Genomic DNA, 41,205 nt, shown 5'->3' with positions numbered 1-41,205 from the left:
AAGAGGCTGTCCCAAAAGTCATCATAGATGACTGAGGGGCAACCTCTTTTAGTTTGTCAAACAAAAAGAAACCACTCTTTGGTAAAATGGAAGTACCACCAACCATTACCCAAAAGGAGAGGTTTCTTTTGTACATTCAATATACCATGGATCAACTCTGTTTACCAATGGATTTAGAAGAGGATATCCCCGAAAATCATCTCGTTCGCGTGGTTAACGCCGCCGTAAATCGTCTCGACGACGCTATCTTCGACCCGTCTTACCCTGGAGGCGGACGAGACAGCTACCATCCTAAAATGCTCACCAAAGTTATCATTTACGCCTACACACAGCGCATCTATTCCTCTCGCCAGATCGCCAAAGCTGTCCGCGAAAACATCATGTTTATGTGGATCGCGGGTCGTCAGCGCCCAGACTTCCGTACCATCAACCGATTTCGATCAGAACGAATGAAAAGCACACTGGAGACTGTGTTTACTGCCGTTCTTCAGTTTCTGGCAGAGGAGAACTACATACAGTTGGAGCATTATTTTGTAGACGGCACTAAGATTGAAGCGAATGCCAACCGATATACGTTTGTTTGGGGGAAGGCTATGGTGAAGCATAAAGCCAAGCTTCAGGAGAAAGTCCAGACCCTATTTGAAGCCATTGAGGAAGCGGAGAAGCAAGAAGAAGGAATTCACGAAGGTCGGGATCTTCTCGAGCTGGGTGAGTCCTCTACTATGACCAGTGAGAAGCTGGAGCAAGCAGTCAAGCAATTGGAAGAGCGCCTGCGGGAGAAACCGAAAGACAAGCCGCTCAAGAAGGCGGTGCGCACCCTCCGTAAGGACTTGCTTCCGCGTCTTCAAAAGTACGAAACACAACAAGCAATTTTAGGTACTAGAAACAGCTACAGCAAAACGGACCCTGACGCTACATTTATGCGAATGAAAGAAGACCACATGCGAAATGGTCAACTCAAGCCGGGATACAATGTGCAGATCGGCACCGAAAATCAATTTATTGTCGGTTACAGTTTACACCAGCGCCCGACCGATACGCGCTGCCTCATCCCGCATCTTGAAAAGTTAAAATCGCAGTTAGGAAAGCTCCCGGGCACCGTCATCGCCGATGCGGGCTATGGTGGTGAAGAGAATTATGACTACCTGGAGCAAAATGAAGTCGAAGCCATCGTCAAATACAGCACCTATCACCGCGAAAAGAGTAAGGCATGGCAAAAGGATATTAGTAAAATCGACAATTGGACCTATAACAGCGAACAAGATACATGGACATGCACGGCTGGGCAAACGCTCCATTTCCGGAGAGGGAGTAAGGAGAAAACAGAAAGTGGGTATGAAATCGAATACCGACATTACCGAAGCTCCGGCTGCGAGGGTTGTCCGTTAAAGCCGCAGTGTACACAAGCCCAGGGTGATCGTGAGATCAAAGTTAGTATGAAGTATTTGCGGTTAAAGAGCCAGGCAAGGCAAAAACTCCGCAGTGAAGAAGGTTATGCCTTGGCCGTAAGGCGCATGATCGAGCCGGAACCTGTGTTTGGCGATATGAAGAACAACCGAGGCTTTAAAAGGTTTCTGCTTCGAGGCTTACAAAAAGTAAGTCTGGAGGTCGGCTGGCTTTCCCTTGCCCACAATTTGCTTAAGAAAGCCGCCGTAGACTCCAAAAAAGAAGGAGCTAAGCGAAAACAGCCCGCTTAGCTCCTTCTTTTTTTACAAATATCATCCTATTTTGTTGGAGAGGGTGTTCCAAAGTTTACTTTTGGGACAGCCTCTTTGCGCTTAAGGAGGGGATTTACGATCCTCCGGTCCGGCGGCGCTGGTTATTCGGTTTTTTGTTGTTTTGGCTTTTCAACATTTTGGTTTGCTGGTTTCCCATCATACCCGGTTTGTTGGCGTTTAGCTGCTGCTGTTTCTTCTGCTGCAGCTTCTGGCGCATCGCTTCGGCCAGATCGATTTTCCGGGGTTCTTTGTTTTCCGACATCAAGATCATCTCCTCAAATAGAAGGGGGCATGCCCTTATTTTAAACGTTTTTAAATAAGCGTACAACGGGAATAATGAGCCTGGGCCGCTTTTGCCGGGGGCAACACTGTTTCTCTGGACTTACACGGATTTTATTTGCTACGATGATGTAACGATTTAGATAAAAGAGACCTTGTCATAAGGTCTGGAGGTGCAGGGGACTTGGATGTTTATGAGGATATACGCAAAGGGGAACGGGGAGCCTGGGTCAGTATCGCCGCTTATCTGCTGCTGTCGGCCTTCAAGCTGATCAGCGGTTACATATTCGCCTCCAGCGCTTTGCTGGCGGACGGCTTTAACAATTTAACGGACATTGTGGCCTCGGTCGCGGTGCTGATCGGCCTGCGGATTTCCCAGAAACCGCCGGATTCCGACCACGCATACGGACATTTCCGGGCGGAAACGATCGCCGCGCTGGTCGCATCGTTTATCATGGCTATGGTGGGCATCCAGGTCATTATCACAGCGGTGCGAGCTTTGATTGAGGGGAGCCATGCCGAACCGGATATTCTGTCCGCCGGAGTAGCCTTGATCTGTGCGGTGGCCATGGGCGGAGTCTATTTGTACAACCGTAAGTTGGCCACGCAGATCAATAACCAGGCATTGATGGCGGCGGCCAAGGATAACCTGTCGGATGCCATGGTAAGCATCGGAGCCGCGGTCGGTATTGTGGGAGCGCAGTTCGGCATTCCTTGGCTGGACGGGGTTGCCGCGGTGGCGGTAGGACTTTTGATATGCAAAACGGCGTGGGAAATTTTTCGCGAATCGACCCACAATCTTACGGACGGGTTCGACGAGCGGGAGCTTAGTGATTTAAGAGGGACTATCGCCCGGATTTCGGGGGTGGAGGGTATCAAGGATTTAAAAGCCCGCGTGCACGGCAACCATGTGCTTGTCGACGTTGTCATCGAAGTCAATCCACAATTGTCCGTTATAGAAGGGCATCATATCAGTGATTTGGTGGAGGAACGGATGCGGAAAATTAAAAATGTCATGCATGTCCATGTCCACGTTGAACCGAAATCGACGGAGCCGCGAAAAGAAAGCAGGCTGTAATACAAAAGGACGGGCCGGTTTTCCTGAATAGGAAAATCGGCCTTTTTTATATGCTTGCCTGCTAGGCAGATAGAAGTATATCGGTTTGAAAATGTATGCGGATCGACGGATTTAGACAAAGTTCGACATGGTCTATAATGGGAACAAGTCCAAAGAAAGGAGGGACGACACAGAATTCGCCTATAGACACCAAGAACATCCTCAGGAGGCATGAATATGAAACGAAGTATAGCTGTTCTAGCGATAAGCGCTGTAGTACTAACTACCTTTACGTCCATGCAACAAGAGGCATCAGCAGCAAACTCTCCTGCCATCATTCGAGGTCATATTGAGAACAGCGTGAATTTACGCGACAATCCTTCGCTTTCGGGGCGGGTCATCGGACTTTTGAAAAAAGGTTCGGATGTTACCGTTTTGGATCGGAGCAACGCTTATTTTTATAAGGTGCAAAGCGGGGACGGCGCGGTCGGCTATGTGAGCGCGGCGGAAAAATATATCAGCGTAACGGAAACGGCGGTAACTCCGGCGCCAAGTTCGCAAGGGACCCCGGCCGTCGTGGAATACGGCGTGAATTTGCGGGACAAGCCTTCCGCGTCAGGGCGAGTGCTCGGCATGTTGCCGAAAGGGACCCCGGTTTCGGTTCTGGAGCGCAGCAATCAATATTTCTATAAAATTGTTACAGGAGACGGGTTAACCGGTTATGTCAGTACGTCCGACAAATATTTAAAAGTCGGCGGTTCCGTTCCGGAAACCACTCCGGCAGCGCCAGCACCGGCTCCAACCCCGGAACCCCCTTCCTTCAGGGATAAAATCGAATCGGTGATCCAGACGGGGCAAAAGTATCTTGGCACGCCGTATGAGTACGGGTCGGACCGCAGCACAACAACGACCTTCGACTGCTCGGATTTCGTACGTCAGGCTTTCCGTGAGGCGCTCGGCATCGTTCTTCCCGCGGATTCCCGCAAACAGGGCCAATGGATCCGTGACAACGGCACCGCGGTTTACGATATCGCCAGTCTGAAGCGCGGTGATCTGGTCTTCTTTATGGAGTACCGTGGCTCCGCCGCATCGGCCTATAAAGGGGTGGACGTCAACAATGAACGGATTACGCACGTGTCCATCTATCTGGGTGACGGTCAAATGCTGCACACCTATTCGGCCAAATCGGGCGGCGTACGCATCGATAAGCTTGATGGATCTTGGGAACACCGTTTCTTGTATGGCGGAAGTGTCCTGAAATAATGAACTAAGACATCATAAGCACCGCAACGCAAAAATGCTCCGCCAGCAACAGGATACCCTGTCCGGCGGAGCATTTTTGTTGAAAGGATGACTTTATCGTCATCCTCTTATACATTAATAAGTAGGAGTGTAGCCTGGGCGATAAATCCAGGCTTTTCCGAGCCAGGTATAGATTTCAACCCAGTTGTTGCTCGTTTGGCCGGTCGGATTAACGGTTTGAGGCGCCAGGGCACTCAGTGTCTTGCCGCCCGGAGTTTCATAGAAATACGTAACCTTGGTAAGCGTAATCGGTTCTGGCGCAATAATGATTTCATCCGGAGTTATGATCGGTTCGTCCAAATCCACATAGGTGCTATTCGTAACACTGGTCCCTTCCGAAGTAGTTACGGTTCCCTCGACGGTCTGTCCCACGACGGTGGGAGCCGTGTTCGTATTCTCATTCGTACTCGTTGTGGCAGGGTCTGCGGATACGCCCGTCGCAAAAGCCGCGGTGAGAAGCACGGATGCGGTAAGTGCTGTTAATTTTTTCATAAATCTAATCCTCCTTCAACAGTATAAAATATATATTCTAATAGTTCATATAAACAGCCAACCAACCTAAGAATCATTTTTGTGGTAATTTTTTCTGCAGCAAGTTTCGGGGACTTATGGTAAATCAAAGGAGGTAACATGGGAAAAAAGAGACTTTTTATCGGATTTGTTCTCCTGGCGGCGGTGTCTATCGTCATCGGTTTGATTTTGTACATCCGTCCAACGGATCAACTGGATCTGCGGTATACCGAAATTTCCTGGAAGGACAAGCTCTTTGCGATGGCGGAAACCCGGCGGGCGGAATTGACGCTCTCCGAGCGGGAGCTTAACCAACTGGCCAAAAAAGCATTGACGGAGTACCTTGAGGAACACGACCTTCCGGTTACTGTAACCGGAGCGGAGTTTCAGTTGAATGGAGAACGGCTTGAAGCCCGCGTCCATGCGACTTGGGGGGCCTTGGAGGCGGGTCTGCGCGCCGGGTACCGGATGGAGTTTTCCGCCGGAAAACTTACGCTGACGCCCGAATTTCTTCGGGTGCGGCGTGTAGAGCTCTCACCGGGGACTTTTGGTTTGGAGCCGATTATCGTCCGGCTTGATGCGGCTCTCCCGGATGTAGTGAAGATCAAGGCGGTCGACTTTCAGGAGCATTCGCTGAAGATACGCTTTGCCTTGGACTGGATCGAGCTGGCCCGATATTTGGAAGGATTGCTGTAGGACAATAAGAAGAGAAAAGCGCGAGATGCCATGGTTGGGGCCTTGGCACTCGCGCTTTTTTAAATTTAGGAGAGAAGAAGGCTTTCCGTCATCTTATCTACAAGGAGCGGCTTCTTCCCGTGAACAGGGAAATCACAAACAGGACGAGGAAAATGAAGAACAGAACTTTGGCGATCGAGGCCGCAGCCGCGACGATATTGAAGAATCCGAATATTCCGGCAATCAGAGCGATGGCCAGAAAAATCATAGACCATTTCAGCATGCGAATCATCTTCCTTTCATCATAAATTGTTGTATAGTGGTACTTGGGAAGCATTTTTTGCCAACCGGTTTGCTTTCCGGAAGAAGGGCAAGCCAGAAGAACCGGTTCGCTTGTAGCTTTCATTAACCCGGGTATTTTGGTCTGAAACAAGCCCGTATTATGCAGTTTTTGGCTGTTTGTCGCTTTGTTTCGGGACTAAGGGCTTAGGGTAACTATGGTTTATCGAAGCATCCATACAGAAAGAGAGGGAACGGTATGATTTGGGAACTCAGTGTGGCACTAATTGCCGTGGCATTTACGGTACTTGTGATCTTTTTGATCAAAACGCTGAAAGCGGCGGAGAAATCGCTCGACAAAACGACGCAAACGTTGCAGGAAGTTCAGAAAACGATTGACGAGCTTAGCTATGAAGTAAAGCATGTAGTAAGGCATGCCAATGATTTGACCGGGGATTTGCAGCACAAGATGGAGCAGATCGATCCGGTGCTGGAATCGGTGAAAAATGTGGGAGAAGTGTTAAACGAGGTTACCTTGGCCGCGAAGCAGGTCTCCACGGCGTTTATCGACCGGATCAAAAGCCAGCCCAAACGGTCCAAAACCGCCAATACATCTTCGAATAAGACGGTAGCGCAGACGCCGGTCGAGGTGCAAAACTACGATCCTGCGTATCAGGCCCCACTACCGGCAGACTCGAGCAAATCGCCGGGCTGGATGAAATGGGTGGACATCGCCGCAGGGGTGTGGCAGAAATACCGTTCCTAAAGATAGAGCGGTACATAAGCCTTCTTTTTCGACTGAGCTGATCCATTTTCGCGGAGACGGCCCCTATGGCGGACAACGGAAATCATCAGAAAGGGTGAAGAACATGTTGAACACGCTATTGCTGCTGGTCGGACTACTTTCTCCCTTTGCCGGTTTTTCGGCGTCGGCCGCCACGGGGCCACCCGCAGCACAGCCTGCCGCACAGCCCGCCGCGGAGCTGGCTCTGTGGCAGCCTCCGTATCCCGCCACGGCTGAGGCGGAGCGGTTGGAACAATTTGATTCCATGGGTGGGATCTCTTTGTCGGATGACGTTCAGCTCATTTTGTCGAAAAAAGGGGAACCGGATCGAATCGATCAAGATTCCTTTACGGGCTATATGGAACTTCACTATGGCAACCTGGCCATAGGTGTGTACGAAGACCTTGTTTATTACGTACACACGGGACCGTCGCCGAAACGCATAACCTTGAACGGGATCGTCATTCCGTTACAGAAACCTTGGCTGGAGCGTTATCTCGGCAAACCGGACTTTGTGGCCGAGGACGGGGACGTGTACATTCGGGGACATGCCGCCTTAAAGCTCTATAAGGAGGCGGACACCGGCAAAATTATCGGTGCAGATTTATTTGACGATACCGCTTCGTAAATCGTGGCCAAAGTTGTTTCATCTAAGGGATAACGGGGTAATGAACCCTAGATTTTTGTAATTGCCAGACTGCTTAGGAAGGGAGCGAGTATCATGAGCACGATCGACAACAAATCATATGCCAAAATCGTGGAGAATGGTGTACAGGCTGTAGAAACGGTTCAAGAACTTCACTCCGCCGGATATGAAGCTGAACATATTTATGTGTTGGCCCATGATCAAGACCGGACCGACCGGATTGCCGAGGCCGCCGATGCGGGCGAAATCGGACTCAAGGAAGAGGGCGTGTTTACCGCGCTGGCCAACCTGTTCCGGTCCCGTGGGGATGAGCTTCGCGCCAAGATTATATCCCTGGGCTTTACCGAGTCGGAAGCGAGATTTTACGAGAAGGAACTGGATCTGGGAAGAGTGCTGGTGATCGCCAAGAAATCAGCCTGATTTAAATACTTCAGGTTTCCAAACTTATAGATAAGGAATGGGCGGGTTGTCCCCATTCCTTATCTATGTTTTTGGAGTTTTGTGCAAATCTTGTCTAGGCAGGAAGTATTTTGTCATATTATGACAAATGAGTGGGGAAACATGTTATCCTGAATACAGGATTTTAGATTCTTTCAGATGGCTAAGGAGAGTTTTATGAGAATTTTAATCGTGGATGATAATCCTACCAATATTATTATTATCAGAGAGATTTTGAAAAAAGAAGATTACAGGGACACGGTAGCCGTCTCTTCGGCACATGAAATGTTTCAAAGGCTGGGGGTTGAGGCGCCCGGCGCTCCGATGAGCAGCGGCTCCTCCGATATCGATCTGATCTTGCTGGATATGATGATGCCCGAGATGGACGGCATTGAAGCGTGCCGGCTGCTGCAGCAGTACGAAAACTTGAAGGATATTCCGATCATCATGGTAACGGCGGTGGGCGATTCCAAGAAGCTCGCCGAAGCGCTCGATGCCGGGGCTGTCGATTACGTCACCAAGCCGATCAACAAGGTGGAGCTGATGGCGCGCATCCGGCTTGCCTTGAGGCTGAAGCATGAGAAGGATTGGCACAAAGAGAGGGACCAGCGGATTCAGGAAGAGTTGAAACTGGCGGCCTTGATTCAAAACGCCGTACTGAGCTCTCCGATCAAGGACCCCCTCTTTGAGATTGACGCACTCTACAAACCTTCCTTTGAACTGGCCGGTGATTTGTATTCCTGGTACCCGCTTGGCGACGGGAGATACGGGATTATTTTGCTGGACATGATGGGCCACGGTATTTCCTCGTCGCTGTTCTGCATGTTTATCGCCTCCGTCCTTAAGGACACCGTCAGCACCTATGTCGAACCCGAAAAAGTCATTCAGGAACTGAACCGCAGATTCAATATGCTTTATATAGACAGCCAACTTGTACAGTACTATTTCACGGCGATCTATCTCGTGGTGGATACGAAGTACAAAAAGATCGATTATGTGAACGCGGGGCATCCTCCGGCTTTGTTTTACCAAGAGGGCAAGGAAGTTGCCAAACTGCATGCGGTTTGCCCGCCGGTAGGGCTGTTCGACAAAATTGAGGCGGCGCCGCAGACGATATTTTATGAAGGCGAAGGCCATGTGGTGCTATATACCGACGGATTGATCGAATGTGTGGCAGGAACCCAGGAGGAACAATTGGATTGGCTGGAGCGCCAAGTTCGGGTGTCCCACGCATTCGACAAGGGGGAGATGGAGCGGCTGTTGTTCCACGAAGATCCCCCCCAGGATCGGGAAGATGACAAATGCCTGGTGTGGATCACATTAAAAGGAGGAGAAGGCAAGGCATGAAAATCCGCAGCAAACTGGTTATCGGCTTCAGTTCGCTCTTAATCATCATGCTGATTTTGACGTTCACCGGCTATGACCGTTTAAGGTATATGAATGAGGAATTGGACGGCATTTATAGCGATAAATACTATACGATTCAAAACACATCGGGAATGCGCGGCGAGTATAACGACATTGCCCGTATTTTAACGAATATTTTGCAGAAGCAAGATCCGGATTACACCGCTGTTGAAGAGAAGAAGCTCGAGACCAAAATTCAAAAAGCGAGCGGCTATTATGAGAAGGTAAAGTCAAAAGCCCATACTGCCGATGAACAGCAAAATATAAGTACGATCGATAATGCCTTGGACGCTTTTATGGACTACAAGAGCCATGTATTGGCCTTAATGAACCGTGAGCAGTATGAGTCGGCAAACAAGTACCGGCTGTCCACCGGACAAGCGGCTCAGGATCATTTGCTGAACACCCTGAACGACTACCGCGATTACTATAATGCGCAAATTCAGGAGGCCATCTCGGTAACGCAGGCCGAATACGAACGCTCGATCCGGTTAACTATCGCAACGATGGCTGTCGGTCTTTTGGTCGGTCTGGGCATCGTCCTGTGGATACTCCCCAGCATTGCCCGCGGTTTAAGTACGGTCAATCTTATGATGCATTATTTCGGAAAAGGCGAGCTGGACGCGATTCAAAAAGTAGATATTCCGACTAAGGATGAGATCGGGGAAGTGGCCCGCATCTTCCAGGAAATGTCGGAAGACTTGCAGGAAACGCAACAGGCGGAGGAAAAATTTCTTCAGTTACAGAAGGACCAGTCCTGGGTCAACTCGAACCTCGCCCGGATTACGGATCTGCTGCACGGCATAAATTCGCTGGAGCAGATCGGACAAATGTTCATCAGCGAGTTTACGCCGGTCGTCGGTGCCCGTTACGGAGCGATGTATATCCGCTATGAGGATAAGAATCCGAACCAGCTCTACTTGGCCGGGACATACGCCGGAGGACGGGACTTGGATACCCCTGAGGCTTTCCGGGTTGGGGAAGGGCTGGTCGGTCAGGCGGCGCTGGACAGGAAGCCGATTTCGCTGCAGGAGGCGCCAAGCGGCTATGTTTCCATCCGTTCCGCATTGGGAGAATCACAGCCGAACCATATTTATATTCATCCAGTGATGTTCGAGGAAGAACTGCTGGGGGTTGTCGAGTTTGCCTCCTTCGAGCCGTTCTCACCGGTTCAGGAGCAGTTGATGTCCGGGCTGGCCTCCAACCTGGGGATCGTACTGAACAATATCAACCGCCGCCTGCGCGTGGAAGAGCTGCTTCGCGAGTCCCAGGCTTTGACCGAAGAGCTTCAGGTTCAATCGGAGGAGCTGCAGACCCAACAGGAGGAACTGCGCAGATCCAACGAAAGCATGGAGAAGCAGACGCAGGCGCTGAAGCGTTCCGAAGAATTGCTGCAGCGGCAGCAGGAAGAGCTGGAGCATTTTAATACCGAGCTGATCGCCAAGACGCGGGCTCTGGAGGAACAAGTGCAGGAAGTCAAAGAGAAGAACGACGAAATCGAACAGACGAAGCTGGAACTGGAGCGTCATGCGGCTCAACTGGCACAAACCAGCAAGTATAAGTCGGAGTTTTTGGCCAATATGTCCCATGAACTGCGCACCCCCTTGAACAGCCTGCTGATTCTATCCCAGCTTTTGTATGAGAATAAAGAGCGGAACCTGACTGGGAAGCAAATCGAATACGCGCATACGATTCATATGTCCGGCGCGGATTTGCTCAAAATGATCGATGAAATCCTCGATTTGTCGAAGGTGGACGCCGGCAAGATGGAGATCAACCGGGAAGCGGTCAGACTCGACGAGCTTACCCGCTTCGTGGAACAAAACTTCGGACCGGTCGCGCTGAAGAGCGGCATCGTGCTGAACATTGAAACGGATGCTTCCGTTCCGGCCGAAATTCATACGGACGGTCATCGGATTAAGCAGATTTTGCGGAACCTGATGTCCAATGCTTTCAAGTTTACGAACCAAGGGGAGATCTCGCTCAACATCGGCACGGCGAATCCGGAGTGCTTGCCGGAAGGGCTGGACTCTTCCCGCGAATATTTGGAGCTGGCGGTGAAGGATACGGGGATCGGGATTCCCGCCGACAAAATGGACATTATTTTTGAAGCGTTCCAGCAAGTGGATGGAACGACCAGCCGGAAATACGGCGGTACCGGCCTCGGTCTATCGATTAGTCAAGGACTGTCGAAGCTGCTTGGCGGCCTGATTACGGTGCAGTCCGTAGAGGGCGAAGGGAGCATTTTTACGTTGTATCTGCCGAAGGAAGCGCCGAGCCGGCTGTTTGTCGCCGAGCAGGAAGCGGCCGTTTCGAATGCCGTCGTCGCTCCATATTACAGCCAAAACTCCTACGTCCGTCCGGTTGAACAGCCTGTGGCCGCGGCGGAACCGATCGAGGATGATCGGGAACGGCTCGCCAGCGGTGACAAAATCATGCTGATCATTGAGGACGATATTCAGTTTGCCAAAATTCTGCTTGATATGGCCCGAAGCCACGGTTTCAAAACGCTGATTGCCGTCCAAGGGGATGTCGGACTGGAAATGGCGAGAGATTATTTGCCGGACGCGATTATCCTTGATATCCAGCTGCCGGTGATGGACGGCTGGTCCATCCTGAACGAATTGAAGGGCCATGCCGAAACCCGGCACATTCCGGTGCATGTCATTTCGGTCGTTGACGATGCCAAGCAGGGCCTGATGATGGGGGCGATCGCCTATCTGCGCAAACCGTCCTCCCGCGAACATTTGGAGCGGGCCTTCTCCCATATCGAATCTTTTACCGAAAAAAGTTTAAAGCACCTGCTAGTCGTGGAAGACGACGACGTGCAGCGTAACTCGATCATCGAGCTGATCGGTCATGATGACGTCGTGATCACGGCGGTTTCCACCGGCGCAGAGGCCTTGCGGGAGCTGCGCGAGAAGCGTTACGACTGCATGGTGCTGGATTTAATGCTGAGCGATATCACGGGCTTCGATCTGCTGGATCAAATCCGCGATGACGAGGAGTTGAACGATCTGCCGATCATCATTTACACCGGCAAAGATCTGGACAAGCAGGAAGAGCTGCGGCTCCGTAAATATGCCGAGTCGATCATCATCAAGGACGTGAAGTCCCCTGAACGCCTGCTGGATGAAACCACGCTGTTTCTCCATCGTGTCGAAGCGGAACTGCCCGAAGACAAGCGCCGGATTCTGCAGAAGCTTCACAACAAGGAAGAACTGTTCGAAGGCAAGAAAATTCTGCTTGTCGATGATGATGTGCGCAACGTATTTGCCCTGTCCAGCGTGCTCGAAGGTTACCGCATGAATGTGGTTTACGCGGAGAACGGCCGGGAAGCGATCGATATCCTTAAAGAGCAAGGAGATTTCAACCTGGTGCTTATGGACATGATGATGCCTGAAATGGACGGTTATGAAGCGATGCGCGAAATTCGGAAGATGCCGCAGTTTGCCAAGCTGCCGATCATCGCGCTTACGGCGAAAGCGATGAAGGATGACCGTGGGAAATGCATCGAGGCCGGCGCTTCCGATTATGTAAAAAAACCGATTCAGACGGATCAATTACTCTCGCTAATGCGGGTATGGTTGTATTCGTAACCTTGAGGAAAGGTTAAATATACGATAAGCAGGTCTTTCTCCTTTCAGGGGACGGATGCCCAGTTTTTTTGTAATCGGAGTTGAACCTATGGCACCCAGTGATTTTTCGGATTATCCGGATAACGAAGCGTACGGCCGGACCTCGCCCAGCGAGCGGGAGCAGTTGGAGATCGAACTGCTTCTGGAAGGGGTTCACCGGCTGTACGGCTACGACTTCCGCAATTACGCCCTTCCTTCGCTCAGAAGGAGGATTTGGCACCAAGTCCATGCGGAGCATGTGACGACCATTTCCGCTTTGCAGGAAAAAGTGCTGCATGACCGGGAATGCTTCGAGCGCCTGGTCTACAGCCTGTCCATTCCCGTAACCGAGATGTTTCGGGACCCGTCCCTGTTTCGCGCTTTTCGCGAAAAAGTCGTGCCCCTGCTGAGAACATACCCGTATATCCGGGTTTGGCATGCGGGGTGCTCGACGGGGGAAGAGGTTTACTCGATGGCCATTTTGCTGCATGAGGAAGGTCTCTACGATAAAGCGAGGATTTATGCCACCGACATGAATGGCCGCTCGCTGCAAATAGCCAAAGAGGGCGTGTTTGGAATTGAGAAAATGAAGCTGTATACGAAAAACTATCAGGAAGCGGGAGGCACCCGTTCTTTTTCCGAGTACTATACGGCGAGATACAATTCCGTGTTATTTCAGCCCTTTCTGCGCAAAAACATGATTTTTGCCGAGCACAACCTGGCGACGGATCAGTCCTTTAACGAGTTCAATGTCATATTTTGCCGAAATGTGATGATTTATTTTGACGAAACGCTGAGAAACCGGGTCCATTCTTTGTTCCATCAAAGCCTGAGCCACTTTGGCGTTCTGGTGCTGGGAGCGAAGGAATCGATTCACTTTACGGAGTACGATGCTTGTTACGAACCGCTGGACCGGGTGGAGAAAATGTACCGGAAGATTAAATGAAGGATGCAGGAGGATTCCATGGGGGTTGAAAAGCCGATTCATATCTTGCTGGTAGATGACCGCCCCGAGAACCTGATGGCCTTGGAAGCGGTTCTGGAAAGTGAACAATATATTTTGGTCAAAGCGACTTCCGGCGAAGAAGCCCTGAGGTATTTATTAAAAGAGGACTTTGCGGTGATTGTGCTCGATGTGCAAATGCCCGGACTGGACGGGATTGAGACCGCAAAGCTGATTAAAGCCCGGGATAAAACAAAGGATATTCCGATCATTTTTATCTCTGCCAACAGCAAGGAGGCGGAGCACTTGTTCGCGGGATACTCCGCCGGGGCGATCGACTACATGGTGAAACCTTTTATTCCGCAAATTCTGAGATCGAAGATCGAGGGATTTGTGGACATGTACCTGACGAATCAGCGGCTGAAAACCCAGAGCATGCTTTTGCAGCAAAAAACGCTGGAATTGGAGCGGACCAACGAAGAACTGGTTAGAGCCAAAGAGGCTGCGGAAATTGCGGCCAAAGCCAAAACGGAATTTCTGGCCATGATGAGTCATGAAATCAGGACCCCGATGAACGGAGTCATCGGCATGATCGACCTGCTGCTGGAAACCGAACTCAAAGACGACCAGAAGGAATATGCCGAAATTATTCGGGGCAGCGCGGATACGCTGGTCACGATTATCAATGACATTCTTGATTTTACGAAAATGGAATCCGGCAAAATGGAGCTGGAGGAAAGTCCGTTTGAAATCAGAGCGACGATTCAGGAGGTTATAGGGCTCTTTTCGGTTGATGCCGCCCGGAAAGGCCTGGAGCTGGTCTCCTTCGTCGACGAGCGGATTCCGCCTGTACTGTACGGCGATATGGGCCGCCTGCGCCAGGTGTTGATCAACCTGGTCGCCAATGCCATGAAGTTTACCGAACAGGGCGGAATCTATTTGATGGTCGACTGCAAAGAGAAGAACGGGGACCAGCATTTGCTCGAGTTTACCGTGAAGGATACGGGAATCGGAATCGCTCCGGATAAAGTGGACCGTCTGTTCAAGCCGTTCTCCCAGCTGGATTCGTCGATGACCCGCAAATACGGAGGAACGGGCCTGGGACTGGCGATTTGTCAGACCCTGGTGCAAATGATGGGCGGTTCGATCCGGGTGGAAACCCTGGAGGAAAAGGGGGCTACTTTCGTCTTTACGATCTGCGCCAGCGAATATTTCGATGAGAGCACGGATTTGGTCTGCGCGGCTCAGGTATCGATGTTCCCTGACGAAGCGGAGTCCAGGGAACGCATGCTGATTGTCGATGACCATCCGATTAACCAACGGCTGATGGTCAGCATGCTGCAAAAGCTGGGTTATGAACCGGAAGTGGCTGAGGATGGCCTACAAGCCGTGACAATGGCTGCCGACCGGAACTATGACTTTATTTTCATGGATTTGCAGATGCCGCACATGGATGGCCTGGAGGCTACCCGTAAAATCCGGGAACAGCAGGTCCCCGGCAAGGAACCGAAAATTATCGCGATGACGGCTAACGTGATGGACGGCATCCGGTCCAAATGCCATCAGGCCGGAATGGACGATTACATCAGCAAGCCGCTGAAACTGGCTTCAGTAAAGGCGGTTTTGTCCAAATACAGCAAGAATTACATGACCGAAACTTCGGTTCATTGATTCATCCGGCCTTGTGCCGGGTTATTTATAAAGAAACCACAATTCAGGAGAGAGTGTCTATGAATACAAATAAAAATGAGAAGTTTACCGTTACGTCGCAAGTGGAAAACGGGACATGCACCGTCTATCTGCGCGGTGAGCTTGATCTTTCCGTTGCTCCGGATTTTCGCCAGGTGATGGAGCCCCTCGCTCTCAACGATAAGCAAGACTTGATCATCAATTTGAGAGAACTCAAGTACATCGATAGTACCGGCATAGGAATTCTGCTGTCGATTTTAAAGACAAGGCATGGAATGGAAGCCGGTTTTTGGGTCAAGGAAGTGCCGGAACAAATTCAGAAGCTGTTCGATATGACCGGAATCGCGAAGTTTTTTGCCGCCCAGGAGAATTCCCAATAGGAAAGGATAGAGTATCATGATAGACGAGGTTCAAAAAGTTGTAATCAGTTTGCCGGCGACTGCGGAGTTTGTGGATATAGTCAGGTTAAACCTGTATGGAATAGCCTCAAAAATGGGCTTCTCGTACGAAGAAATCGAAGATATGAAAGTGGCTGTGTCCGAAGCGTGTAACAATTCGGTCTTGTATGCTTACAAGGATACGAACGGCATGATGGAGGTTACTTTTGAGATCATCGGTGATGCATTGTCCATTACGGTCAAGGACGAAGGGGAGAGCTTTGATTCGTGGGGTGAGCGGTCGACGCTGCACGACAAAAACTTGAATGAAGCCCAAATCGGCGGTCTCGGCTTCTATCTCATGCAGGCGTTAATGGATGACGTTAGCGTATTGAATGAAGCCGGAAAGGGAACGAAGGTAGTCATGACTCGCCGCTTAATGAAGAGCGAGGAGAAGGTATGACGGATAAATTGACTCCCCCCGAGTCTTTAAATGAATCCACCAGTATGATCTGGGAATATCAACAAACCAAGGACAATGACATCGCCACTGTTCTGATTCAGAAATATGAGCCGATGGTTAAAATGGCGGCGGGAAAAATCGCGCGCAACCGTCCCGACCTTTATGAAGATCTTTACCAAGTCGGGCAAATGGCGCTGATCCGATTGCTGCAGCAGTACGATATCGAAATGGGAATTCCGTTTGAGCCTTACGCGATGAAGAGCATGATCGGTCACATGAAGAATTTTTTGCGGGACAAGTCCTGGTACATTCAGGTGCCGCGCAGAATTAAAGAGAAGGGAGCCCTGGTCCAACAGGCGATCGATGAGCTGACCGTTAAACTGGAGCGCTCCCCCGACGTGAGGGAGATCGCGGACTATCTGGAGCTTTCCGTGGAGGAAACGGTGGAAGTATTGGCCGGTCGGGAATGCTATCACTATGTGTCGCTCGATTCGCCGCTATCTCAAGAGGAAAGCGCGGCTACACTCGGCGAACTCATCAGCTCGGACGCGGACGATTACGACACCGTCGAAAAGCGGATGGATCTGCAGCAAGCTCTCAGCCAGTTGAAGGAGCAGGAACAGCAGGTGCTGTTGTTGGCCTTTCAAGAGGGACAGTCCCAGCGGGCGATTGCCCAGAAGTTGGGCGTATCTCAAATGAGCGTATCCCGGATTCAAAAACGGGCGACGGAGAAGCTGAAGCAGATTATGTCCAACTCGAACACAATGTAACAGCATCCGGTAAAGGAGTACAGTCATGGAATTGGAGAATCAACTACGGGTGAAGCGGAGCGGACAAGGCTGGTCCTGGATCGACTTCGAAGTGAAAGAGGGCGAGTGGGACAGCCCGGAAGTCCGGCGTCTTCGGCAGGATTATCCTTTGACTAGGGAATGGCTGGATGCGCTTCCCAAGATAGAATCCAACCAATTATCCGTAAGATTCCCGGACGGCAGGGAGCCCATTCTATATGGCTCCCTGTTTTATTCGGTGCGGGAAGAAATCAGGGATGCGGAGGCCGATTGCTTGCTGGCTCATTTCTTTGTGAGTCCGGAGGTCTTCATCACGATCAACCTTGATGCCAACACCACGCGGGTCATGAACCAAAAAGATAATGAAATCATGTTGCTGGATTGCCCGCGGCCAATCGACGGATTGTTTGTTCTCACCCGGGTGATCCTTCATTACTTCCGGGTGGGGATGGACCGCTTCGAGCGGAACTTGCGGAAGGTTGAAGAATTGATGAAAAAACGCAACCGGAAACACCTGATGAATCAGATTTTAACCGCTCGTTTCGAGCTGCTGCATTGGTCCAATTTGTTCATTCCTTTTCTGGAACTGGTCACGGCCGCCCGTGAAGCTTATCTGGAACAAATGGAGGACAGCATCCCGTTCAAACGTTTTTTGTACCGGGCCGAGCGGATGAGCGGGCTTGTCAAGCACTACGAGAAGGAAATCGACACTTTGATCTCCATCGATGATGCGGTCTCGGGTTTTCGGGGCAATGATATTATGAAAACCTTGACGATCATGACCGCGGTATTTACCCCAGCTACCGTAATCGGGGCGATTTGGGGAATGAATTTCGACTTTCTCCCTTGGGTCAAACAGGGGATGTTCGGCTTCGCGCTGATCTGCGGAATTACGCTGCTTTTTACGCTGGGCTTCTATATTTGGATCCGGGCGAAGGGGTGGACCGGGGATTTGCTGGAAGTGGACGAGGAGAACTCGAATCTGTAAGCAAAACATATAAAGAAGGTTGCCCTATCCGCAGGGCAACCTTTAGGTGTGACCGCCTTTTTTCCAAGCTGCAGGGTTATTGCTCGGGATCGGACACCAATCCCTCTTCATGGTCCTCACTGTTCGTCTTCATCTTATCCATATCTTCGCCAAGCCGCTTTAAGTCCTCCATGTCATTGACCATGGAACCGTTCTCGGCCTTGGTAATATCTTTATGCCCGGGGTACTCCCCTTCACGAGCCTCCCGAATCTGTTTCTCCACATATTCCTGCTGTTCTTCCTTCGCTGTTTTAAAATCCACGGGGAACCCTCCTTTGAGATTCACTCCTTAGAATGACTAGCCGGCAAACTTCAGAATTATTGTATCCTTACGGCTTGGATTGGATGTAATCCTGCAGGCTTTTAATATAATCGCCAACCATCGGCAGATCCACGAACAAGCTTAGAATCCAGCCGAGCAGACCGAGGATGACGAAGGTCCCCACACTGAGCCCGAGCCCGCGGGACAGACCGGCTACAAAGTTGGTAAGTACCCGTTTTTTCGGATTTGTATAGTTCTCCAAAATATCTTTAAAATCGGCCTTCTCCAGCATATCGGCAATGCTGTCCAGCTTGCCGTTCAATCGCTTCACTTCATGCCTGAGTTCAAAGGGATGGTCTTTGGTGTCATATGGATTTAAACGTGCCATCGGCCTTCCTCCTTGCGATGAATTTAGGCTCACAAACAGAAATCGCCAGCTGCCCGAGCTGGCGATTTTCAGGGGACAGCCCCGTTTACACGGAAGAGTTCGTGGAGGAGCCAAACTCGCGTTTAGCTTCGCTTGAGGCCTTGTTGACCTCCTGCTTTACATCCTCCGAGCTTTTTTCCGCCGCTTTGCCGACTTGCCCAACCTCTTGCTTAATGTCTTCGGACACTTCCGCAGAAGCCTCTTTTACACTGGACACAATGTTGCTGGCGCTTGCGCCGACGGTTTTGGCAAGGTCCGTCGTTTTGGAAACGACCGTCTTGGCGAGCTCGGAGCCTTTTTCACAGGCAACCGAAGCCATTTCCTTGGACTTGTCCGTCGCGAGGGTAAGCTTGTCCGACAAATCGCTGCGCAGTTCGCGCCCCGGCTTCGGCGCATACAGCAAGGCTGCCGCCGCACCGAGCAGCGCTCCGATCACAAGCCCTTTCGTAAAGGTTCCTCCACTTTGTACAGGGTATTCCGTCTCGGCTTTATTCATCTTTCATCGCTCCTTTATGTGGATATTCTTCATTGGATGAAAAAGCGGTTTGAACTGGTGACTTCAGGTGCTTTTCTTACTTCGTATATAAACGATACGGGACGGGGTGAAACAATCCGCCGCTTTGCCGCGGTCGTCGTTTCTTCTATATTCGGGAATGGCGAATCAAGGGCGGCTGTACTATACTGAAGGGATGATAGTTTGTTGTGCGAAAGGGGATAACCATGGATAACATATTGGTGGAGGAATCCCGCGGGGGAATGCTCGAATGCACGCACCGCGGTCATATATGTATTGCAGATGAGGCGGGCAGGGTCATAAAAGCGGTCGGAAACCCTCATTTCGGCGTATTTACCCGTTCGGCGGCCAAGCCGTTCCAGGCCATTCCGGGTATACGCGCGGGCTTGGCGGGAAAATTCGGCTTAAGCGATGACGAAATCGCGATCATGACGGCCTCACACCGTGCCGAGGAAATGCATATCGAAACATTGGAGAGGATCCTCCGAAAAACGGGGCTCGACGAAAAAACGATGGTCTGCGCACCGAGTCTGCCGATGGATGCGGCGGCAAAGGAACAGCTGCTTCGGAACGGAGGGGGGCGACGCCGCTTGTATCACAATTGCTCGGGCAAACACCTGGGCCTCATGGCCTACAGCAAGATGAACGGTTATCCGCTGGAGAACTACAGCGATCCCGATCATCCCGTGCAGCGGGAGATCTGGGAGACGCTTGCTTCCCTCGCAGGGTTGCCGCTGGTCAGCATCGGCCGGGCCGTCGACGGATGCGGGCTGCCCGTCTTCCATCTTCCTTTGTCCGCACTCGCTAATGCTTACCTGAAACTGGCTTGTCCCGACCGTATCGAAGATCCCGCGACAGCCGCGGCGGCGGGTACAGTGGCGAATGCGATGAACCGCCATCCGGAGATGGTCAGCGGAACCGGCCGGATCGATACATTGCTGCTTCAAGATCCGAACTTGGTCGCCAAAGGAGGCTTTAAGGGCGTCTATGCTTTTGGCCTGCGGAAAGAGCGGCTGGGCGTAGCCTTCAAAATCATGGATGGATCGGAGGAGGAGTGGGGGCTGATCGCGCTGGCAATTCTGGAGCAGCTGGACTATGAAAACAAGGACACCTTGGAAAGGCTGCGTAGAGCTTTTACTCCGGTAATCCGGAATGATGAGGGAACGGAAGTGGGGGTATCCCAAACCGTTTTCCGGCTTGGCCAGGTTTGATGGACCGGAGGGCTCGCCTATTGATTAGCCGATGGGGCTAAAGGGTAAAAATGTAGCAAATCCAGTATGGTGCTATATAGGCGAGGAGGATTAAGATGATAAAAATAGTAACTTCGGAAGAGAGGCATACGGCCCATGCCGGCCCTGTCCAGAGCGAATTCAGCTTTTCCTTCGCGGACTACGTTGACCCCGGGAATGCCCATTTCGGCTGCCTTCTGGTGCTGAACGATCACATCCTGGCTCCCGGTAAAGAGTTGGAGGCCCATCCTCATCATGATCTGGAAATTGTCACTTATGTAATATCCGGTTCCTTGACAAGCTCCGCCGGGTCCGCGGGCCTCGAGCCTTTAGAGGAAGGCTCGTTTCAGGTGCTCAGTTCGGGTACGGGAATCATCCACGCGGAAGCCAACCGGTCCCCGGGCGAGCCTGCACGTTACCTTCAAATGTGGTTCCTGCCGGATCGCCAAGGTCTTCCCCCCGCCGAGAGTTCCCGCCGGATTCCCCGGGACGAACGGATCGGGAATTGGATGCCGGTCATCAGCGGGAAAAGGGACGGGGACTTCCTGCGCATTCATCAGGATGTAAACATCTTTGCTCCCGTGCTGACGGATAACGAGGAGCACTTGATCCGCACCTTGAATCGAAGACAGCATATTTTCCTGATTGAGGGGCATGTAGAACTGTTGGGCGAGAAGCAGCGGTTTTCGCTGGGGCCCGGCGATGCGGCCAGAGTCCGGTGCCCGGACGATCTGGTCATCCGGAAGTCAGGGGAAGGCATAGCCGAGCTATTGATCGTCGATATGCCTTAAACCGAACGGACTCCGCTGAGGAGCGGAGAGGTTGTTATTTCTTGCGGAGGTTGCCCAACTCCTGAGCCAGCGCCTCCACCTCGGAAATGCTGAGCCGTTCCTTGCTCATCACTAGCTCATAAATGTCCAAAATGTCTTCATATTGGTCCGTATTAAAGGCGGAAGCGTTCATGGCGGCTCCGGTCGCCATTTTCAGCTTCGCTTTGATGGCCTCGATCATATATTCCACGTTTTCCTGGCTTTTTTGAGTTAAGTCCATGGATCCTCAACATCCTTTCCGTTTCATGTCCCGGTTATTGTACCACGGTTGGGCCGCGGGTACACTCTTTTTGCTAGATCCGGGGGATTTGCGGTACAATCAGGTTACCTTGGTGAAAGAAGGGGGATGGAAAGCTCATGGATGACAGACAGGTAATGCCCGAAGCGGGCTTTGTCCGAAAAAAGCTGACCGGCGGCGAGCTCCCCGATTTCTTTCTGGGCGTCCGAAGACGGCACCCGACCCGGGAGATGACATTTCTCTGCATTGGCACCGACCGATCCACGGGGGATGCGCTGGGTCCGCTTGTCGGAACGCGTCTTAAGGAACGCGGCTTGGCGGATGTGATCGGAACGCTGGATTTCCCTTGCGATGCCACCAATCTGGAAGTGCGTGCCTCCATGATTCCCAAGGAGCATATCATCGTGGCGATCGATGCCTGCCTCGGAACGCCGGCCTCCGTCGGCGGCTATCTCGTGTCCGGTCAGCCGCTGCTCCCTGCCCAATCGGTAGGAATATCGCTTCCGGCCGTAGGGCATTACAGCGTGGCGGCCGTCGTCAACGTCAACGGTCCCAAACCATACTGGACGCTGCAAATGACTTCGCTCTACAGGGTGATGCAGATGGCCGATGAATTGGCGGAAGCGATCGAACACGGTTTCAGAAGCACCTGAAAGAGATTAAATATAAGAATCGGGAACATTACATACACACAAAAGAGCAGCTTAGAATTTCAGTAACTTTCAGCCAGTTATAGAAAGAGAGGGAAGCGTTATGGAAAAAGTAGTTCTTGAAGGATTTACGATCGCTTATGAAGAACAAGGCAAGGGAGAGGCCGTTGTCCTGCTCCATGGCTTCTGCGGAAGCTCGGCTTACTGGGAGAAGATCGGACCGCTGTTGGCCGACGATTATCGGGTGATTATGCCGGATCTTCGGGGACACGGCTTCACGGATGCCCCGATGGGTGCCTATACGATCGAACAGATGGCGGATGATGTCGCCGCACTGATGGAGAACCTGGGGGTTTCGAAATATTCGCTGCTTGGCCATTCCATGGGCGGATACATTACCCTGTCTCTGGCTCAGCGGTACGCCGAACGTTTGAACGGCTTCGCCCTCATTCACTCGACCGCATATCCGGACAGCGACGAAGCCAAGGAGAAGCGCCTCCAAGCCGTGGCCACCATCGGAAATAAAGGGATTACCCCTTTTGTCGACGGGCTTGTCCCCGGATTATTCGCTCCTGAACTGCGCGATACTTTGACCGTGGAGGTGAACCGCGCTAAAGAAATAGGGTACAAGACGCCGCCGCAGGGAGCTTCAGGCGCCGCGCTGGCTATGCGCGAGCGGGTGGACCGCCGGGATGTCCTGTCTTCCACCGTGCTCCCCGTATTGCTGGTCGCAGGGGAAAACGACGCCGTCATTCCGATTGAGCGCACCTTCACGACGGAGGGGCCGTCGGTGACCAAGGCGGTGATCAAGGGCGCCGGCCACATGAGCATGTATGAAGCGCCCGAACAGCTTGCAGCCGTCATCAGCGACTATTTGCGCGGCGTACCGTCCGCGCGCAAGTAGCCGTCTCCACAACGCTTGAACCATAAGAATGCTCACGACCCGAGGCTATCCCCGAGTCATCGTCCGATGACGGGGAGCCTCTTTTTTGCGCAGCAAGAGGCTCGAGGCTGGACAGAGGCACCTGTATAAATACGGCTTAGTACGAAAAATCGGCCTTCTCGGCCTTCTCGTGATGATAAGGTCCTTATGCGGCGCGGATTGAGACTTCCCCTTGCTGGATATTCGGGTCAAAATGACTTACAATTTGTTCTTAAATAAACCTGCAGGAGGGACGGAGTCTGATGCTGCGGAAAGATTACCTGGTTCGGATGCTGGAGGAAATGACGGAGATGATCGGCAAAGTGTTCGGTCTGAAGCAGCAGCGCAAATGGATAGAAGCCTTATGGGAACTCGACGAGCTTTACAAAAAGCTGTTTCGGTTGAACTCCCGTCTGCTCGGCTCCCTTTCGGCCAAAGATATCGTGGAGATGATGCGGACCGGCGGGACGGTCGAATCGGATAAGCTGCAAAGTCTGGCGCGGCTTATGAAGGAAGAGGCCGATGTCTTGACGGCATCGGGGCAGCGGGAGGAGGGCATACTCCGCGCAAGGAAGGCGTTGCATTTATATTTGGCGGCTTACACGCACGGGGCCGATCCCGGTATATGGAAATTGCACGGTGAAGTTTCGGAGCTGCTGGAACGGCTGAAGGGGTTCAGGCTTCCGGAGGATACCGAACGTCTGCTTATGAGTTATGAAGAGAGCAGAGGAAATTATGATCTCGCGGAGAATGCGCTGTACCGTCTGCTGGAAAGCGGAGAGGCCCGGCGGGAAGAGGGAATAGCATTTTATACCCGCTTGTTGGCACAGGGGCCCGACAAGCTGGAGCAAGGCGGGCTTCCCGAGGAAGAAGTCCGGGAAGGACTGGAGGCCTGGCTCGCCAGAATCGACAGCGCTAGCGCGGAAATCGATGAGAACCGTCCGAGCGGGGAGTAGGGTACAAGTAGAATTCATACAATAACTTCAACTCATTTGGAAAGAGAGCGGTCTTAGATGGAGGAATTACGCAATCTGGTACGTCAAATTTCGGAGCAGGGCGGTCTTATTTCCGCTACTTTGAGTCAACGCCGTAAGGCGGGGGAAGGGGAGGACACTTACAGCAAAACTGTCATCAAGCCGGTCCTGCTCAAAGGCATGCTTCATTACCAGTTCACTTATCACTACAGCAAAAAAGTTACCCATGAGAATATCCCGGCCGCGGATCTCGAGTCCGCCGTTATGGAGCTGTTCGCGGGGACCTTCCGTCAGGGGTTGCTGTGCACGGCGGAAGCCGATTATCAGGTGCTGATCAGCAAGAAGTACAAGGTATCGATTCTGACCAAGTCCCCTACCAAAAAGCCGGGGGTGCTCGCCCATAACCGGACGAAGCAGTACATTTTGGAAGAAGGGAAGCCGGTTCCGTTTCTGGTGGAGCTCGGAATCATGAATGCGGACGGCAAGGTGCTGGCCAAAAAGTATGATAAATTCCGGCAGATCAACCGCTTCCTCGAAATGGTTCAGGATGTGCTTCCCCACCTCCCGGACAAGCGCCCGGTGACGATCGTGGATTTCGGCTGCGGCAAGTCGTATCTGACGTTCGCGTTATATCATTATTTGTCGATCGAGTTGCAAATGGAGTTGAAGATTGTCGGACTCGATCTGAAGTCGGATGTCATCGAACATTGCGGAATGCTGGCGAAAGATCTGCAATACCGTAATCTGCGCTTTCTTGTCGGGGATATTGCGGACTATGACGAATTAAGCGAAGTGGATATGGTGGTAACCCTGCACGCCTGCGATACGGCGACCGATGCCGCGCTGGAAAAGGCCGTCCGCTGGAACGCGTCCGTCATCCTTTCCGTACCCTGCTGCCAACACGAGTTGTTCGGGCAAGTCGCAAGTCCGGTGCTTGAACCGCTCCTGTCCCATGGCATCCTGAAGGAACGTTTTTCGGCGCTGGCTACTGATGCGATTCGGGCCAAGCTGTTGGACATTCTCGGGTATAAGACCCAATTGTTGGAGTTTATCGACATGGAACATACCCCTAAGAACATTCTGATCCGGGCGGTAAAGGGAGCTGTTTCCGACGGGGAAAAAAATCGCTTATGGAAGGAATATCTCGCATTCCGGGACTTTTTGAGCGCGGCGCCTTACCTTGAAAAAGCTTGCCGTGACCTTCTCCCTGAAGGAAATCGGTCCCCACGTTAAGTTTGAAGCAAAACAAACAGGTCAACACTTGAAGTGTTGGCTTTTTTGTTGCGAAAACGGAGGGTGAGGGCATGTTCGGGCGAGAAAGGATAGAAAAAGGCGAACTAAAACCACTGCCAAGAGTGATTCATCGGGGAGCGGTCCTGTGGACGGTCTCCTTTTTTGCCTTGACGGGGGGAATGTTTTATCAGACCACCTTATTTACGCTTGTCCCGTTTTCGTTTTGGTTTTTGGCGGCGGCTGTTGCGATGATTGCGTTTTTAATGAGACGTAGGCCCGCGGAGGGGGATGCCGGACTTTTTGGCGGGGCTTCGCTTCTAATCGCGGGCCCTTTTTTAATCGCTATCCTCTACGGAACGCAGCTTCTGTTGGGCCCGGTGTCTTACCAGGCAACCGTTACGGCGGCGATGCATTGGCTGTTCATGGGGAGCTTCGCCCTGGCCTTGCTTGCCGCGGGGAGCGGTTCGGACGGCCCCGCCTTCCTGGAGCGGGGCTGGCTGATCGTCACCGGCGGGCTCGCCGTCACGGCGCTGGCCGCCGTGTACGGGCTGCTGCCCGCCCCGGGGGCGATCCTGCGCACGGCGGATCGCGAGGTAGCGGCGGCGGGGGCCCGGCTGGGCGGTCTGCTTCAGTACCCGAATACTTTCGGTGCTGTGATGGCTGCCGCTCTGCTGGAGCGGCTGACCGCCCTCGCCCGGCTGCCGGCCGCCGCCTTTACCCGGCGAGCGCGCTGGCGGGGCTGCCGGACCGGCGCATTGGCGCCGGTCTTCGCCCTGGCGCTGCTGCTGACGGAGTCGCGCGGCGCGTTCGCCGCTGCGGCCGCGGGCTGGGCCGCCGGCTGGCTGCTGCTGCGCGGCCGGGAGCGGCGGCGCTACGCGCTGCACAGCGCCGCCGCTGTGGCCGTGGCCGCGCTGCTCGCCCGGCAGCTCGCCGCCGCGCAGCTGGCGCCGCCCGCGCTGCCCGGGCTGCTGGCGCTCGCCGCCGGGCTGGCCGCCGCCGCGGCGCTGTGCACGCTGGCGGCCCGGGCCGCCGATCGGCCCGCGGCGCCCGGCGCCGCGCTGGCCGCCGCGCTCTTCGCAGCGCTCGCCTTCGGCGCCGGCTTGCGCGAGCGGCTTTCTAGCGCCGCGACCTGGCTCGCCCGCGGCGACATGTACGCGGACGCGCTGCGGTTGCTGGGCGAATCGCCCTGGGTCGGCCGGGGAGGCGATACGTGGCGGGCGCTGCATCGCACCGTCCAAGGCCGTCCTTACGTGGGGAACGAAGTGCACAGCGGCTATCTTGACCTGGCGCTTGATCTTGGGTTAATCGGGCTGGTCGCGGTGCTCGGCTGGCTGATTGCGGTTATCGCAGGCATGTACCGTTCCCGCTTGCCCGCACGGCTGCTGCCTGCCTTTCTGGTTTTGCTGCTGCACAGTGCGGTTGACTTTGACATGAGCTACGGGTTGTTCTGGATGCTTGTCCTGTGGCTGGCGGTCTGGGGCATGGGCAAACCGGGGGCCGTCTCATTTAGCGGAGTGCCCGGAAAGCCGGCGGAATTTCGCCCCAGCCGATTGGTGGCGGTGGTGCTGGCCGCACTGCTTCTGACGGGCGGGTTGTCCGCCTTTCGCCAAGCGGAAAGCCTTCGCTTGCAGCGACTTGCGGCGGCCTCTGACGCCCGACCGGCGGAGTCCGCGCGGCTGTTGGAGCGGGCGCTTGCGCTGGCCCCGGCCCGGCCCGAGCTCCGCCTGGCGCTGGCCGCCCGGCTCGATCCGGGCCCGGCGGCCGAGGTGCTGCGCCGCGGGATGGCCTACGAGCGGGGCCATCCCGGCCTTGCGCTCGCGCTGGGCCTCGCCCTCGCGCGGCAGGGGGATGCCGCCGCGCTGGCCCCGCTTCGCCGCGCGGCGGAGCTTGACCGCTACAGCCGTGCCGTGCAGACGGCGGCGCTGGAAGGCATCAGCCTGCTGGCGGACAGGCTGGAAAGCACGGGCCAGCTGCCGCAGGCATCCTCTGCCGCTTCCGCGGGTGCGGAAGCGTTCCGGCGCTTCCACCGCCTGGCGGAGCAGGCCCGGCAGCTGCGCAATGACAGGGGCTTCCGGCTAACCCCGGAAGCCGTCGTCCTCGCCCGCAAGCTGCGTGTTCAAGCTGCCGGATGGCCGGCTCCGCAAAACGGGAGTGCCGCCGCCGACCCGCGCTAGCGGCGGGCTGCCCGTCCGCCTGCGGCTTACTTCAACCGCCGAAGGCGTCGCGGAACGCTTTGGAGAGAGCTGGACGGTCCACTTGCCACAGTTCGGCGAGCTCGCCGCTGACCGCCTCGTCCCACCAGTCCGCCAGAACCTTTCGGTTGCTGATATTTTCGCCGATCCATAGCAGGTTTCCGATCACCTTTTTGTAATAGAGTTCTTCTCCTTGCTTGATCCGGGTTTCGGGAAGATATACACCAAGCCGTTTGACCGTTCGATAGAGCTCTTTACTGCAGCTCCGGCGGATCTTTCTGGGGGTTGGCAAATCTGCGGCATGCTTCCCCGGTTTGTTGTTCATGTCCTTGCCTCCTTCTATACCAGCATATGCTCCCGGCTGCTCTGGAGACACTTCGCGAGGATGGCCGAGTAGATGCATGTCCCCCGCTATGATAGAATAGACTGGTGAAAAAAGACATTTTGGCCTTACGCTTAAATGTATGGGGAGAGGGACTGCAAGGTGGAATGGATTTCAAACGTGGTAGGAGTTATTTTTGAATGGATTCAGCAGTTGGGGTATGTCGGCATTATGCTGGGCCTTATGATTGAGGTCATTCCCAGTGAAATTGTACTGGCTTATGGAGGGTATCTGGTACATTCGGGAACCATTAATTTTGTGGGTGCGGTCTTTTTCGGCGTGATCGGCGGGGTGGTCGCCCAGTTGTTCATCTACTGGATCGGCCGGTACGGAGGGCGCCCTATTTTGGAGAGATTCGGGAAGTATATTCTGATTCAAAAAAAACATATCGATGTATCCGAAGCCTGGTTTCTCAAATACGGCCCCGGCGTTATTTTTACGGCCCGGTTTATTCCGGTCGCAAGGCATGCGATATCCATCCCGGCAGGGATGGCGAAGATGCCGGTCGGAAAATTTCTGCTGTTGACGACGTTGGCGGTGATCCCCTGGTCGGTGCTGTTTGTTTACCTGGGCATGCTGCTCGGGGAGAACTGGGAGCATATCGATGAGAAGGCAGGCCCTTATATCATGCCGATTTTGCTGGTGGCTCTTGCGCTGCTCGTCGTTTATTTGCTGATAAAATGGTTCGGCACCTCTCGAAAGAAAGGAGAATGATAAATGAGTGTGAACGTCGCTAACAAATTCGGAAAGGGCATCACTCCCCTCCAATTTATGGAAGGGATGGAGCGGAACAAGGGGGATTTTGCCGCGGGCTATGAGAATTTCGCCTGGGTTCGGGAGGAGGACCGCGAATTTTTCGAGAGTTTGAACTATCGGGATGATGTGCGTGTGCTGATTCTCGCGGCGGATTGGTGCGGGGATGTCGTACGAAATGTACCTGTGGTGTTCCGGGCCCTGGAAACGGCCGGCTGGAAGACGGAAGTATTCATTTTGGAGGAGCATCAGGATCTGATGGATCACTTTCTGACCATGGGCGGGCGTTCGGTGCCGATCGTGATTTTTGCCGATACAGGCGGTTACGTGCTTGGGCATTGGGGACCCCGGCCTGCCCATGTCCAGGAGTTGATGGTGGAATTCAAACGGGAAAATCCCGACCGGGAAGCCCCGGATTACGAGGAGAAAATCGGAGTTGTCCGCCGGAAGATGGCCGAAAAATATGAGGAAGGAACCGGAGTCAACGCCTCGGTCGTTAGCGAACTGCGTGGCCTCATCTCCGGAATGTAGAACCTATGTTGCGAATAGAGAGCTTTTCACTGGGACCTTTGCAAACGAATGCTTATCTGCTCCGGGGGGAGGCGGACGATCGGGCCGTAATTATTGACCCGGGCATGAATCCGGGCTCTCTGCTCCGGAGGATTGAAGGGTTGGAGATTGAGGCGATTCTGCTGACGCACGCCCATTTCGATCACATCGGCGGCGTGGAGGAGATTCGGAAGCTTAAGGGCTGTCCGGTTTATGTGCATCCTCTGGAAAGCGAGTGGCTGACGAGTCCTAAACTGAACGGTTCCTTGATGTGGCCGACAGTGACGGGGCCGATCGCGTGCGAACCCGCGGAGTTCGATCTGGCTGAGGGGCAGAAAATTACGCTGATCGGTCACGAGTTCACGGTTTACCATACGCCCGGACACTCGCCGGGCAGCGTGAGTTTTTTGTGCGGAGACGATTTATTCTCGGGCGATTGCCTGTTCAAAATGAGCGTAGGCCGCACCGATCTCCCCGGTGGGCGTGAGGCGGACCTGTACAACTCGATACGCGGAACCCTGTTCCGTTTTTCCGATGAAACCAAAGTCTATCCGGGCCACGGTCCAAACACGAGCATCGGATTCGAGCGGGCGAACAACCCTTACGTTTCGGGCTGATGCGGCAATGGAGCCTATGGCCGTAAATTCCTGCAAATCTGCATCTTTTTCGCTCGCATCGGGCCGAGGCTTTAAAATTCCTGCAAATGCGCAGGTATTTTCTCGCGAAAAGAGCGCCCTTTAGAATTTAGCCGTAAATTCCTGCATTTTTGCATCAATTTGCAGAACGGCTCAACAATTTGGCGAAAATTCCTGCATATTTGCATCTTTGAAGCCCGACGTGGCATCAAACCGGGCCAGGTGCCGCCCATTTTAAGACTTATTCGTCACCTCAGGAAGCGGCGTGGCGAACGGGGGCCCGGCAATTCGCGGGCTGCCCGCCGGAATAGCTGTCTTTTTGGCCGCTATTTCGGCCCGATTCGGCTCCGGGGGGGAAATAGCGGTCAAAAAGGGCCCTATTTTCCTGGTATGGGTTCCGAAATCAAGTTTTGGCCCACATTTTCCCAAAATAAGGGCCAAAACGTCCTCTAATTCACGCCGTCCAGCCGAATGCGACAAAATGGCAGCGCAAAAAGCCCTTATTTATCTGCCTGGGCTCAAAGGGAAGCAGGCCGCAGACAAATTTTAATGACTAGTAGGGCGGTTTTACAACAAATTTTTGCACAAAAAGTGCAAAAATGCTGGACAAGCCTGCCGTCCTTTGTTAGAATCATGTCTATAAATATTGTTAACCCTGCGAAGCACGCAAGCTGAGGAATTATCCCGGTTTGCGTTCTTTTTTTGCGCTTTTTGGGGAGACGATTGACATGCGCTTCTTTGAAAAATGAACAAATCCTAAAATTTTCAGAGCTGTCGGCTCTACTGCCTAGCAAAATGTTGCCCATCTCCGATTTTTTTAGTAGGATAGAAAAATAACTTATGAATAAATCAGGGAGGTAGACGATGCTGCAGTTGGGAGAGAGAGTCGTAATCGTCGGAGATGCTTTTGAGCAGAATCTTCCTGTTGGGGAATATGGCTACGTTATTGCTTACGACCGTAATCCGGATAATGCGTTTGATTACGTAATCCGCGCTCCAAAGACAGGACGCAATTATTACGTTCCTTCCAGTGATGTGGAGTCCGAAGAGCTGCTCATGGAATATGAAGCCGAGCGGGCTACGAAGGAAGCGTTGATCGATTACGCTCTGGCGACGCATAACGAGAAGCTGTTTATGCATGTAATGAACGGCGGCGATCAGGATGCGGATGAGCAGAAGGAACCAACAAAGGAAGTTATGTCTCAGGCCGAGTTCATCAAACAGGTGAATTTGCGAGCATGGATATAAGGAGCCGGCGATGCCGGCTCTTTTTTCGTATATTTTGCAGGCTTTCGCCAGGTTTCGCGTTAACGGATTGAACTCGTGCACATTCTACAATATAATTTTATTCATCTGAATCGTCATGGTAGAATGAACTAATCAGCCCCGCAGGGACGTTTAAGGAGGAAAGCAAATGAGCATCCAGGTAAAAGACGTGGAGCATGTGGCCAAGCTGGCCCGGTTGAACTTGAGCGACGAAGAGCGGGAAATGTTCACGGAACAGTTGAACGCGATTTTACAATATGCCGAGAAGCTGAATGAGCTGGATACGGAAGGCGTGGAGCCGACGACGCATGTCCTGCATCTCAGCAATGTCATGCGCGAAGACGAGGTGCACGAAAGTCTGCCTCAGGAGAAAGTGTTCCGGAATGCGCCGGATGAAGAAGACGGGCAATTTAAAGTGCCGGCGGTACTTGAGTAGATATAGCGAAGGAGGATGCGCCAGTGAGTCTTTTTGAATTGCGCTTACAGGAGATACATAATCAGCTCAGCAAAAAAGAGCTGTCCGTGACCGATTTGGTGGGCGAGGCGTTCGCCAAAATATCGGAGCGGGATGGACAAGTAGGCGCTTATTTAACGTTGAATGAAGAAGGGGCCCGCGCCGAAGCGGCAAGGCTCGACAACAAGCTGGCCGGCGGGGAGGAGAAAGGCCTTCTTTTCGGGCTACCTGTCGGCATTAAGGACAATATGGTGACCGAAGGTCTGCGCACGACTTGTGCCAGTCAATTTTTGGCGAATTATGATCCGATTTACGATGCAACGGTAGTCTCGAAACTGAAGCTGGCGGAAGCGGTAACGGTAGGCAAGCTGAATATGGATGAATTCGCCATGGGCGGTTCCAACGAGAATTCCAGCTTCCATCCGGTGCGTAACCCTTGGGATTTAAGCCGCGTTCCCGGCGGTTCCAGCGGCGGCTCCGCGGCTGCGGTAGCGGCGGGGGAAGCTTACTTTACGCTCGGCTCCGATACCGGCGGTTCGATCCGCCAGCCGGCTTCCTATTGCGGTGTTGTCGGCTTGAAGCCGACTTACGGTTTGGTGTCCCGCTACGGGCTGGTGGCGTTTGCTTCCTCGTTGGACCAGATCGGCCCGATTACGAAAAATGTCGAAGACGCGGCATACGTCTTGCAAGCCATTGCCGGACATGATCCGAAGGATTCCACGTCCGCGAATGTCGATGTGCCGGATTATTTGGAGGCGTTGACCGGAGATGTGAATGGACTGCGCATCGCGGTGCCTAAGGAATATCTGGAAGGCGTGGATCCGCAGGTCAAGGACTCCGTCATGGCGTCGCTGAAAGTTCTTGAAGGCCTCGGCGCCGAATGGGAGGAAGTGTCCCTGCCGCATACGGAATATGCGGTCGCGGCTTACTATCTGCTGGCTTCTTCGGAAGCGTCCTCCAACTTGTCGCGCTTTGACGGCGTTCGTTACGGCGTACGCGCCGATCATGCGGGCAACCTGCTGGATTTGTACCTGGAGTCGCGCAGCCAGGGCTTCGGCCCGGAAGTAAAGCGCCGCATTATGCTGGGGACTTACGCTCTCAGCTCGGGTTACTATGATGCCTACTATTTGAAGGCGCAAAAGGTCCGTACCTTGATCAAACGCGATTTTGACCAGACCTTCGAGAAATATGACGTCATCCTCGGACCTACGGCACCGACTACCGCCTTCCCGCTGGGATCGCAGGTGGATGATCCGCTGACGATGTACCTTAACGATATTCTTACGATTCCGGTCAGCCTGGCAGGCGTTCCGGCGATCAGCGTGCCTTGCGGCTTTGCGGACGGCCTTCCGGTCGGTTTGCAAATCATCGGCAAGGCGTTTGACGAGAGCAGCGTGCTTCGGGTAGCCCATGCGTTTGAAGCTCATACGGACCACCACAAACAACGCCCGTCGTTGTAATGGGGGATTTACAGGAGGGTCAATATGTCAACATCCAAATATGAAACGGTAATAGGGTTAGAGGTGCACGTGGAGCTGCACACGAAGACCAAAATCTTCTGCGGCTGCTCCACGGAATTCGGCGCTCCGCCCAACACGCACACCTGTCCCGTCTGCCTGGGACATCCCGGTGTTCTGCCCGTGTTGAACCGCCAGGCGGTGGATTACGCCATGAAGGCGGCCATGGCCTTAAACTGTGAGATCGGCGATGTCAGCAAATTCGACCGTAAAAACTATTTTTACCCGGACTCGCCCAAAGCGTATCAAATCTCCCAGTACGATCAGCCGATCGGGGAGAACGGGTATATCGATATTGAAGTGGACGGGCGTACGAAGCGCATCGGCATTACCCGCCTCCATCTTGAGGAGGATGCCGGGAAACTGACACACGTTGACGGTGGTTACGCCTCTTTGGTCGACTTCAATCGCGTCGGTACCCCGTTGGTGGAGATCGTGTCCGAACCGGATATCTCCTCACCGGAGGAGGCGCGGGCGTACCTTGAGAAGCTGCGCGCGATCATGCAGTATTGCGAAGTTTCCGACGTGAAAATGGAGGAGGGCTCCATGCGCTGCGACGCCAACGTCAGCCTGCGTCCTTGGGGGCAGGAGGAATTCGGCACCCGCGCCGAGCTCAAAAACATGAACTCCTTCCGCGGCGTTGTGCGCGGTCTGGAATATGAACAGTATCGCCAGGCGGAGATTCTCGACGAAGGCGGCAAGGTTGTTCAGGAGACGCGCCGTTGGGACGAGGCTCAAGGCAAAACCTTCTCCATGCGCGGCAAGGAAGAGGCGCACGACTACCGGTACTTCCCCGATCCCGATCTGGTGAGAATCCATATCGACCAGGCGTGGAAGGAGCGGATCCGGGCTTCGATTCCGGAGCTGCCGGACGCGCGCAAAGCCCGTTACACGGCGGAATACGGACTGCCGGAGTACGATGCCGGCGTGATTACGTCCTCCAAGCCGCTGGCGGATTTGTTTGAGAACAGTCTGGAGTACACGTCCGATGCCAAAGCCGTGTCCAACTGGATCATGGGCGACTTGCTCGGCTATCTGAACAGCAACGGATTGGAACTGCCGCAAGTGAAGCTGACCGGTCAGGGCCTCGGCGAAATGATCAACCTGATCGAAAAAGGCACCATCAGTTCCAAGATCGCCAAGACGGTCTTCAAAGAAATGCTGCAAAGCGGCAAGCTTCCGCAGCAGATCGTTGAGGAGCAAGGGCTGGTACAAATCAGCGACGAAGGCGCTATTCTGGAGATCGTAAAGGAAGTGGTGGCGAACAACCCGGCTTCCGTGCAGGATTATAAAGCGGGTAAGGAAAAGGCCATCGGTTTCCTGGTAGGCCAAGTCATGAAGCAGAGCAAAGGCAAAGCGAACCCGGGGCTGGTGAACAAACTGCTGGTCGAGGTTCTGAAAGATTAGTAATCGGGAGCGGGCCGGGGCGGCCAAGGGGGCATCCGTATGATCGTACGTCTATCGCTGCACGATCCGGACATGGTGGAGCAGTTGTGGAGCCTGCAGCACGCGGCTTACCGTTTGGAGGCGGCCGCGATGGGTTTAAAGGAAGCTCCGCCGCTGCCGGAAACCTATGAAACCATTCGGAACAGCGCCGACCATTTTTACGGGATGCTTTCGACGGACGGCGAGCTTCTCGGTGCGATTGTGACGGCACCTGTGGATCTTTCCGCAAACAGCCTGGAAATTACCCGGCTGATGGTTCACCCGGATCATCTTCGCAAGGGGATCGGCGCTTCTTTGCTGAAATATGTGATCGATAACCACCCGGGGATCGCAACGTTCTCCGTTACCGCAGGAACTCGTAACGAACCCGCGGTCTCACTGTATCGGAGGTTCGGATTTTCGCTTGGCGAAAGCGTTAAATCCATCCCTGGGGCGAGACTTGCGGTATTCCGTTATCACCGGAATTAGAAACGAGCGCACCTTTTCTGGCCATGCGGCCGAATTGGTGCGCTTTTTGTCTTAGCCAGGCCCAGTTCATTCCATATTACAGACAGTGAGAGAATAGGGTATTATTATACTAATATATAAATACGGGAAGGAGATGGCGATGAATAAGAGATCCGCAAAAAAACAAGCCCGGCATCCCGGAGAACAGGCGGTTCGCAGCTACGGATTCCGGCCGAGACGACGTAAGCGCAAGTTCATCGCTTGTTTTCTGAGTGCGATATTTCCCGGTTTGGGCCATCTCTACTTAAAAATGTTCTCCAAAGGCGCCGTTCTGATCTATTGCGTGCTGCTCGATGCATCGGCGCTGATTTATTTTTCCTCCGTGCGCTCCGGAATCAATGTTCCGTTTTTGATTTTGCTCGGATTGATGATTCCCGTCCTTTATTTTTGCGGTATATATGACGTGCTGCAATCCACGGACGTGATCAATGCCAGGGTAAAACGCGCCCAAACCGAAGAGGATGAGGTTGTTCCGACCGACGGGAGCGAAGAAACCGGATATAGCGGGATCCGCCGTGGCGTGGCCGCAGGGGGACTGCTGATGGGCGGGGGCGCGATCCTGTTTCTGTTCAGGCAAAAGCCGCCGTGGCTGGAAGGTTTCATTCAGTGGTCGGCGGGTTATGCGGTTTCGGCGGCCCTTATTCTGACCGGACTGTGGCTGATCTGGAGGGAGATCCGCCGCCGGCTGATCCGCACGGGACGTTTTACCGCCGCGGCCCTTTTAATCGCGGTAGGTGTACTGTTGTTGATAGACCGGATTACCGGATGGGATTTGCTGCTGTTTCTGCCCCGGTGGTGGCCTGTTGTTTTGATGGCCAGCGGCTTGGAATATATTGTTGTGTTCATCCATAACAGAAAGCATACGGACCGTCCGGAGCGCCGTCTGCGCGTGGATATTAGAGGGATGCTCGTTGCGGTATTTCTCGGATTTTCGGTTTTTGCCGTGACCCAACAGGACCATTACCTGCACCTATGGAACCGTGTCAGCCTAAATCTCGCCACCGCGGGATCGGAGTTCAGCATGGAGGAAGGACTTCATGAGGAAAGACCGATCATCGAGGTCCCGATCGATTTGGAGACCGAACAGATTCACATTAACGGAATCAACGGGGATATTGAAATCCAACGCGCCGAGATTGAGGGCGTCCAGATCCGTTCCGCGGTTTGGGTGGATCAAGTCCCGGCCGAGGAAGCCGAAAAAATCGCGGAAAAAACAACGATCGATACCTCCGTGGGAAAAGCGTTGGCGATTACCGTCAAGGATTTGACCTATGGAGAATCGGGAAGACGCCATCCCCGGGTGAATCTTACCATCGTACTGCCGGAAAACCGCTTTTTGGATTTGGATATCAATACTTCCAGCGGTGATGTGACGCTGACCCGGGTGCAGGCCTTGAAGTCCGTCAAGCTGCAGACCGGGAACGGAAATTTGCGGCTTTGGGATGTGATCGGAAATGTCTCGGCCAAAACGTTGAACGGCAACGTGGAGCTCTTCCGGATTTTCGGGGACGTGATCGTGGACACCCAAGGCGGCAATTTGAAGGCGAACAGCATCAACGGCAATGCCTCGCTCTCCACGATGGTTGGCGATATCTCGGTGGTTCATGCCGAATCTGACATCAAGACCAACACCAAAAACGGAAATATCCAGATCGATGGAGTTCCGCTCAATCTTGAGGCGGAATCGCTTAACGGTAAAATTCACATCGCAACCCATGAAATCGGCGGAGATTGGAACGTATACAGTGCGGTCGGCGAGATGCGGATCCAGATTCCGGAGGCCGGGAATTATAGCTTCGAAGGCTCCAGCGGTTACGGAAATATCGAAACCGATCTTCCCTTTAATATCGAAAACAAGGAAATCAAGGGGATTGTCGGCAGTGGGGACCACCAGATTAAGGTTGATGGAAACAGCGATTTAATTGTGACCAAACGCTGAATCTCCTTGATGTATGAGCCTTACATGTCCGGTGGGGACGGCTGGTTCGTTGACAAACGATTTATGATAACCGTACAATAAATTTGTAAATATATTTAAGCATGGTTTTTTTGCACTTTTTTAGAGGCGGTGGACTTTATGGCTACACGCGTACAGCATGCGCTAGACCAGTTGAAGAGTAACGGTGTACGCATTACGCCGCAACGTCATGCCATTTTAACTTATCTTATAGAATGCATGGGACATCCGACCGCGGATGAAATTTATCGGGCGCTCGAGCCCCGTTTTCCGAATATGAGCGTGGCAACCGTATATAACAATCTAAAGATGTTAATGGAAGCCGGTATGGTGCGTGAATTGACCTACGGGGACAACTCCAGCCGCTTCGATGCAGATGTTTCGGATCACTATCATATCATTTGCGAGAAATGCGGTAAAATCAAAGATTTCTCTTATCCATCCCTCATGGAAGTCGAACAGAAGGCCGAAGAGATGACCGGTTTCATCGTCCATGGACATCGGATGGAACTGCACGGAATTTGCGAAACCTGCCGTAATCGATAGTTCAGTCCGACTTGTGGGTAGAGAAACGTGAGGGATTCCTTCGGGAGTTTCTTCACGTTTTTATTTTTTGGGAAGCGAGGTATTTTACGTTGAATAGCAGAAAAAGGCTCCATAGAAGTTCCAGACGGAGAGGCCGGGGGAAATGGTGGCTGGCGCTGCTGATCCTTGCGGTTGGAGCGTACTGGTACTCTGCTGAAATTTTGCCCAACCGGGAACATACGGAACCGGTCTGGAAAGGGAAAGTTGCCAAACCGATGTTTGTTGGGGGAGAATTGCTGGAAGGCAGCGCCATAGGCGATGGGGAAGGGCTCAAGCTGCCCCTGCCGACGATTCAATCTGTGGTGGATCCCAATATCCGGTATGAAGAAGAGTCAAAATCCGTAATTTTGACGACGCCTAAAAAGTTAGTGCTGCTGAAAACGAATGAGAAAAGGGGAAAAGTCAACAACAAGCCGCTAAGCCTGCGCTTTGCTCCTGAGGAAGAGGAGGGGGTTCTGTATCTGCCGGCCTATTTGCTGAAGGAACTGTACGGCATGGAAGTGCATGAAGATGCCGATTCCGGCGCGGTTCTGCTGATGAAACCCGGGGAAACGGTGAAGCATAGGCTTGTTCGCGACGACTCGAAAAAAGACAATTTTACGGCTCCATTAAGAAAAGACGCCAGCATCCATTCGCCGATTTTTGCGGATATGGAGCCAGGTACCAAATTGAGAGTTCTCGATAGCCAGGATGATTGGTATTATGTCCAGCTTTATAATGGATATACCGGGTATGTCAAACAAAAAGACACGGTAGCCGGCGATGATCGCACCGTTCCCGAGCTTGAGCCGGTTTTGTCGCCGGCGAAGAAGAAATGGCAGGCCAAGAAAATCAATATGACTTGGGAAGCCGTTTACGAAGTAGCCCCGAAGCCTTCTTCTCTCGGAAAATTGCCAGGGGTGAACGTCGTGAGCCCAACCTGGTTTTCGTTGGTTGACGGAAGCGGTAACCTCCGAAGCAAGGCGGATCCCGCTTATGTCCGATGGGCCCATAACCAGGGCATGCAAGTCTGGGGGTTGTTCAGCAATAGCTTTGAACCGGATTTGACGACGGAGGCGCTGTCTTCTTTTGAAAACCGGATGACCACCATCCTTCAAATGCTGCATTACGCAAAGCTTTATGATCTGGATGGGATCAACATCGATTACGAGAACGTGCACACCAAGGATGGGCCGAATCTGACCCAGTTCATGAGGGAACTGCGGCCTTTGGCCATGGAATATGGGCTTGTCGTCTCTATTGACGTAACGCCGAAATCCAACAGTGAGATGTGGTCGGCTTTTCTGGATCGAAGAGCGCTGGCCGAAGCCGTCGACTATTTGATTCTTATGGCCTATGACGAGCATTGGGCTGCCAGTCCCAAAGCGGGTTCGGTGGCCTCTCTTCCTTGGGTGCGTTCATCTGTTATCCGGCTCCTGGAAGAGGATGACGTGTCCCCAGATCAGTTAATCCTTGGAATTCCGTTATATACGCGGGTATGGACGGAAACGGTCAAGGATGGCGAAGTCAAGGTCAAATCGAAAGCGATCGGCATGGAGAAGGCGCAAAATCTGATCCGTGAGAAAAAGCTGACTCCATCCTTGTCGGAGGAGGCCGGGCAGAACTACGTGGAATATCGTGAAGACAACGCGTTGCACCGCATTTGGCTGGAGGACAAGGTATCATTGCAGCGGCGGGTCGAACTGTCGCAATCTCTGGGCTTGGCGGGGGTTGCAACCTGGACCCGAAGGTTTGCCTCCGATGAAGCTTGGGAAGTGCTACAGCAAATTTCAGAATAAAAAAAGGTTGGACAAGGGATTCCTTGTTCAACCTTTTTTTGTGTCCGCGTTGGTTTCCGGCGTTTGTCCAAGCGTTTGCCGGCTCTCTATTTCTTCCGCCGTGATGGTCGCATGATGCGGATCCAATGTCAGGATCGTCTTGCAGAACATGCACCGGTCCGTCTTTCCCAACATTTTCGTCAGCTTGTGGCATTCCGGGCACTCCAGTTGGACGGCGGATGTCGAAAGCATCCCTGCCCAAAAATAGATGGCCAAGCTGGCCATCATGGCGATCAAGCCGATCACCAGGCCGATCCCGGCGATAACTTTGCCGGACTGACCCCAAAAAACGATCCCGGCGGTTCCCAATACCATCAGTCCCATTCCGGACATCGTTAACAGAAGGCCCCATAAACGGAATTCATTAATCTTGCTGGATTTAAAGAACATGTTTATAAAACCTCAATTCTTTTGAATAATCTCATTCCAAAATGGAAGAAGGAAACTTTAGGGAAGCGTAGAACTATATTATAACGAATCGGCATAAATACGCCAAGCCAGGAGGGTAACGTGGAGCCAACCTTTTTTTCTTTTAAAAGCCAGGAGAAGAGCGGTCACCAAGCTGTTGGAGCGGTGGGCTTCCGGCACCCCGGCAGTGTGTTTCGCGGTTCATTGCTGCATGATTTTGAGCTGCTTGTATTGGTAATCTGCGAAGAGACGGATTCGGGCCTCGTACATATGGAACATTGTTTAAGCGGCTCCCTGCACTATCAAATGCGTTATATCGGAAGAAATGAGTTGCTGCAATGGGTGGTCACCGGTGAGCACCCTGATATCGTGCAGTGTTTCCTGCAGGGGGAGGTTATTTGGGACGTGGGAGGAAAAGTGACGGAGTTGCGCAAAGAATTGGCCCGTTTCGGGAGCGGAATGAGAGAAAGGCGGAAGCTTAAGGAGTTTGCCGGGTTTTTGCGTACCTACGTAGAGGCCAAACGTTATGCCAGTGAGCAGGATTTCATGGATGCTTACTACTGCGTGCTGCAATCCTTAAAACATTACGCTCGGATTGAACTGATCGATGAGGGGATTGTCCCGGGAGATAGCGTATGGGAGCAAGCGCAATCCTTAAACACGGTTGTCCGCAAATTGTTCGACGAGCTTACCGACAGCAAGGAAACGATCGAGCAGCGCGTTGAACTGGTGCTTCTTGCCTGCGAGTTTTCCGCCATGTCCAGGATGGAGGATTGCTGCTCGCTGCTCTTGCGGATTTTGGGAAGCCGGAAGGAAGCCTGGAGCATTCAAGAACTGCTCGAACTACCGGAGCTTAGCTATATCAAGGAGGAGCTTCCGATGATGATCCGCAAGCTGGTGTATCGATCGCTGGTTAAACAATCGGCCGCGATTTCCGCAGATGCCTCCGGAGGTGGCCGCGAAATTCGATATTGGGCATAAAGTTTCGATATATTTTCATTTATTTCCTTTGTAAAAATAGTTGACTGTTCTATTCATTCTGTGTTAAATTAGATCTCGCCCCTGAGAGACAAGAAACTTGTTAAGCAAGTCAAAATGAATCAAAAAAATGACTTGAAAAAAAGTTCTTGACTTAAACGAGGAAAACATGATATATTATAAAAGTCGCCGCTGAAACACAGCGATGACGAAAGAAACGAAGTTGATCTTTGAAAACTGAACAACGAGTGAGTATTAAAATGAGAAGTAAAATTCTCGTCAGATTCAAAATGAGCTATCAGCTTATTCAATAAGTTTCAACTTTATTGGAGAGTTTGATCCTGGCTCAGGACGAACGCTGGCGGCGTGCCTAATACATGCAAGTCGAGCGGACTTGATGGAGTGCTTGCACTTCTGATGGTTAGCGGCGGACGGGTGAGTAACACGTAGGCAACCTGCCCGTAAGACTGGGATAACTACC

Annotated in this window: 43 protein-coding genes and 1 rRNA gene; 35 read left to right on the top strand and 9 right to left on the bottom strand. The window is 52.9% G+C overall.

From position 1 onward, the window contains the following. Positions 1 to 128: 128 nt before the first annotated feature. The gene (locus tag V4U84_RS26040) at positions 129 to 1,697 is read left to right on the top strand and encodes an IS1182 family transposase (RefSeq protein WP_334077428.1); all 1,569 of its coding nucleotides are present in this window, start codon (positions 129 to 131) and stop codon (positions 1,695 to 1,697) included. A gap of 94 nt (positions 1,698 to 1,791) precedes the next feature. On the opposite strand, the gene V4U84_RS26035 is transcribed toward V4U84_RS26040, so the two are convergent. Beyond that, a complete protein-coding gene (locus V4U84_RS26035) occupies positions 1,792 to 1,980 on the bottom strand; it encodes a hypothetical protein (RefSeq protein ID WP_334076084.1) in 189 nt (62 codons plus the stop codon). 201 nt (positions 1,981 to 2,181) lie between these two features. Between V4U84_RS26035 and V4U84_RS26030 the strand changes: the two genes are divergently transcribed. Next, on the top strand, positions 2,182 to 3,075 hold the full coding sequence (locus V4U84_RS26030) for a cation diffusion facilitator family transporter (protein ID WP_334076083.1): 894 nt from the start codon (positions 2,182 to 2,184) through the stop codon (positions 3,073 to 3,075). Between the two features lie 216 nt (positions 3,076 to 3,291). Further along, a complete protein-coding gene (locus V4U84_RS26025; protein ID WP_334076082.1) occupies positions 3,292 to 4,317 on the top strand; it encodes a C40 family peptidase in 1,026 nt (341 codons plus the stop codon). 114 nt (positions 4,318 to 4,431) lie between these two features. Here the strand turns inward: V4U84_RS26025 and V4U84_RS26020 are convergent, their stop codons facing one another. After that, on the bottom strand, positions 4,432 to 4,848 hold the full coding sequence (locus V4U84_RS26020; protein ID WP_334076081.1) for a hypothetical protein: 417 nt from the start codon (positions 4,846 to 4,848) through the stop codon (positions 4,432 to 4,434). Between the two features lie 138 nt (positions 4,849 to 4,986). On the opposite strand from V4U84_RS26020, the gene V4U84_RS26015 reads away from it, so the two are divergent. Continuing rightward, on the top strand, positions 4,987 to 5,562 hold the full coding sequence (locus V4U84_RS26015; RefSeq protein ID WP_334076080.1) for a hypothetical protein: 576 nt from the start codon (positions 4,987 to 4,989) through the stop codon (positions 5,560 to 5,562). A 97-nt stretch (positions 5,563 to 5,659) separates the two neighbouring features. Here the strand turns inward: V4U84_RS26015 and V4U84_RS26010 are convergent, their stop codons facing one another. Then, a complete protein-coding gene (locus tag V4U84_RS26010; RefSeq protein WP_334076079.1) occupies positions 5,660 to 5,824 on the bottom strand; it encodes a DUF1328 domain-containing protein in 165 nt (54 codons plus the stop codon). A 255-nt stretch (positions 5,825 to 6,079) separates the two neighbouring features. Here V4U84_RS26010 and V4U84_RS26005 point away from each other — a divergent pair, with 255 nt between their 5' ends. The 11 genes from V4U84_RS26005 (at position 6,080) to V4U84_RS25955 (ending at position 17,960) form a co-directional block, all read left to right on the top strand. Then, positions 6,080 to 6,586: a DUF948 domain-containing protein gene (locus tag V4U84_RS26005; protein WP_334076078.1), complete on the top strand. Its 507-nt coding sequence runs from the start codon at positions 6,080 to 6,082 to the stop codon at positions 6,584 to 6,586. Positions 6,587 to 6,689: 103 nt separating this feature from the next. Then, positions 6,690 to 7,232 (top strand): hypothetical protein, encoded by a 543-nt coding sequence (locus tag V4U84_RS26000; RefSeq protein ID WP_334078209.1) that lies wholly within the window; start codon positions 6,690 to 6,692, stop codon positions 7,230 to 7,232. Between the two features lie 93 nt (positions 7,233 to 7,325). Continuing rightward, positions 7,326 to 7,670 carry a YflT domain-containing protein gene (locus V4U84_RS25995; RefSeq protein WP_334076076.1) on the top strand — a complete coding sequence of 115 codons (345 nt, stop codon included), beginning with the start codon at positions 7,326 to 7,328 and terminating at the stop codon, positions 7,668 to 7,670. A 195-nt stretch (positions 7,671 to 7,865) separates the two neighbouring features. Further along, a complete protein-coding gene (locus tag V4U84_RS25990; RefSeq protein ID WP_334078208.1) occupies positions 7,866 to 9,035 on the top strand; it encodes a PP2C family protein-serine/threonine phosphatase in 1,170 nt (389 codons plus the stop codon). After that, positions 9,032 to 12,694: a response regulator gene (locus tag V4U84_RS25985; RefSeq protein ID WP_334076074.1), complete on the top strand. Its 3,663-nt coding sequence runs from the start codon at positions 9,032 to 9,034 to the stop codon at positions 12,692 to 12,694. The genes V4U84_RS25990 and V4U84_RS25985 overlap by 4 nt, the downstream gene beginning before the upstream one ends. A gap of 88 nt (positions 12,695 to 12,782) precedes the next feature. After that, positions 12,783 to 13,658 carry a CheR family methyltransferase gene (locus V4U84_RS25980; RefSeq protein WP_334076073.1) on the top strand — a complete coding sequence of 292 codons (876 nt, stop codon included), beginning with the start codon at positions 12,783 to 12,785 and terminating at the stop codon, positions 13,656 to 13,658. Positions 13,659 to 13,676: 18 nt separating this feature from the next. Continuing rightward, a complete protein-coding gene (locus tag V4U84_RS25975) occupies positions 13,677 to 15,326 on the top strand; it encodes a response regulator (RefSeq protein ID WP_334078207.1) in 1,650 nt (549 codons plus the stop codon). Between the two features lie 59 nt (positions 15,327 to 15,385). Next, positions 15,386 to 15,724 (top strand): STAS domain-containing protein, encoded by a 339-nt coding sequence (locus tag V4U84_RS25970; RefSeq protein WP_334076071.1) that lies wholly within the window; start codon positions 15,386 to 15,388, stop codon positions 15,722 to 15,724. A 16-nt stretch (positions 15,725 to 15,740) separates the two neighbouring features. Beyond that, positions 15,741 to 16,184 (top strand): anti-sigma B factor RsbW, encoded by a 444-nt coding sequence (gene rsbW / locus V4U84_RS25965; RefSeq protein WP_334076070.1) that lies wholly within the window; start codon positions 15,741 to 15,743, stop codon positions 16,182 to 16,184. Continuing rightward, the gene (locus tag V4U84_RS25960) at positions 16,181 to 16,954 is read left to right on the top strand and encodes a sigma-70 family RNA polymerase sigma factor (RefSeq protein ID WP_334076069.1); all 774 of its coding nucleotides are present in this window, start codon (positions 16,181 to 16,183) and stop codon (positions 16,952 to 16,954) included. The genes rsbW and V4U84_RS25960 overlap by 4 nt, the downstream gene beginning before the upstream one ends. A gap of 25 nt (positions 16,955 to 16,979) precedes the next feature. Next, positions 16,980 to 17,960: a magnesium transporter CorA family protein gene (locus V4U84_RS25955; protein ID WP_334076068.1), complete on the top strand. Its 981-nt coding sequence runs from the start codon at positions 16,980 to 16,982 to the stop codon at positions 17,958 to 17,960. 76 nt (positions 17,961 to 18,036) lie between these two features. On the opposite strand, the gene V4U84_RS25950 is transcribed toward V4U84_RS25955, so the two are convergent. The 3 genes from V4U84_RS25950 to V4U84_RS25940 all read right to left on the bottom strand — a co-directional run bounded on the left by V4U84_RS25950 (position 18,037) and on the right by V4U84_RS25940 (position 19,184). Then, positions 18,037 to 18,261, bottom strand: a complete 225-nt coding sequence (locus tag V4U84_RS25950) for a hypothetical protein (RefSeq protein WP_334076067.1) — start codon at positions 18,259 to 18,261, stop codon at positions 18,037 to 18,039. 67 nt (positions 18,262 to 18,328) lie between these two features. Then, the gene (locus V4U84_RS25945) at positions 18,329 to 18,649 is read right to left on the bottom strand and encodes a DUF5665 domain-containing protein (protein WP_334076066.1); all 321 of its coding nucleotides are present in this window, start codon (positions 18,647 to 18,649) and stop codon (positions 18,329 to 18,331) included. An 85-nt stretch (positions 18,650 to 18,734) separates the two neighbouring features. After that, positions 18,735 to 19,184 (bottom strand): YtxH domain-containing protein, encoded by a 450-nt coding sequence (locus tag V4U84_RS25940; RefSeq protein ID WP_334076065.1) that lies wholly within the window; start codon positions 19,182 to 19,184, stop codon positions 18,735 to 18,737. Between the two features lie 224 nt (positions 19,185 to 19,408). Here V4U84_RS25940 and V4U84_RS25935 point away from each other — a divergent pair, with 224 nt between their 5' ends. Then, entirely contained in the window at positions 19,409 to 20,413 is a 1,005-nt protein-coding gene (locus V4U84_RS25935) for an asparaginase (protein ID WP_334076064.1), read from the top strand. 95 nt (positions 20,414 to 20,508) lie between these two features. Further along, a complete protein-coding gene (locus tag V4U84_RS25930) occupies positions 20,509 to 21,222 on the top strand; it encodes a pirin family protein (RefSeq protein ID WP_334078206.1) in 714 nt (237 codons plus the stop codon). Between the two features lie 34 nt (positions 21,223 to 21,256). Here the strand turns inward: V4U84_RS25930 and V4U84_RS25925 are convergent, their stop codons facing one another. Then, on the bottom strand, positions 21,257 to 21,481 hold the full coding sequence (locus V4U84_RS25925) for a DUF1128 domain-containing protein (protein WP_334076062.1): 225 nt from the start codon (positions 21,479 to 21,481) through the stop codon (positions 21,257 to 21,259). A 137-nt stretch (positions 21,482 to 21,618) separates the two neighbouring features. On the opposite strand from V4U84_RS25925, the gene yyaC reads away from it, so the two are divergent. The 5 genes from yyaC to V4U84_RS25900 all read left to right on the top strand — a co-directional run bounded on the left by yyaC (position 21,619) and on the right by V4U84_RS25900 (position 27,452). Next, positions 21,619 to 22,152 (top strand): spore protease YyaC, encoded by a 534-nt coding sequence (gene yyaC, locus V4U84_RS25920; protein WP_334076061.1) that lies wholly within the window; start codon positions 21,619 to 21,621, stop codon positions 22,150 to 22,152. 100 nt (positions 22,153 to 22,252) lie between these two features. After that, a complete protein-coding gene (locus V4U84_RS25915) occupies positions 22,253 to 23,053 on the top strand; it encodes an alpha/beta fold hydrolase (RefSeq protein ID WP_334078205.1) in 801 nt (266 codons plus the stop codon). A 281-nt stretch (positions 23,054 to 23,334) separates the two neighbouring features. Then, on the top strand, positions 23,335 to 24,027 hold the full coding sequence (locus V4U84_RS25910) for a DUF6483 family protein (RefSeq protein WP_334078204.1): 693 nt from the start codon (positions 23,335 to 23,337) through the stop codon (positions 24,025 to 24,027). 57 nt (positions 24,028 to 24,084) lie between these two features. After that, positions 24,085 to 25,278, top strand: coding sequence for a class I SAM-dependent methyltransferase (locus V4U84_RS25905; RefSeq protein ID WP_334076058.1), 1,194 nt, complete (start codon positions 24,085 to 24,087; stop codon positions 25,276 to 25,278). A gap of 179 nt (positions 25,279 to 25,457) precedes the next feature. Then, the gene (locus tag V4U84_RS25900) at positions 25,458 to 27,452 is read left to right on the top strand and encodes an O-antigen ligase family protein (protein ID WP_334078203.1); all 1,995 of its coding nucleotides are present in this window, start codon (positions 25,458 to 25,460) and stop codon (positions 27,450 to 27,452) included. Positions 27,453 to 27,483: 31 nt separating this feature from the next. Here the strand turns inward: V4U84_RS25900 and V4U84_RS25895 are convergent, their stop codons facing one another. Further along, positions 27,484 to 27,795, bottom strand: a complete 312-nt coding sequence (locus V4U84_RS25895) for a dehydrogenase (protein ID WP_334076056.1) — start codon at positions 27,793 to 27,795, stop codon at positions 27,484 to 27,486. Between the two features lie 159 nt (positions 27,796 to 27,954). On the opposite strand from V4U84_RS25895, the gene uptA reads away from it, so the two are divergent. The 11 genes from uptA to V4U84_RS25840 all read left to right on the top strand — a co-directional run bounded on the left by uptA (position 27,955) and on the right by V4U84_RS25840 (position 39,299). Then, a complete protein-coding gene (gene uptA / locus V4U84_RS25890; protein ID WP_334076055.1) occupies positions 27,955 to 28,566 on the top strand; it encodes an undecaprenyl phosphate transporter UptA in 612 nt (203 codons plus the stop codon). A 3-nt stretch (positions 28,567 to 28,569) separates the two neighbouring features. Continuing rightward, positions 28,570 to 29,136, top strand: coding sequence for a thioredoxin family protein (locus V4U84_RS25885; protein ID WP_334076054.1), 567 nt, complete (start codon positions 28,570 to 28,572; stop codon positions 29,134 to 29,136). A gap of 5 nt (positions 29,137 to 29,141) precedes the next feature. Then, on the top strand, positions 29,142 to 29,771 hold the full coding sequence (locus V4U84_RS25880; protein ID WP_334076053.1) for an MBL fold metallo-hydrolase: 630 nt from the start codon (positions 29,142 to 29,144) through the stop codon (positions 29,769 to 29,771). Positions 29,772 to 30,653: 882 nt separating this feature from the next. Next, positions 30,654 to 31,037, top strand: coding sequence for an ATPase (locus V4U84_RS25875; protein WP_334076052.1), 384 nt, complete (start codon positions 30,654 to 30,656; stop codon positions 31,035 to 31,037). A gap of 166 nt (positions 31,038 to 31,203) precedes the next feature. Further along, positions 31,204 to 31,491 carry an Asp-tRNA(Asn)/Glu-tRNA(Gln) amidotransferase subunit GatC gene (gatC, locus tag V4U84_RS25870; protein WP_334076051.1) on the top strand — a complete coding sequence of 96 codons (288 nt, stop codon included), beginning with the start codon at positions 31,204 to 31,206 and terminating at the stop codon, positions 31,489 to 31,491. Positions 31,492 to 31,514: 23 nt separating this feature from the next. Next, positions 31,515 to 32,969, top strand: a complete 1,455-nt coding sequence (gene gatA / locus V4U84_RS25865; RefSeq protein ID WP_334076050.1) for an Asp-tRNA(Asn)/Glu-tRNA(Gln) amidotransferase subunit GatA — start codon at positions 31,515 to 31,517, stop codon at positions 32,967 to 32,969. A gap of 24 nt (positions 32,970 to 32,993) precedes the next feature. Then, complete coding sequence (gene gatB, locus V4U84_RS25860) at positions 32,994 to 34,433, top strand: Asp-tRNA(Asn)/Glu-tRNA(Gln) amidotransferase subunit GatB (RefSeq protein WP_334076049.1); 1,440 nt, start codon at positions 32,994 to 32,996, stop codon at positions 34,431 to 34,433. 39 nt (positions 34,434 to 34,472) lie between these two features. After that, complete coding sequence (locus V4U84_RS25855; protein ID WP_334076048.1) at positions 34,473 to 34,940, top strand: GNAT family N-acetyltransferase; 468 nt, start codon at positions 34,473 to 34,475, stop codon at positions 34,938 to 34,940. Between the two features lie 139 nt (positions 34,941 to 35,079). Next, the gene (locus V4U84_RS25850) at positions 35,080 to 36,918 is read left to right on the top strand and encodes a DUF4097 family beta strand repeat-containing protein (protein ID WP_334076047.1); all 1,839 of its coding nucleotides are present in this window, start codon (positions 35,080 to 35,082) and stop codon (positions 36,916 to 36,918) included. Positions 36,919 to 37,056: 138 nt separating this feature from the next. Further along, positions 37,057 to 37,482, top strand: coding sequence for a Fur family transcriptional regulator (locus V4U84_RS25845; RefSeq protein WP_334076046.1), 426 nt, complete (start codon positions 37,057 to 37,059; stop codon positions 37,480 to 37,482). A gap of 89 nt (positions 37,483 to 37,571) precedes the next feature. Continuing rightward, the gene (locus V4U84_RS25840) at positions 37,572 to 39,299 is read left to right on the top strand and encodes a glycosyl hydrolase family 18 protein (protein WP_334076045.1); all 1,728 of its coding nucleotides are present in this window, start codon (positions 37,572 to 37,574) and stop codon (positions 39,297 to 39,299) included. A gap of 27 nt (positions 39,300 to 39,326) precedes the next feature. Here V4U84_RS25840 and V4U84_RS25835 read toward each other — a convergent pair whose 3' ends face one another. Then, entirely contained in the window at positions 39,327 to 39,728 is a 402-nt protein-coding gene (locus V4U84_RS25835; RefSeq protein WP_334076044.1) for a YgzB family protein, read from the bottom strand. A gap of 120 nt (positions 39,729 to 39,848) precedes the next feature. Between V4U84_RS25835 and V4U84_RS25830 the strand changes: the two genes are divergently transcribed. Together V4U84_RS25830 and V4U84_RS25825 are read left to right on the top strand one after the other, a co-directional pair. After that, on the top strand, positions 39,849 to 40,727 hold the full coding sequence (locus V4U84_RS25830) for a nucleotidyltransferase-like protein (RefSeq protein ID WP_334076043.1): 879 nt from the start codon (positions 39,849 to 39,851) through the stop codon (positions 40,725 to 40,727). Between the two features lie 320 nt (positions 40,728 to 41,047). Then, positions 41,048 to 41,205 (top strand): 16S ribosomal RNA (locus V4U84_RS25825); the annotation flags it as partial.

The sequence above is a fragment of the Paenibacillus sanfengchensis genome, from assembly GCF_036864765.1.
GTDB lineage: Bacteria > Bacillota > Bacilli > Paenibacillales > Paenibacillaceae > Fontibacillus > Fontibacillus sanfengchensis.
Note: the sequence above shows the minus strand (reverse complement) of the source record. Positions and strands in the feature narration are given on the sequence as shown.

Coding starts and splice junctions, on each gene's coding strand:
- V4U84_RS25935 (WP_334076064.1), top strand. CDS start 19,409: ATGGATAACATATTGGTGGAGGAATCCCGCGGGGGAATGCTCGAATGC.
- V4U84_RS25975 (WP_334078207.1), top strand. CDS start 13,677: ATGGGGGTTGAAAAGCCGATTCATATCTTGCTGGTAGATGACCGCCCC.
- V4U84_RS25895 (WP_334076056.1), bottom strand. CDS start 27,795: ATGAACAACAAACCGGGGAAGCATGCCGCAGATTTGCCAACCCCCAGA.
- V4U84_RS25910 (WP_334078204.1), top strand. CDS start 23,335: ATGCTGCGGAAAGATTACCTGGTTCGGATGCTGGAGGAAATGACGGAG.
- V4U84_RS25875 (WP_334076052.1), top strand. CDS start 30,654: ATGCTGCAGTTGGGAGAGAGAGTCGTAATCGTCGGAGATGCTTTTGAG.
- V4U84_RS26020 (WP_334076081.1), bottom strand. CDS start 4,848: ATGAAAAAATTAACAGCACTTACCGCATCCGTGCTTCTCACCGCGGCT.
- V4U84_RS25990 (WP_334078208.1), top strand. CDS start 7,866: ATGAGAATTTTAATCGTGGATGATAATCCTACCAATATTATTATTATC.
- V4U84_RS25850 (WP_334076047.1), top strand. CDS start 35,080: ATGAATAAGAGATCCGCAAAAAAACAAGCCCGGCATCCCGGAGAACAG.
- V4U84_RS26025 (WP_334076082.1), top strand. CDS start 3,292: ATGAAACGAAGTATAGCTGTTCTAGCGATAAGCGCTGTAGTACTAACT.
- V4U84_RS25930 (WP_334078206.1), top strand. CDS start 20,509: ATGATAAAAATAGTAACTTCGGAAGAGAGGCATACGGCCCATGCCGGC.
- V4U84_RS25995 (WP_334076076.1), top strand. CDS start 7,326: ATGAGCACGATCGACAACAAATCATATGCCAAAATCGTGGAGAATGGT.
- gatB (WP_334076049.1), top strand. CDS start 32,994: ATGTCAACATCCAAATATGAAACGGTAATAGGGTTAGAGGTGCACGTG.
- V4U84_RS26005 (WP_334076078.1), top strand. CDS start 6,080: ATGATTTGGGAACTCAGTGTGGCACTAATTGCCGTGGCATTTACGGTA.
- V4U84_RS25880 (WP_334076053.1), top strand. CDS start 29,142: ATGTTGCGAATAGAGAGCTTTTCACTGGGACCTTTGCAAACGAATGCT.
- gatC (WP_334076051.1), top strand. CDS start 31,204: ATGAGCATCCAGGTAAAAGACGTGGAGCATGTGGCCAAGCTGGCCCGG.
- V4U84_RS25955 (WP_334076068.1), top strand. CDS start 16,980: ATGGAATTGGAGAATCAACTACGGGTGAAGCGGAGCGGACAAGGCTGG.
- V4U84_RS25900 (WP_334078203.1), top strand. CDS start 25,458: ATGTTTTATCAGACCACCTTATTTACGCTTGTCCCGTTTTCGTTTTGG.
- V4U84_RS25985 (WP_334076074.1), top strand. CDS start 9,032: ATGAAAATCCGCAGCAAACTGGTTATCGGCTTCAGTTCGCTCTTAATC.
- V4U84_RS25845 (WP_334076046.1), top strand. CDS start 37,057: ATGGCTACACGCGTACAGCATGCGCTAGACCAGTTGAAGAGTAACGGT.
- V4U84_RS26035 (WP_334076084.1), bottom strand. CDS start 1,980: ATGTCGGAAAACAAAGAACCCCGGAAAATCGATCTGGCCGAAGCGATG.
- V4U84_RS26015 (WP_334076080.1), top strand. CDS start 4,987: ATGGGAAAAAAGAGACTTTTTATCGGATTTGTTCTCCTGGCGGCGGTG.
- V4U84_RS26000 (WP_334078209.1), top strand. CDS start 6,690: ATGTTGAACACGCTATTGCTGCTGGTCGGACTACTTTCTCCCTTTGCC.
- V4U84_RS25835 (WP_334076044.1), bottom strand. CDS start 39,728: ATGTTCTTTAAATCCAGCAAGATTAATGAATTCCGTTTATGGGGCCTT.
- V4U84_RS25885 (WP_334076054.1), top strand. CDS start 28,570: ATGAGTGTGAACGTCGCTAACAAATTCGGAAAGGGCATCACTCCCCTC.
- V4U84_RS25855 (WP_334076048.1), top strand. CDS start 34,473: ATGATCGTACGTCTATCGCTGCACGATCCGGACATGGTGGAGCAGTTG.
- V4U84_RS26010 (WP_334076079.1), bottom strand. CDS start 5,824: ATGCTGAAATGGTCTATGATTTTTCTGGCCATCGCTCTGATTGCCGGA.
- V4U84_RS25940 (WP_334076065.1), bottom strand. CDS start 19,184: ATGAATAAAGCCGAGACGGAATACCCTGTACAAAGTGGAGGAACCTTT.
- V4U84_RS25915 (WP_334078205.1), top strand. CDS start 22,253: ATGGAAAAAGTAGTTCTTGAAGGATTTACGATCGCTTATGAAGAACAA.
- V4U84_RS25980 (WP_334076073.1), top strand. CDS start 12,783: ATGGCACCCAGTGATTTTTCGGATTATCCGGATAACGAAGCGTACGGC.
- rsbW (WP_334076070.1), top strand. CDS start 15,741: ATGATAGACGAGGTTCAAAAAGTTGTAATCAGTTTGCCGGCGACTGCG.
- V4U84_RS25945 (WP_334076066.1), bottom strand. CDS start 18,649: ATGGCACGTTTAAATCCATATGACACCAAAGACCATCCCTTTGAACTC.
- V4U84_RS25905 (WP_334076058.1), top strand. CDS start 24,085: ATGGAGGAATTACGCAATCTGGTACGTCAAATTTCGGAGCAGGGCGGT.
- V4U84_RS25960 (WP_334076069.1), top strand. CDS start 16,181: ATGACGGATAAATTGACTCCCCCCGAGTCTTTAAATGAATCCACCAGT.
- yyaC (WP_334076061.1), top strand. CDS start 21,619: ATGGATGACAGACAGGTAATGCCCGAAGCGGGCTTTGTCCGAAAAAAG.
- V4U84_RS25970 (WP_334076071.1), top strand. CDS start 15,386: ATGAATACAAATAAAAATGAGAAGTTTACCGTTACGTCGCAAGTGGAA.
- V4U84_RS25925 (WP_334076062.1), bottom strand. CDS start 21,481: ATGGACTTAACTCAAAAAAGCCAGGAAAACGTGGAATATATGATCGAG.